The sequence below is a fragment of the Streptomyces malachitofuscus genome, from assembly GCF_055571035.1.
The window spans coordinates 281703-338449 of the sequence record NZ_JBVIGA010000002.1; the positions used below are offsets into that span (position 1 = coordinate 281703).

Below are 56747 nucleotides of genomic sequence, written 5' to 3' on the forward strand. Positions count from 1 at the left end.
TGCGGCCGAGAAGGTAGCCAACCGGCAGGCAGACGAGGCGCCTTGATTCCACAGATCCACAAGCAGGGCAGCCACACCCTGGGCCTGCTGTACTACCTCTACGGCAAGGGAACCCACGAGGAACACGTCGATCCACATCTCGTCGCCTCCTTCGACGGCATGTCACCTGACCCCGGACGCGATGCGACAGCTACCAAGAAGGATCTCGGGCAGCTGCTCGACCAGCCCCTCCATCTCCTTGCCGCGGATCAACGCCCCGACAAGCACGTGTGGCACTGCTCGGTGCGTGCTGCGCCTGACGACCCGATCCTGACCGACGACCAGTGGGCGGACATTGCGCGTCGCATCGTCGCCGCTACGGGGATCGACCCGCGCGACGGCGCGGGCTGCCGCTGGGCCGCCGTGCGGCACGCTGGCGACCACATCCACATCGTTGCCACCCTCGTGCGCGAAGACGGCCGACGCCCCGACCACCACCGATCCGGCAAACGGGCGCAGGCTGAAGCCCGTCTCATCGAGAAGGAACTCGGGCTCCGGCAGATCGCCCCCGGCGACGGCACCGCCGCACAGCGGCCCACCAGTGCCGAACGGCACAAGGCCGAACGCCAGGGTCGCGAGCGCACCGCCCGCGAGGAGCTGCGCGAGACGGTACGGCGCGCGGTGTCCGGTGCGAGGAGTGACGAGGAGTTCTTCGACCGGCTCGCCGCCGCCGGACTCCTGATCCGTAAGCGCGCCGCGCCCTCCGGAGACCTCCTCGGATACAAGGTCGCTCTGCCCGCCGACCTGAACAAGGACGGCGAGCCGGTGTTCTACCCCGGCGCGCGCCTGGCCCCCGACCTGTCGCTGCCCCGCATCCGGGAGCGCTGGGCTGGCGACACCGGGACCGATCCGACGCCACGGCGGGAGGACACGGTCCGTACGGGGCCCGGCACCCCGGCCTCCGCCCGCCGCAGGACGGCATCGGCCGCGTGGCAGGCCGTGCTCATCGTCGAGCACGGCGACGACGCGGTCGCCGCCGCCCACATCGCCGCCGCCGGCGAGGTCCTGGATGCGCTCGCGAAGACCTCCGCCGCACACACCCGCCGCGAACTGCGAGACGCCGCAACAGCGTTCGAGCGGGCCTCCCGCTCCCACGTACGCGCCGTACGCGGACATGACCGTGCACTGCGGCAGGCCGCCCGCGAACTGGTCCAAGGCGGCACCGCCCTCGGCCGCGGTGAGGACGGCGCCACCACCGCGATGGCGATCGACATGCTGTTCTTCCTCATCACCGCCGCCGCGCACTGGCACGCGAGGAAGGGCCACGCCCAGCAGGCCGAAGCCGCCGCCCGGGCCGCCGAGCACCTGCGCTCCGCCTACCAGGCCGCCTCCGCCGAGCCCCTCGGCGTGCTCTACCAGCGAGGACGGCGTCTGAGCCGGCCGATGCTCCAGCGGCAGACTGTGCTGCTGCGCGAGGCGCTGCCGGAGCTGGCCGAGCAGATCCTGGCCGAGCCCGGCTGGTACGCCCTGGCCGCGACCATCGCGGAAGCCGAAGCCGCCGGCCACGACCCGGCCGCCCTTCTGTCCGACGCCGCACAACGCCGCGAACTCGACACCGCGGACTCTGTCAGCGACGTGCTCGTGTGGCGGATGCGGCGCACGGCCGACCTGCCCGCCGACGCTTCCGGCCTGCCCGAGACCAGCACCGCAGGGGGCCGGTCCGCAACGCGCAGGACGACGTCCAGGCCCTCCGCACCCAGCAGGCGACGCAGCGGGGAGGAGATATCGCGTAAGACTCGGTGAGCCCGCCGGCGTCGGCACGCGGTCTCAGCGCATCGCAGAGAAAAAAGAAGGGACAGCGCCACCGCTCCGCTCGCAACCCACAGCATCGCCGTACGCCACACCGGACCTCGGCGGCGCCCAGGTCCGCGATGCGGGGCGTTGGCGCTGGTGCACACGCAGGACGGAAGGGCATGGCACCGGTGCGGCGTGTCGAGCCAGTAGCCGTCGCGAAGTTGAGCGGTCACAAGAGACGACGTGTCGTTCGGGCACACCCCGGCAACGTCACCCCGCCGCACGGAGACGGGCTCCATGTCCAACACGTCATCCTGCAACCGAGAAGCAGGAACAACCCTGGTGACCAGGCCGAAGGCGACTGTGGACTTTGTGAATTGAAACGACCGGGGGCGTAAGGCACGATCATGAAACGAGCAGGACGAGGTGACGAGGTAGAGGAGGACGCCAGGGTGTTTCACCGGATACGCCGCCGGGCGAAGGGACCGAGCGAAGCTCAGAGGCAATTCGCCGAGCTGGCGGCCCGGCTGCAGGGCCAAGTCCCGCCGGGCTTTGGAGTGCCGGCAGCCGAACCGGAGCCCGCCGAGCCGACCGGCGTGGTGGACGACTTCCTGCCGCCGGAGCTGCGCGTGCCGAGCCACGACCAGCTCGACGGCAAGATGATGCCGTGGAAGCAGCCCCTCGTCCTCGACGGCGAGATGGCCGCCTGCGCAGAGTGCGGCGCGTACCGGGACTGGCTCATCCTCTCCACCCGCGACCAAATCTGGCTGCGGTGCCGGGCCGGCCACCAGCAGCAGGAGACCCGCCTCGACACGGCCTGGTACAACCGCAACAGCGGACCGGCGGACGCGACGCACGCCACGTTCGAGGACTGCCTGCGCCACCTCGGGCACTGACCACCACTCCTACGACCCCACCGGGCCCGCGGGCCCGCACTGACCACCCGTCGCCTAGCACCAAGGGGTCAGTTCCGCCATGCGCGTTCGCGTCGCCACCACCGCCCTCGGCATCACCGCCGTCCTCCTCGCCCTGCCCGGGTGCTCGACCGAAACCACCGGGGACAAGCACCAGACCACCTCCTCCGCCCGGACCGGGAAACCCGCCGACGCGGTCCAGAAGCCGACCGCGCTCGGGTCGGCCGCGCTGGAGTCACGCCTACTCGACCAGAGCGACCTCGGCAGCGGCTACTTGCGCAAGCCGGAGCGTCCCGCCCAGCACGATGACGTCACCGTCATCGGCTGCCCTGCCCTGAGCGAGCTGGGCGGCGACGCCGCGACCGGCGGCACGCTCACCTTCCCCCACAGGGCGAAGGCAGCCTTCACCTACGGCGGCAGCTCCTCGGAGATCTCCGAGGAGCTGTACAGCGACAGCGCGAAGAAGCTGTCCGACGGCATCGGCCGGATCTTCGACGCTATGACCGGCTGCCCGACCTATCGGGTCGTCACGGGAGGCACCCCGATCGACATGGCCTCGCAGAAGCTGCCTGCGCCCCACGGCCTCGGTGACGAGCAGTGGAGCCAGCTCCTGACGTTCTCCGCCGGAGGACGGAGCACCGTGGTCAAGCAAACCGCGATCCGCGACGGCAGCCTGCTGCTGATCGTCTCCGGCTCCCCGGCCCTCGTCGACCGCCACCTCGACAAAGCCCTCGCCAAGGCCACAGCAGTCAGCTAACCGGCCTTCGACGCACTGCTGCCCCCGACCGGACGGTCGGGGGCAGCAGCGCTGTGTGGCTCGCCCACTACACGGTTCGGCAGGTTCTCAACGGGACGTGATCCAGGCTGCGAGCCCGCTCCCCGTCGTCGTGACGAAGGCTGTGACGCCGGCCGCCACCAGCCAGGGCGAGATGCGTTGAACGACGACGTGCACGCCACCGCAACGGACTTCAAGGACTGGCTGCTGGTTATCTTCGGATCGAGGCATATAGCCATTCAGCCGCACGAGAATGTGGCACCGCTACGCCATACCTTGGCCATCTTGCCCCACTTCAACGAGCCGTCGAATACCACATGTTGAGCGGCACCGATACGCCAAAACGTGGCCACCTTGCCCCATTCGAGGCTCTGGAAATACGACGTGCGGAACCTGCACCGCTACAACCACTCGCCCCCCACTTTGCCGCCGTGGAGCCGGGCAGGCACGACAGCTTGCGCCTGTCCCCAGGGTCACCACCCGCCTCCGATTCGATGAATCGCCCGAGTCACGGAGGGAATGCCAGAAGCCCGGTCCTCCATGGAGGACCGGGCTTCTTCTGTTGGGTCGAAGGGCGCCTTCGATCGCTAGGCCGGCGCCCGCAGCAGTCGCTCCTGGGTGGCCTCGGGCAGCACCCTGCGCAAGACCGGTGCGGTCGAACTGAGGGACGCGGCGAAGGCTGCCACGAGGTCGTGCGGGACGCTGGCGGCGAAGGAGGCCGCCCACAGGCACGGTGCGCCGAGTACAGGCTCGGCCCACGCCTGCCATCCGGCCGGTCCCTCCGCGTCAGGCTCGGCGGCCAGGACCCGGGGGTCGGCGTCCTGGATGAGGGGCGGTACCTCGCCGAGGCTGATGTGCGAGGTGAACGTCGGGTCCGTCGCTGCCGCCCGGGGCTGATCGATGTCGCGGAACCATCCGTGTGCGGCGACAGCGTCGAGGACCAGCTCGGGTCCGGCAAGCGGCACGACAGGCTGATCGCGGGCGTCGAGCGCGACGAGGAAGTCGGCCACCGCCTCGCCGGGGACGTCGCGGGTGAAGTAGGCGGACCATTGCGCGAGCGGACTGCTCGCCTCGGCGCGTGCGGAGATCTGCCAGGCGACCGGAAGCTCTCCCAGGTGGAAAGGTTCGTCCGCCAGGCCCCACTGGGCCCAGCGCAGAGCGTCGGGGCTGACGTGCAGGACGGTGCTGCGCAAGACCTGGCGGTCCTCCGGCGCCTCGTCCGGCTCGTGCCGTCCGCGGACGATCGTCAGGCTCGACCAGCCCAGGCCGGCGAGCGTGTCGGCGACGGCGTCGTAGAGGCGCCCATCATCACCGGCCAGGTGCCGGGGGCCGACCCAAAACGCGGGCTGGCCGCCGCGCGGGGTGGTCGGGTCAAGCGGGAAGTCGGGGTACAGGGGCGCCTCCAAGGGCTCGGTGCGGGTCTAGTTGCCGCCGGCACGGCGGCGGGGGCGGCGCGGGGGTGCCTGGACGGGGCCCTGCCACGTCAGCTCGATGGCGACCTCGGGTGGCAGGTGGCCGAGCTGTGCGTTCTCGTCACGCCCTTCGGCGAGGTAGACGACGGTCTTGCCGGTCTCGTCCACCGACTGCACGACCTGCGCCAAGCGGTGTGCCATCGGAAAGAAGGGGTTCATGGCCTGGCGGACCGGAGCACTCCGGTCGCAGCCGGACAGCATGTCGATGAGGTCACCGACGGTCATCTCCGGGGACGTCACTAAAAGCCTCCTGAGGTACGAGGAAACGGGGAGCAGTGGAAACGGGTCGGCGGCCTGCAGACGGCCGACCGCTCGCAGGGCTCCGGCTATCTGTCGGTTTCCGCGCCGTCATAGGAGACGTGAAGTCTCCAGCACCCGCGCCACGGCGGCGGCGACGATGTCGGCCGGCGTCTCGGTGTCGAACGACAGCTGGTAGCCGCGCACCTTGGCCGTGCCGGTGACGGCGATCTTCCATCCCTCGCCGTCCGTGCCGGGGCGGCCGAGCGGGAACCAGCCGAGGTAGAACCGGCCGTCCTTGGAGCTGACGTGCACGTCCGCGCGGTCATCCACGATCAGGTGGAAGTCCTCTGCAGAGAACTGGTCCATGACCAGCGTGGGCTGACCGGGACCGAGCTGCCACTCGCGCAGCCGCAGGGCTTCGACGGTGGTGGAGAAACCGCGGCCCACGGGCTCTACGGTCACGGGCAATCACCTCTCTGACCTGGGGTTTCTTGCAAGGTCGTCTACGTTGACATGCCCTCACGCACGTTGGCCAGTCTTTCCGCGATCTTTCCTGTCTGCCCCCGGCGAACTGTTGTTCCGAGTCTTTTCGCGTCGAACTCACCAAGCCACCCCAAGGAAAGGGGTGGCCGACCGGGGGCCTCTAGGTGCATGCTGGCCCGTTTCCCCTTGTGAGGAGAAGTACATGGAGATCCGGTCGCTTGAGGAGTTGCGCGCTGCGGATGATCTGTCGCTGGCGTTCAATCCCTACGGGCTCGGCGGCCGTATGAAGCCCGAGGACGCTGCGGAGTTCCAGCAGCGTCAGATCGCCGACTGCGACCTGACGGCGGGTGTCGCGGCTGGAACACGCGACTCCTTCGAGCGGCTGCGCACCGTCTTCGCCTACGGCGTGCTGTGCTACGACGTGTACACCATCGTCGGCGACCAGGCGCTCCTCATCTACGAGCAGGCGTTGCGAGACCGCTTCTTGGAGTGGTGCGCCGGCACCATCACCTTCCGCGTCCCCCAAGCCCCGGACGTCTCCTACACCGTCACGTCGTACGACGACGTCAAGAAGCGCGCAGACAGAATGACGCGACAACGCGCGAAGCTGGTCGTCGCCAACCAGGCCATCGAGTTCAACGGGATGCTGCACGGGCTCCGCCTGTGGGCGCGTACGGCGGGCCTGCTCCACGGGCGGCGCAGCCGCGTGGTCGAAGAGGCGCTGGCCAAGCTGCGTAACTACGTTGCCCATCCCTCCGGCCACCACATCGACACCCCCGTCGAGGCGGCCCGAAGCGTCCGGGATCTGGCGGAACTGATCAACCAGCTGTGGGGGCACGCCACTCCCGGTGGGCGCCTGTACCCAGCCCCTCTGCGCCGGGAGATCGCCGTGCTGAGCTGGAACGGTTCCGGACGGGCTCGGATGGAGCCCGCCCACGCTCTCACCGTCCCTGGCCCCATGGAAGGTCAAGAGGACGACGAGTACCAGCACGTCGTGGTACGCGCCATCCCCTTCGTACCGGGCAGTCGCTGGGACGATGCTCACTGGGCAGAGTTCGACACCCGCTACGAGACCACCCGGTTCCCAACGGATTATCTGTGGGGGCCGGGCACCCGCCAGGAGGCCCAGGCGTGGCTGGAGCAGGAGCGTCCCGAGGGGGACAGCGTCGACTTCACCGACCGGGTGTTTCTCGTCCAGGACCACGGACGCCTGCTGCCGCCGATGCGCCCGGCCGTAGCGGCTGGGCTACCCGACGACGAGCGCCTCGGAGTCTGGCATACCGTGCGAGCCGACTTTCCCGACGACGCCTTCGCGCACGTCCGAGGCGCCGGAGATCGCAGCGCCGGTCATGCCCGCCGCCCCGGTAACTGTCCTGCCTGTTCTGCTGAAGTCCTTGGCTCCGGCTCCTACGACCAAGCCCTTCGCGCTGCTGCAGCCACTCTCGGACCAATCCAGGCGGTACAACTGCCCTCCGTCCGGCTGCCCTTCTCTACCTTCTGGCCCGACCGACCGTGAGCAGTACAACGCGAGGAGACGGGTGGATAGGCCAACAACGCCAGTCGCCATCAGCATGGCCGTGAAATCACCCTGACGACGGGAGTCAAGCAGATCGGCGGCCCACCGCCCGGCGTCAGGAAGGATCGGGCGGCCGGCGACGAAGCGTCCGGCAGGGAACTGTCCGAGGTCAGAGTTCTTGCCCGAACAGCGGCACATCACCGGGAGTCAGATCGCTCCTGACACGCTCCAGCCGCACGGGGTGGCGCCAGCGGCCAGCCGCGTCCAGGGACACGTCGACCGCGACCTCCGCGACGACAACCGGCTCGACCAGCCGTACGGCGAGCTGCTCCCGCGACCCCCAGCTCGCGCTGAAGGTCCACCCCGTCCAAGGGTGCGCGGGTCCGCCCGGCTGGAGTTCGGCGGCCAGGGCTTGGCGGACGGCCAGGTTCAGGACGGTGGTGCGTCCGGTGTACTGGAGCCGACCGTCGGTGTCGAGGCGGCCGAGCAGGGCCGTGGTGGGTGCAGCCAGGGCGCCGGTGACCGCGCCGATCACGGCCTCGGTCGTATGCCGGGACCGGTATTTGCGCCACGCCCTGAACCCGGGCAGGTACCGCTGGTCCAGCGCTTGAAGACGAGCCCCTCCAATCCGACCGTCGACCACTCCAGCCAGTCGGTGGCCTGCTTGGGGTCGGTGGTGGAGGGACACAGGGTCCAGGGAGCCTGTAGGCGGTGGTCGGCGAAGAGCTGTTCTAGTGCCGCACGGCGAGCCCGGTAGGGCTGCGCGGTCAGGTCGGCGCCCGCCCGCAGCAGGTCGAAGGCGACAAAGTGGGCCGGCCACTGCTCGACGGCACGGACAGCGGTCGCTGCCCTGCGGTGCGCACGCTGCTGAAGACGCTCGAAGGACAGCCGGTCGCCCTCCCACACCACCAGTTCCCCGTCGAGCGCCGTGTCGTCGGGCAGCTGCGAGGCCGCGGCGACGATCTCGGGAAAGGCCGCCGTCAGGTTCCCGCCTCGGCGGGAACGGATCAGGACCCGGTCGCCGGGCCACCGTCCCAGCAGCGCCCGGTAGCCGTCCCATTTCGGCTCGGCCGCGTGGTCCGGGTGGAGCACGGGGTCGGGTGTGGGGGTGGCGAGCATCGGCTCCGGCAGGGACCAGGTCGAGGACATGGTCGAAGGTGTTCCACCGTTAGCAGGCGACGGGGGCGGTGTCGCCCGGTCAGCGGATGGCGGCAGGGCCTTGTCCGGGTGCGCGGTCTGTACGTCGGCAGCGGAGTCCATCAGGAGATCGTGGTCCGCCAGGACGCGCCAAGTTCCGCGAGCTGTCCACGAAGTACGCCGCGCTGCTCCTCCAGGTCCTGCGAGGCCGGCGACAGGAGATAGACGTTGTCGCGGTACAGGCGGAACCCGATGCGCTCCCACCCTTGAGTGATCTTGGCGTTCACGCGGTCCCACTCCGATCTGTCCGTCAGACGCTGACTGCTGAGGTCGGTGATACCGGGTGAGCAGGCGATGGCCCGGCAGCCGGGCATGAGCCGGTGGATCGCCTCGCAACCGAGTACGGCCGCCAGGCCGTGCCCGCGCCACTGCGGATCCAGCGTCACGCGATCCATGACGAGCAGTGCGGAACCGACGTACGCCAGCAGCTCGCCGACCTCGCGGGTGAAGGATCCCGTCTGCGGGTCGAGGAGGACCTGGGCGATCTCGTACAGCTCCTCGGACTCCTCCCCCATGGCCCAGTAGGCATTCCGGCCGCGGTCGAGATGCACCCGGTAGAAGGTCATCGACCCGACGACGACGTCCTCTGTCGTGCACGACGGGCATCCTGCGGTGGCGCAGCCGCTGCCCTCCTGCGGGCTCTGCCCGCCGTCATGCGTACGCCGGCGGTGCAGGACGGCGACGTTCCAGCACTCCAGTGTGTCGGACTGCGGGGTGTCCCAGAGTTCGTCGTCGTAGGAGATGCGCAGGTGCAGCTCGGCGGGGTCGCCGGGCAGCGACGGGGACTCGATCACCGCGGCAGCGTAGCGGGCACGCGCGTTCGACTGCCTTTCGCCTGCTCCGCGGGCCTGCCGCGTGTCAGCGAGAGGTGCCGGGCGACTTCGGGCAGGGCAAAGCAGACAGACCGGCGCCCGTCGTGGTCGTCCAGACCGCCACAGCTCCGGCCGGAGCAGTCAACCGCAGTCGGTTGCGAAGGCTCGTGGGAGTGACATGACCCTCGGCGGCTTGCATTTCTCGCACAAGGAATCGAACATGTGTTCATGCACGTCGTTTCGCCTGGTGAGCGAGGGACTCCGGAGACGACCGGAGTCCAGTCCGGCACACTCTCCAGCCTGCTCCCGGGCGGGCAGCTGCCCCACGGCGCGGTGGTGAGCGCCGGGGGCGACCTGCCCCTGCTGATCGCGTTGGCCGCGGAGGCCGCCGCCGACGGCGGGGCCTGGGCAGCCGTCGGTTTGCCGCAGCTCGGCGGACTGGCTGCGGCGGATGCCGGTCTGGATCTGGCGTGCGGGCTGGCCGTGCCCGAGCCGGGACGGCGGTGGCCCGAGGTGCTGGCGACGGTGTGCGAGGCGGCGCCGGTGGTCTTGCTCGGCCCCGTCGGACAGGTGGCCCTGCGCACCAGCCGCCGCATTGTGGCACGCGTGCGGCGTTCCGGTACGACGTTGCTGACCTGGCAGGACTGGCCGGAGGCACAGCTGCGGCTGCGGGTGGCCGAGGCCCGCTGGGACGGGCTCGGGGACGGCTTTGGTCTGCTCGCCGGCCGCCGTATCCGTCTGGTGGTGGCCGGTCGGGGCGCGGCGACGCAGCCGCGCCATGCCGAGGTGTGGCTGCCCGGGCCGGACGGCTCGGTGGAGCTCATCGCCGAACCCGCTGCCATCGCCGGCGCGAATGTGGTGCCGCTGCGGCCCGTCACCGCGGGGTGAGCCGGCCGTGCGTGCACTAGTGATCTGGGCGATGGACTGGCCGGTGGTGGCCGCCGGTGCGGATCAGGCCGAGCCCGTGGCGATCATCGCGCGGGAGCGGGTGCTGGCCTGTTCGAAGGAGGCCCGGCGACAGGGAGTGAAGCGCGGGATGCGGGTACGCCAGGCATCCGGGCGCTGCCCCCAGCTCAGGCTGCTCGATCGGGACCCCGAAGCGGAGACGCGTGCGTTCGAGCCGGTGCTGCGCCTGCTGGAGAAACGGATCGCTCCGCACATGGAGGTCCTGCGCCCCGGCCTGATCGCTCTGCCCTCGCGCGGACCCGCCCGGTACTTCGGCGGCGAGCCGGCCCTCGTGGAGCACATCTCCACCGTGCTCCACGACGCCGCGATCGAATCGCGTACTGGAGCGGCGGACACCGTGTTCGCCGCCGCTCTGGCGGTACGCGCCGGGCAGGGTGGCCAGCTGGTGCCGGCTGGGCAGACGGCCGACTTTCTGGCTCCGTATCCGGTGGGGGTGTTGGGCCGTCCGCGGCTTTCTCAGCTGTTGCCCCGCTTGGGCATCTCCACCTTGGGGGCGTTCGCGGCGCTGCCGAGTGATCGGGTGCTGGGCCGGTTCGGCCATGATGCCGCCGCGGCACAACGCACCGCCCGGGGCCTGGAGGCCCGGCCGCTCAACACGTCGGGGGCGGACGTGGACTACAGCGTGTCCGAGGCATTTGAGCCGCCCGAGGACAACCTTGAGCCGGTCGCGTTCATCGCCAAAGCCCTCGCCGAACAGCTCCATGTCCGCCTCGCGGGGGCCGGCGCGGTGTGCGCCAGGCTGCAGGTCGAAGCGGAACTGATGGACGGGCGGCGGCTGTCGAGGGTGTGGCGGCACGAGGGGCGCCTTTCTGCGCTGGCGGTGGCCGAGCGCGTGCGCTGGCAGATCGCCGCCTGGGCCGAGACCGGACAGCTCGACGCCTCCGCGGCGGGGATCACCGCACTGCGCCTGGTCCCGGAGGGGCTGTCGGCGGCCACCGGCAGGCAGTCGTTGCTGTTCGGGCCGCGGATCGCGCCAGAGGAACTGGAGCACGCCGCAGGACAGCTGCAGGCGATGCTCGGCCATCGCGCGGTGGTGCGCCCAGAACTCGCCGGAGGCCGCGGGCCGGACGAGCGGATCGTGCACATCCCGTACGGCGATGCGCGTGCGCGCCCGTTGGTCGAGGGGACGTGGCCGGGCCGGCTGCCAGCCCCGCATCCGGCGGTCGTCTACCCCACCCCGCGCCCCGCTCAGCTGGTCGGGGCCGATGGCGGCACGGTCGGGGTGAGTGGACGCACCCTGCTCACCCAGGCCCCGGCCACGCTGTCCATCGAGGGCGGCGCGCCGATGGCGGTGACCGGGTGGACCGGACCGTGGCCGGTGCTGGAGGACTGGTGGATCCCCGCGCAGGCCCGCCGCCTGGCGCGTCTTCAGGTCGCCTGCGCGGACGGCCGAGCCTGGCTGCTGCACATCCAGGACGGCCGCTGGGCGGTGGAGGCCCTCTATGGCTGACCCTCGCGGGAGGGTGCTGGACTTCCCCGGGACGCGTGCCGCGCCGGCGCCCGTGGGCGGCGGCTGGGCAGAGTTGCACGTGCACTCCGCCAGTTCGTTCCTCTTCGGCGCCAACCACGTGGACGCGTTGGTCGCCGAGGCCGTCCGCCTCGGCGTCGAGGCCCTGGCGATCACCGACACCAACGGGCTGTACGGCGCGAGACGTCTGGCGGAGGCCGCGAGCGCTTACGGCATCGGCAGCATCTACGGCGCCGAACTCACCCTGGACCAGGGCCTCGGGTCGATCGTGGTGATCGCCCGCAGCCTGCTGGGCTTCACCCGCCTGTCCGCGGCGATCAGCGCCGGGCAGCTGGCGGGCGCCAAGAACGCGCCGGTCTACGACCTCGACGCGCTCTCGGCTGCCGCGTACGAGGGAGAGTGGGCGATCCTCACCGGCTGCCCCGTCGTCGGCGAGGCGGCCTACGACAGCGACGCCGTCCACGCCCGGATGGACCGGCTGGTGGACCTTTTCGGCCGCACCCATCTGCACGTCGAACTCGTCGATCACCGCCTGCCTGAAGACGGCCCGCGCAACGCCGCCCTGCACGCGGCGGCGCAGCGATGGCGGCTGCCGGTGGTGGCCACGAACGCGGTCCGCTACGCGGCCCCGCGCTCTGCACGGCTGGCGGCGGCGCTGACCGCACTGCACCGCCGCGAGAACCTCGACACGGCCATCGGCGAACTGCCGCCGGCCCCGACGGCGCATCTGCGCACCGCCGAGGAGATGAGCATCCTGATGGCCCGCTACCCGCAGGCCGTCGCGTCCACTGTCGACCTCGCCCGTAACAGCGTCATCGACTTGAACAAACTGCGCCCGCAGCTGCCGGACTTCGAGGTGCCCCCCGGGCACACCCCCGACACCTATCTGCGCCACCTCGCCGAGCAAGGATGCGCCCGCCGCTACGGGCCGCGCAGCGACCCGGCAGCCGGGCCGGCGTGGAAGCAGCTCGACTACGAGCTGTCCGTGATCAACGACATGGGCATGCCCGGCTACTTCCTGATCTGCTGGGACATCACGCGGTACGCGGCCGAGCGGGGGATCTGGTGCCAGGGGCGTGGCAGCGCCGCCTCCTCGGTGGTCTGCTACGCGCTGGGCATCACCTCCGTCGACGCCCTCAAGCACGGCCTGCTCTTTGAGAGATTTCTGCACGCCGAAAAGACTGACCCGGACATCGACATCGATTTCGAGAACGACCGACGCGAGGAGGTGATCCAGTACCTGTACGCCAAATACGGCCGGTCGCACTGCGCCCAGGTGGCGAACCTCATCACCTACCAACCTCGCCTGAGTGTGCGGTTCCCTGTCAAGTTCAGCGTGTTGGAGCACCACTGCGATTTTTGCCAGCCAGTCTGCGGTGGGCGTGCGCTGACCGGCATCTGGCTCCCGCTCGCCGCGAGCTCGCCGCAGCCCTGACCTGGTGGTGCTGCGTCCGCCCATGGCCAAGAACCGCTCTTGCCACGGCCATCAGGCAGACGCCGGCGACCCCGACCTCCAGGAAGAGCTGCGGCACGCCCGCGAAGAGGTGCGGCGGCTGCGCGAACAAGCCACCCCGCCTGTAGCACCCACCAAGGGACCGGAGATCCTCGACAGGTGACCTCCTCAGCACCAACGGTCCGGCGCTCCCTCGTCGCGGTCGGCTCGTTCCTCTCGCTCGTCCTGGCCTTGCTGCTGGGCACCGCCGGCCCCGCGTCCGCTCACGCCACCCTGCTCTTCACCAGCCCCGCCGCGGACGCCACGGTGGCCGACTCGCCGAAGTCGCTGGTCCTGGTCTTCGACCAGCCAGTCAGCCTGAACGGAAGCTCTGTACACGTCGAGCCCTCGGCCCACCTGGGCAAAGCCGCGCTCAGCCAGGGCAACCAAGCGGTCACCGTGCCCGTCCGCTCCGCCCTGCCCGAGGGCGTGCACACCGTGGACTGGCAGGTCACCGCCCGCGACGGCGACGTCATGACCGGCAGCTACCGCTTCGCCGTCGGCCCCCGCACCATCGCCCTCACCTCCGGCCAGACCACCGCCGCCAAGGACGCCACCCCCACCACGATCCTGCGCTGGCTGCTGTTCGCCGCCCTCGCGGTCATGCTCGGCGAGGCGGCAGGCCGACGCCTCACGGTCCGAGTCCCCGACATCCCGGCCCGGCGGCCCCGTTCCTGGGCCCTCCCCGTCACGCTCGTCGGCACCGCTGCCGCACTCGCGCTGGCGGCCCTGCAGCTCGGGGACGGCTCGTTCTCCTCCCTCACCGGCACGCGGCCCGGCGTCCTGTCCCTGGTCGAGGTGACTGGCTTCGCCCTCGCCTCCGTGGCCGTGCTGGTGCGCCGCCGGGTCTGGGCGGTCATCCCGCTCGCCGCGGTCCTGGTCGCCGAGGCGCTGCGTGCCCACCCGCAGGCCGAGCAGGCCGTCGGGGGTCCGCTGCTGACGTTCGTGCATCTCACGGCCGCCGCCCTGTGGGCCGGAACGCTGCTGCACGTGCTGCGCACGGTGGCCGTGTGGCGGGGCGAACGTTCCCCCCGCCGCGCCCTGCTGCTCTCGTACGCCCGCCTCGCCGCCTGGCTGTTCGCTGCGGTCGTCGTCACCGGGCTGATCTCCGCGCTCCTCCTCGTCCCGCTCGACGACCTCGCCACGACGACGTACGGGCAGGTGCTGCTCGCCAAGATCGCCCTGGTCGCCGTCGTAGTGGGCCTGGCCCTCGCCGCCCGCCGTCGTCTACGTCGGGTGGGGAAGGCCTCTCCACAACGTCCGGCCCTCGTCGAGACCGGCGTGCTCGCCGTCGTCCTCGCCGTCTCGGCCACGCTCACCGTGCTGTCCGCCCCGGCCGACGCCAACCGAGCCCTGCCCTTCGCACCACCACTGGACGGCCCCGTCGTGCCCGCCGGCACCCGCGCCGGGGAGATCGGCATCAGCGCCCGCGCCGCGACCGGTCGCCTCGTCATCGACTTGACCGCGCCGCAGATCGGCGGCAGCGAAAAGCAGTCGTACGAATTGAAAGCCACCCTCGCCGACCCGCGCGGCACCCGCCGGGCTCTGAACCTTCGCGGCTGCGGCACCGGCTGCTTCTACACACCCGTCAGCTGGCGGGAGGGCACCAGCCGCCTCACGCTGACCGCCTCCGCGGGCGCCGAATGGGCCGGCGGCCGCGCGGGCCTCGCCATCACCTGGCCGCCCCGCCCGGACACGGCCCTGCTGCGTGAGACCGTCGCCGCCATGAAAAAGGTCCCCACCTTCACGCTTCACGAGCTGGTCACGAGCAACACCGCCCGCGGACTCGGCGACCTTGCGAAGCTGCCGATCACAGGCAGGGAGTTCCTTGCCTCCGAGCCGTACGGCAGCGGCACCGCTCCCGTGATCACCCGCCTGCCGGACGAGAACGGCCATCGCCGCCTCGCCCTCGCCTATCCCGCCGAGCACACCCAGCTCACCCTCACCGTCGACGAGAACGGCCGGATCGTCCACGAGACGCTGACCGCACCCAACCACCTCGTCACCCGAACTTTCGTCTACCCGGAGGCGGAGGAGGAAGGGCCGTGACCACTGAGCCTCCGGGTGAAGCCGCCGGCTCGCCTACTGGAACTGCCTAAAATCAGCAGCGATGGGGAGCCGGATACCGCACACGGCCCGCGAGACGCGCTGGACCACGCGCATCGCGGCGCTGTGCCCTGCCCTGGCCGTGTTGCTCGCCGCGCTGGTGATGTGCCTGGGACTCGTCGCCCACGACCAGAGCACCCCGCCGACAACCGCCTCCATGACCGCCATGTCCGCCGCTGCTGTCCCGACGAACATTTCGACCGAACGGCACACAGCAAAAGCCTCGCACCCGGCTGGCTGTCCCGCCGGCGACATGTGCTGCAACGGCGCCGTGCACGGCGTGCACGGCGTGCTGGCCGTGCCTGCCCAGCCCTTGCAGGCGGTCCTGTCCCGTATGCCGGATCTCCCCAGGCAGCCGGACGCCCCCTCGATCTTCCCTGGGATTGCGCCGACCTGCCGCGCTCCTGATCTACACGTCCTCCAGGTGCAACGGACCTAGACGGATGACCCGGCGCCATGCGTTCGCATGCGCACGCATGCCGACTTCCGCCCCTCCACCCCTTATATCTGCACCCACCGCTGCCCGGCGACACCCGCGCGGCGGGGACGAGGAAAACACCGTCATGAGCAAGACCAGCAAGAAGGCAACCGCCCAGGCACGGCGGGCCAAGATAGATGAGATGCGCCGCGCCGAGAAGGCCCGCGAGCGCCGCAACCGGATCATCACCATCACGCTCAGCTCGGTCATCGTCGCCGGGTTGGTGGGCTGGGGCGCGTACGCCATCAACAGCGCCAACGAGAAGGAGGAACAGAAGGCCGCCGCCGCGAAGAAGCCCGTCCAGGGCGAGAAGACCTGGGACGCCAAGAAGCTCGGCCGCAACCACGTCAAGGGCACCGTCAAGTACCCGGTGAACCCCCCAGTCGGGGGCGACCACAACCAGGCGTGGATGACCTGTGACGGCACCGTCTACACCAAGGCCATCCCCAACGAGAACGCCGTGCACTCCATGGAGCACGGCGCGGTCTGGGTCACGTACAACGACAAGGCCACCGACGCCGACGTCAAGACACTCGGCGACAAGGTGGCCAAGACGCCCTACACCCTGATGAGCCCGGACAAGTCCCAGTCCGGTCCCATCGTGCTGTCGGCCTGGGGCAAGCAGCTCACCGTCGACAAGGCATCCGACCCCAGAGTCGAGCAGTTCCTGACCAAGTACGTTCAGGGTGCGCAGACGCCGGAGCCTGGCGCCGCCTGCACAGGGGGCCTGACCGCCTGATGATGATCACGACAACAACGGCACCAGACGTGACGGATTCCGATTCCGACGAAACACCCGCCCGCAAGCCATCCTTCTGGCCCCGTGGGCCGTCGCCGCCGCGGCCTGGTCGCCCTCGGCCTGATCGTCTGGTTCGTGGCCGCTCCAGGCGACGACGGCACATAAGTTCCGGCCCTGGCCGGCGCCCACCTTCAGCACCCGTCCGGTCAGCCCGGCGAGCAGTCGGTCGCGGTGTGTGGTGCCGCCGCGCCGGTCGGACTCGGCGGCGATCTTCAGATACTGGGCGGCGAAGCGAAGCGCGGGTGTTGCTGTTCCTTGCGGCCAGCGGTGGTCATTCGCCCACTTTCGCGCTGTTTGTCCGCTGGGATGCCGTGGATGGTGGGGAGGAATTCCCCACAGGGCCGTGGTCTCACTCGAAGGCGCAGTTGGCCTCAGCCTGAGGCGGTCCCATGAGAGGGCGCAGGCCGGGTGTCCTGTGGGCCTGCGTCGACAGGTGCGCTCACAGGCGCAGTGTGCGGCGCAGGGCGCCGGTGAGTTCCTTGAACTTCTCCTCGGCGTGGGCGGGGTCGGTGCGGGCGGCGTCGGTGACGCAGCCGCGTACGTGATCGTCGAGCAGGCCGAGGGCGACCTCCTGCAGGGCGCGGCTGGCGGCGCTGATCTGGGTGAGGACGTCGATGCAGTAGCGGTCGTCGGTGACCATGCGGGAGATGCCGCGGATCTGGCCTTCGACCTTGTGCAGCCGGGCGAGGTGGTCGGCCTTGCCGTCGGCGTATCCCGGGGTCTGGCTGTGCGGTTCGTGGGCGTGGCGGTGGGAGGTGTGGGTGGCGGGGGTGGTGGTCACCGGGGTTCGCCTCCTTCATGCGTCGCGCCGGACACGGGGCCGGTGTAGCGCTCCGGGTCGGCGTCGAATGCAGCGGCGCAGTGGGCGGAGCAGAAGTAGTAGGTGCCTGTGCCGGTATTCCGCCACTGCGCCGCGGACCCCATCTCGATGCTCATGCCGCAGACGGGGTCGGTGACCGTGCTGCCGTCGGCGCGATGCTCGTCGGCGTGGTCGTGCGGGGCGGGGTGGTGGGGTGCGGTGGTCGCAGTGCCGCCAGTTGGGGGACGGTCGGTGGCGGATTCGACGCGGGGCCGGACGCTCGCGGGCTGGGTGTCCGGCAGCGGCTGGGCGTGCCAGCGGCGCAGCCGGGAGGCGTTGGTGACGACCGACAGGGAGCTGAGCGCCATGGCCGCGGCGGCGATGATCGGGCTGAGCCGGAGGCCCCACAGCGGATACAGGGCCCCTGCGGCGAGGGGGATGCCGACGGCGTTGTAGACCAGGGCGAAGAACAGGTTCTGCCGGATGTTGCGCATGGTGGCCCGCGACAGCCGGATCGCGGTGACCACGCCGCCGAGCGAGCCGGAGATCAGGGTGATGTCGGCGGCCTCAATGGCGACGTCGGTGCCGGTGCCGATGGCCAGGCCGACGTCGGCGGCGGCCAGGGCGGGTGCGTCGTTGATGCCGTCGCCGACCATGCCGACGGTGCGGCCCTCGCCCTGCAGCCGGCGTATCTCGTCGGCCTTGTGTTCGGGCAGTACCTCGGCCAGCACCCGGCCGATGCCGACCTGAGCGGCGATCGCCGCGGCGGTACGGGCGTTGTCCCCGGTGAGCATGACGACCTCGACCCCCAGGCGCTGCAGGGCTGCGATGGCGGCAGCGGAATCGTCCTTGACGGTGTCCGCCACGGCGAGGACCCCGGCGGGCCGTCGGTCGACCGCGGCAAGGACGGGTGTCTTGCCTGCGGCCGAGAGGTCGGCTGCGACGGGGGCCAGTGCGCTGGTGTCTATACCGACGTCGCCCAGCAGTCGGGCGGTGCCGACCAGGACGGCGTGCCCGTCGACGGTGGCCTGGACGCCCTTGCCGGTGACCGAGTCGAAGCTAGTCGCAGCCGGCCACGCCTGCCCGCGTTCGCGGACGCCGGTGACGATGGCTTGCGCGAGGGGGTGTTCGCTGTCGGCCTCGGCCGCCGCCACGAGCCGCAGCAGCTCAGTCTCGTCGATGCCGTTGGCGGTGTGGACGTCGGTTAGGACGGGTTTGCCCTCGGTGACGGTGCCGGTCTTGTCCAGCACGACGGTGTCCAGCTTGTGTGCGGTCTCCAGGGCTTCGGCGGAACGGATCAAGATGCCGGCCTGGGCGCCCTTGCCTGTTCCGACCATCACCGACAGCGGGGTCGCCAGTCCCAGGGCGCACGGGCAGGCGATGATCAGCACGGCGACCGCGGAGACCAGGGCCAGAGTGAGCGAGGGGGACGGGCCGAGGGTGAACCAGATGGTGAAGGTGCCGATGGCGATGGCGATCACCGCGGGCACGAAGTAGGCCGACACCGCGTCGGCGAGCCGCTGGATGGGGGCCTTGGACGCCTGCGCCTGCTGCACGAGACGGATGATCTGGGCGAGCATCGTGTCCGCGCCGACCTTCGCCGCGCGGACTCGCAGGGAGCCGGTGGTGTTGACGGTGGCGCCGATGACCGTGTCTCCCGTGTGCTTGGTGACCGGCATCGGCTCGCCGGTGACCATCGACTCGTCCACCGCGGAGGAGCCGGAGAGCACCGCGGCGTCGACGGGGATCTTCTCCCCGGGCCGGATGACGATCTCGTCGCCGACGGCCACGTCCTCCACCGGGGTCTCGGTCTCGGTGCCGTTCCGTATGACACGGGCGGTGCGGGCCTGAAGGCCGAGCAGGGTCCGGATCGCCTCGCCGGTGCCGGCCTTGGCGCGGGCCTCCAGCAGGCGGCCGAGCAGGATCAGGGTGAGGATGACGCCGACGGCCTCGAAGTAGACCTCGCGTACGTCTTCCGGCAGCAGGCCGGGGGCCAGGGTGACCAGCAGGCTGTAGCCGTAGGCGGCAGTCGTCCCCAGGGTGATCAGGGAGTTCATGTCGGCGGCGCGGTGGCGCAGGGTCAGCCAGCCCGTCACGTGGATCGGCCGGCCGGTGTAGAACATCACCGGTGTGATGAGTGCCAGCTGCAGCCAGTGGTTGAGCATCCAGCCGGGCACCCAGTTGGCGCCGAAGAGTTCGTGCGCCATCACGGCGAACAGCACCGGGGCGGTCAGGACCGCGCCAAGCAGCATTCTGCGGGTCAGGTCCTTGATCTCCGCCTGCCGCTCGGCGGCGTCCGCCGCCTCCGCCTCGGCCGCCGTTCGCTCCTCTCCCGCGGGCGGCCCTTCGGCCGCTGGAGCCTCAGGCTTGGTGCCGGTGCCGTGGCCATCTGAGGAAAGCGGCGGGCCTGCGGAGCCGTCGGCGGGTTCGACGAAGAGCGTGCCGTGGATCATGTTCATGCCGCAGGCGAAGCCGAACGAGCCCGGCTGGTCAGGGTGCAGCCGCACGGTGGTGCGTGCGTGGGCGGGCAACCCGGCAGCGACCTTGAGGTCGGGGAAGACGACGCGGGAGGTGCACTCTCCTGCCTCCTGTCGGTCGAAGACCAACTCCACCGGCGTCCCCTCACGGACTTTGATCAGGTCGGGACTGTAGCCGCCCCGCACCGTGATCTCCACCCGCTGCACCCCGCCTTCGACCCGGGCGGCGCCGGCCCGACGGGGCCCGAAGAAGAACCAGCCCAGCCCCGCGGCCAACAGCACAGCGGCCACGACCACCACGACGTCGAGGGCACCCACGAGCTGCTCGCCTCCCTTGTCGATTCCTCACTCCACCCTGCGCTCGCGTACCCCTGCCGGGTAGGGGCTGAACGGCCCACCGATCCGGGACCGTCCGGCCCCAGACCGCCTCATCAGGCAGCGGGACGATGAAGGTGAAAGCAAGAAGTCCCCGGGAGCCCGCCCAGCGCCCGGTCGCCGATAGCCGAAGCAGGTGAGTGGCGATGATGTTCTGGTACGCCCACGGCATGAGCGGGTGGGGCTGGTTCGGGATGTCGGTCGGCATGGTCGCGTTCTGGGCGCTGATCATCACGGCCCTCGTGCTGGTCTTCCGTGCTGTCAACCAGCCTCATGAACACACCCACACCCCCGCCGCCCCCACACCGCAGCAGATCCTCAGTGAGCGGTTCGCCCGCGGGGAGATCGACGAAGAGGAATACCAGCGTCGCCTGAACGCCCTGCACGCCGGCCCTCTCACCAAAACCTGATCACCGGCCGCACCCGGTTGCGGCCCTCTGCCCTCCGCTGAAGGAGGCCCGTGATGAACGACAAGCGCAACTACGGCATGTACACCCTTGCCGCCGCGATCGTCGTCGTCGGCGCCCTGATCGTCGGTGCGTCGCTGGAAAGCTTCGTCTGGCTCGCCCTCGTCGCGGCCTGCCCGCTGATGATGTTCTTCATGATGCGCGGCATGCACGGCCAGAACATGCAGGGCGGCCCCGATCAGCACCGCGACAACCAGGACGAAGACCCGCTGCGCAAGCACGACCAACACACCGGGCCTGGGCGGTCCTGACCGCCCCGGCCGGGCAGGGAGTGAGTGCCATGGTCGCCCTGATCGCCTCGCTGGCCGGGGCGCTGATCCTGGCGGGCATCGTCTATGACATCGCCCGCCTGATCACCCCGGACGAGCCCCGCCGCCCACCGCTGGCCCGCCTGCGTGGACGGCGCGCCGCACTGGAGGAAGCCGAACGGTGGCTGGTGGGCCTTCGCCTCCACCACCGCGTCGACGCGGACACCTACCAGCACCGCATGAGCGGCATCGCCCGCGGACAGCGCCGCATGTCTGCCGTCCCGACCCATCGCGTGGGAGGACATCATGGCTGACGCCGCATACGGACTGTGGCCGCTGGTGGTGCTCAACACCCTGCTGTTCATCGCCTTCGCCGCGAGCTTCTTCCACCCCAAGAGCAAGCGGGACTGGAGGGCGATGGGCGCCTACAGCGCTTTCATGGTGGCGCTGTTCACCGAGATGTACGGCACCCCCTTGACGATTTACCTGCTCGGCAGCTGGCTCGGCTCCCAGTTCCCGCTGCTGAAGGACACCCACGCCGGCGGACACCTCTGGAACGACCTGACCGGCTGGAGTGGCGACCCGCACCTGAGCCCCTTCCACCTGGCCAGTTACGTCGCCATCGGCGTCGGCTTCTGGCTGATCGCCGCTGCATGGCGCGTACTGCACGACGCCGCCCAGCACGACCGGCTGGCGACCACCGGCCCATACGCCCATGTGCGCCACCCGCAATACGATGGATTCCTGCTCATCATGATCGGGTTCCTGCTGCAGTGGCCCACCATCCCCACCCTGATCATGTTCCCGGTCCTTGTGTACGTGTACGCCCGCCTCGCCCGCAGCGAGGAACGCGAGGTCGCCGAGAGGTTCGGCGCCGACTGGGAGGCGTACGCCGCCCATACCCCCGCCTTCTGGCCCCGCTTCGGGAAGCGCCAGGGCGCCCCACCCGTGTCGCACGGCGACCGGCCACCCACGCCTGAGCGTCACACCAGCGCCCGGAGGTGACGGCCATGGCCGCGCTGGTCTGGATCCTGATCGCTGTCCAGCTTCTCGTCACCGGGCAGTACGCCTTCCGCCTCAGGCGTGTGCGGCATCACGGCATGACGAAGGCGCACCCGTTCCGGGGCGCGGCGTCGGCACTCGTGGCCGTCTGTGTGCTCCCACTCGTCCCGCTCCTGGCCATCGACGCACCGCCTGCGGCCTGGGGCCTCTGGGGAGTCGGCTACACCGCCGCCGCCCTGGTGCACGCGTTCGCCGACGCCTTCCGCGATATCCCCGCTCGCGCACCGACGGCCACCCATTGACCACCGCATCCGGAAGTCCAGGAGGAGTCATGCTTTCCACGGGCCACGCCTCCCCGTCCCTGGCGCCACCGGTGCCGGGGCTGCACGTGCTGGAGGCTGCCGGGATCGAGAAGGCGTACCGACGCGGTGTGTGGCCCGCCCGGCGGAGCTTGCAGGTGCTGCGCGGTGTAGATGTCTCGCTCGCGCCCGGCGAGGTGGTCGGGCTGGTCGGGGAGAACGGCTCCGGCAAGAGCACCCTGATGAAGATCCTCGTCGGTGCGCTGAGCGCGGACGCCGGCACCGTGTCGTACCAAGGCCGGCTCGGCTACTGCCCGCAGGAGCCCGTCGTCTACGAACGCCTCACCTGTGACGAGCACTTCGAGCTCTTCGGCCGCGCGTACGGTATGACTCCGGAGGCGGAGCGCCGTGCCCGCCGGGAGATCTACGAGTCGCTGGGCTTCGAGCGGTATGCCGTGACCCGCGCCGACCGGCTGTCCGGCGGCACCCTGTGCAAGCTCAACCTTGGGCTTTCTCTGCTGGCCGACCCTGAGGTGCTGTTGCTGGACGAGCCGTACGCGGGCTTCGACGTCGACACGTATCTGAGGTTCTGGGAACTGGTCGCCGAGCGGCGCGGGGCGGGGCGATCGGTGCTGATCATCAGTCACTTCGTGACCGACGAAGAGCGCTTCGACCGCATCGTCCAGCTGCGGGAGGGGAAGGCGGTGCCACGGTGAGCACCACCGGCCTGCTCATACGCCGCTATTGCACCGAGACGGCACGCAACCCGGTCATAGCCACGATGCTGGTCGTCGTGCCGGTCGTGTTCGTGGCGGTGGCTGCGCAGAAGGTCGCGGACGCAGCCGAGCTGCTGGGCGGGAAGGGCGACGTGAAGGTGGAGATCGCAACCACCGGGTGGGCGGCCGCGTTCATCTCGGCCATCGCCATGTACTTCCAGGTGCGCTCCGCCCGCGCCACCGACCGTCGCCTGGTGCTGGCGGGACTGGCCCCGGCCCGGCTTGTTGGGGCACGGCTCACCACCGGGCTCGCCCTCGCAGGCACCGCGACCGCCGCCGCCCTGGTGACCCTGGCAGCCCGCATGGGCATCGACGCGCCGGGCCGGACCGTGGTGGGCACGCTGATGTTCGCGGTGATCTACCTCGGCATCGGTGCTCTGGTCGGCGCGCTGGTCTCCTCTGCGGTCAACGGCACCGTGCTGGTCTTCTTCGTATGGCTCCTGGACGTCTTCCTCGGGCCGGCGTTCGGCTCTGCGGACCGGGCGGTGACCCGGATCCTGCCGACCCATTTCGCGACGCTGTGGATGATGGACCTGCCCTCCCGCCACGGCGGCCGCATGGGCGACCTCGGCTGGGCACTCCTGTGGGCCGTGACCGCGCTCGCCGTCGCCTGGGCCGTCATCACCGTCACCAGCCGCACCGCTCGAACGCACCGGCAGGCGGGCCAGCTCTCCACCGCGACACGGATGGGGCTGCGCTCAGCGGGCCGCAACCGCGTGCTGTGGGCCCTGCTGATCGCCGTACCAGCGGTCTTCATCCTGCTCGCCGCGCTGACGACGCCGGAGAAGTACCAGACCATGGTGCTGCCGGAGAACGGCCGCCAGGTCACGGTGCGCTTCTGGTTCCCCGATGCCCATCCCGGCTTCATGACCCCGGTCGCCATCGCCTCGCTGGCCGCACTCGTCGGCCTGTTCACCGTCCTCGACGCACGCTCGGCTGACCAGCGACTCGTCCTGGCCGGACTGCGCGCCCGCAGTCTGCTCACGGCGCGGCTGTCCGTCGTCGCCCTGGGCGCGCTGATCGCCACGGCGGCCTCCGTGGCCGTCACGGCAGTTCTGTTCGGCGCCCGCCAATGGGCCCTCTACCTCGCCGCCAACGCCCTGACCGGCCTCACCTACGGCCTCATCGGCGTGCTGATCGGCTCGCTCTTCGGCCGGGTCGGCGGGGTCTTCGTCGCCTTCCTGGTGCCGTTCCTCGACCTCGGCATCGAGCAGAGCCCCATGCTCAACTCCCAGGTGTCCGGCCTGGGGCACGCCCTGCCCGGCTACGGGACCTCCCGGCTCCTGTACGACGCCGCGCTCACCGCCTCCTTCGACGAGACCGGCCCACTACTCATCGCCCTGGCCTGGGTCACCGGGCTCGCGCTCGCCGTCGGCCTGCTGTTCCGCCGCGCCGTACGCACCGCTGTCAGCTGAGGGTGCGCGATGGACGAGGGCGTCCTGCGGACGGCCCGCACTGCTGGAAGCAGAAGTGCCCGTGCCATTGCTTGACCGCACCTACCGGCGCCGACGTAAAGCGGTCGTGGAGGCTGCCGTGGTGTTGCTGCCGGCCCTCATCGCGCGCACCGTCGAAGTACGGGCTTGGGAGAGCGGCGGCGCCACTGCCCGCCCTGCAAAGGAGAAGCGACTGTGCACGACCATCACCCGAAACCCCAAGACCGGGAGGGGCACACCGGCCCCTCCGAGCCCCGGTACGCCCACCCTCCCAAGGAAAGCAGTACCGCAGTGCTCGACGTACGGGGCCTGAACTGGGCCTCCCAGCAGAGCACCGTCACCGCCGTCCTGGGCCGACGGCCCGGCGTGCTCGATGTCGAGGCCAACCCGGTGGCGCAGACGGCGACGGTGGTCTTCGACCCGAGGCGCACGTCCCTGACGGAGCTGCGCGACTGGGTACAGGAGTGCGGCCTGCACTGCGCTGGCCAGTCCGTCCCGGCCCACGTCTGCGACCCGATGGCCGAGCCCGATCCACCCGCCCCGACAGCAACAGAACCAAGCGCACCGCTAGGCGGCGCGCACGCGGGCCACGCGAGCGTGCAACCCGAGACGACAGCCGCGCCCCACGTCAACGAACCGGCCGCACCCGCAGACCACGCCGCCCACGAGCACGAGGAGGCGACGCCCTCACCCCACGAGGTGATGGGCCACGGCGGTCACGGCGCCATGTCGATGGCGGCCATGGTGGCCGACATGCGCAACCGCTTCCTGGTCGCGGCGCTCTTCTCGATCCCCATCGTCATCTGGTCACCGATCGGCGAGGACGTCTTCAACCTGGACGTGCCCGTCCCCTTCGGGCTACGCGAGGACGTGTGGGCGCTGCTGCTGAGCCTTCCGGTGATCTTCTACTCGTGCACGATCTTCTTCGACGGCGCGCTCCGCGCCCTGCGGGCCCGCACCCTGGACATGATGGTGCTGGTCGCGGTCGCCGTGGGCTCAGGCTGGCTCTACTCCCTGATCGTCACGCTCACCGGCGGCGGGGACGTCTTCTACGAGGCGGCCACCGTGCTGGCCTCCTTCGTCCTGCTCGGGCACTGGTTCGAGATGCGCGCCCGCGGCGGCGCCAACGACGCCATCCGCGCCCTGCTCGACCTGGCCCCGCCCAAGGCACTCGTGCTGCGCGACGGCGAACCGGTCGAGGTGCCCACCGCCGACGTGGTCGTCGGCGACCTGCTGCTGGTACGCCCCGGCGCGAAGATCGCCGTGGACGGCGTGGTCGAGGAGGGCAGCAGCGAGGTCGACGAGTCGATGGTCACGGGCGAGAGCCTGCCCGTGCACAAGGAGCCCGGCTCGCAGGTCGTGGGTGCCACCATCAACGCCAACGGCACGCTGCGCGTGCGGGCGACGAAGGTCGGCACGGACACCGCGCTGGCCCAGATCGTCAAGCTGGTCCAGCAGGCTCAGAACTCCAAGGCCCCGGGACAGCGGCTCGCGGACCGGGCGGCGTTCTGGCTGGTCTTCGTCGCGCTGATCGGCGGGGCCGCGACGCTGGCCGTGTGGCTGCTGGCCACCGACCGCTCCCTCGGTGCCGCCATGCTGTTCGCCATCACCGTCGTGGTCATCACCTGCCCGGACGCGCTCGGACTGGCCACGCCCACCGCGATCATGGTCGGTACCGGCCTGGGCGCCAAGCGCGGCGTGCTGTTCAAGAACGCCATGGGGCTGGAGACCTCCGCCCGCATCCAGACCGTCGTCATGGACAAGACCGGCACCCTCACCAAGGGCGAGCCGGAAGTCACCGACGTGGTCACCGCTCCCGGTGTCCACGAAGGCGAGCTGCTGCGGCTGGTCGCGGCGGTGGAGCGGGAGTCCGAACACCCCCTCGCCGAAGCCGTCGTACGCCATGCGGAGGCGACAGAGCGCGTGACGGAACACGCGGAGGGCTTCGAGAACGTCCCCGGTCACGGCGCCATCGCCACCGTGTCCGGGCGCCGGGTCGTGGTCGGCAACCGCCGCCTGGCCGAACGAGAGAACATCGACCTGACGCAACTCGCGGCGAAGCGGGATGAGTTGGCAGCCACCGGCCGTACGGTCGTGATCGCCGCCATCGACGGTCTCGCTGCCGGCCTGATCGGCATCGCCGACGCACCGCGAGAGACCTCCGCCACCGCCGTGGCCGAGCTGCACGCCCTCGGGGTCGAAGTGGTCATGCTCACCGGCGACAACCAGGCCACCGCCGAGCGGATCGCCGAGCAGCTGGGCATCGACACCGTGATCGCCGAAGTCCTGCCGGGCGACAAGGCCGTCAAGGTCGCCGAACTCCAATCCACCGGCCGCACCGTCGCCATGGTCGGCGACGGCGTCAACGACGCCCCCGCCCTGGCCCAGGCCGACCTCGGCATCGCCATCGGCGCGGGCACCGACGTCGCCATCGAGACCGCCGACCTCGTCCTGATGCGCTCCGACCCGCTGGACGTGCCCACCGCCCTGCGCATCGGCCGCGGCACCCTGCGCAAGATGCGCCAGAACCTGGGCTGGGCCATCGGCTACAACGCCCTCGCCCTGCCCATCGCCGCCGGCGTCTTCGAACCCGCCATCGGACTGGTCCTCCGGCCCGAGATCGCGGCCCTGTCCATGTCGGGCTCCAGCGTCATCGTGGCCGTCAACGCACTGGCTCTCAAAGGGCTGCGCCTGCCGGCAGCGGCCTCCCGCGTTCCCGCCCCGCCGGCACCGGCCGCTGTCATCGCCGACGAGCCCATCCGCCGAGCTGCCTGACCCGCGCGGCGGCGTCCGCTGCGCAAAACATCGATGGCGACCGGACCGGCGTCTTCATCGGTCCGGCGGCGTCTGGCAATCACTCAAGCATCCGCACGTTCCCCAGGCCGAGCACCGGAAGTAGTTCCCGGCAGGATCAAGCAACGGGGAAATACGGGGACGCACCCCAACCGCCCTCCCCACCACGCTCGCCCTCGCGTGCTGGCCGACAGTCCGCCGGCCAGCACGCGAGACGGCCGGCGATCAAGCCTGGTAGGCCACCAGCGCCATCATCCCGACCTCGCCGTGATACGCGTTGTGGCAGTGCAGCATCCACTGGCCGGGGTTGTCCGCGTCGAACTCCACCGACAGCGTCTTCTTCGGCAGCACGATCGCGGTGTCCTTGCGCGGGCCGCCGCTTGCGAGCTGGTACGTGTGGCCGTGCAGGTGCATCGGGTGCCACATCTGCGTCATGTTGACGAAGTCCAGCCGGACCCGTTGGCCCTCCTCGACGAGGATGGGGTTCGCGGACGGGTCGTCCATGTCGAACGCCTTGCCGTTGATGGCCCAGTTGTACTTGTCCATGCCGCCGGTCAGCTCGATGCGGTGCACCCGGTCCGCCTTCCTCGACGCGAGCCGGACGTCGTCCGCCGCCTTCAGCCGGGAGGCGCTCAGGATGCTGCCGTTCAGTTCCTTCGGCCGGACGGACGCCTGCGGCGCGCTGCCGGATCCGGTGCGTACCAGGGCCATGCCGCTGGCGTTCTTGCCCTCCGCCAGGGCGACCAGCGGGAAGACGCCGTCGCCGAGGGTGACCAGGACGTCGTAGCGCTCGCCCATGCCGATCAGCAGGGCATCGACCTGCTGGTGCTCGACGGGGAAGCCGTCGGTGTGGGTGATCGTCAGCTTGTGGCCGCCGAGCGCCACCCGGTATGCCGTGTCGCCACCCGCGTTGATGATCCGCAGCCGTACGCGCTTGCCGGGCTTGCCCCGGTAGACGTCCGGGTCCGCGGGGACGCGCCCGTTGACCAGGTGGTACGGGTATTTCACATCACCGGCGTCGCCGCCGAGGAGCTCGCTCTCGGCGCCCATCAGCATGAACCTCATGGACATCCCGCCGGACGAGGACGAGGCGGACGGGGACGCGGAACCGTCGCCCATGTCCATCCCCTCCATGTTTCCCATGTCGTGGCCACCGTGGCCGCCACCCGACCCGGAGCTGTCACCCATGTGCATGCCGCCCATGCCCTGTCGAAGCTCGGCGAGGACTTCGTCGGGTGTGCCGGTGACTCCGTCGACCCAGTCGTCCAGGACGACGACCCACTCGTCGTCGTACGACAGCGGTTCCTTCGGGTCCTCGACGATCAGCGGCGCGTACAGGGCCCGGTCGAGCTGGACGCCGACATGGGGGTGGAAGAAGTAGGTGCCGGGGGCGTCGGTGAGGAAGCGGTAGGTGAGGTTGGAGCCCGCCCGCACCGCCTTCTGGGTGACCGGGGGCACGCCGTCCATGTCGCTGCGCAGGGCGAGGCCGTGCCAGTGGATGGACGTGGTGGTCTTGTTCGGCAGCTGGTTGGAGAGTTCGGCGGCCAGCGTGTCGCCGACCGACAGCCGGATCTCCTTGCCGGGGGTCCGGCCGCTGAAGGCCCAGCTCTTGGCCATGACGCCGCCGCCCAGGTCGAGCATGGCGGGCGCGGCGGTCAGGGTCACGTTGCGCACCTTGCCGGTGCTGGGGCGCTTCTTCTCGGCTGCGGCTACCGCCGAGCCGGAGGGGCTCACCAGGGAAGGCGTACTGCCGGAGCCGCTGCTGCAGGCGGCGAGCGCGCCCGCGCCCGCGACGCCGAGGCCGGCCAGCAGGACGGAGCGGCGGTCGATGCTGTTCATAGGGGTTGTCCTCAATCTCTCTGTACGCATGGGCGGACACGTGCGCAGGCGGCTCCTCGGCGTGAGAAATCGGCGAGGAGGCCGTTGGGCACGGCCTAGATGCGCAGCTGAGAGAGAACGGACAGATCCGGGGGCGCTCGGCCCACCGCGCCGGCCGGCACCGCACCAAGGGCAGCGGCACCGTGAGCGTTGAGATCGCCTGACGCCGATGAGTCCGCCGGTGGCACGAGAGTGACCTCGTCGACGCTCACCGGCGCGCAGTGCTGCATGCCCATGCCGGCACATGCCGCACTGTCGCTGCCGTCTGCGGCGGGTCCGGCACCTGCGGCGGCTGCCGGCGACGCGGCCGCGGCTGCGTGTGCGTGCCCGGACGTCTCCATGGCCCGCGGCGCGGGATCGCCCGTCATCACCATGCCCCCGGGCATCACGTGCACGGCGGACGACGGTGACGGGGCCATGGGCGCGGCCGTCGCCTCGTGGTGGATCAGTACGGCCAGCGCGGCGAACAGGGCGATGACAACAGCGCGCGTCCAGCGGGCGGCGTCACGAGGGGCGCTGGTCCGCGAGGCGAGGGCTGCCTGTACCGCCATCACTTCCCTTTGGGCTTTCGTCGAGAGGATCGCCGGATCAATATACCCCTCAGGGGTAAAGGGCGGATGAGGTGGACTCGCGATGCAGGGCACGAGGAGCTCCGGGCACTAGCGCATGAAGTCACCAAGGGGGCCTCGGGAATAGCGCGCCGGCCTCTTGACCACGGTTCTCGGCCACTTGAGTGGCCTGCCTGTGCTCCCGTCCCTGAACACCCGCACCCTCCACTACGTACTCAGGGCATCAGTAGTGGTCAGCCCGATATGGAGGGCAGCAATGGGAAGTCCGGCCCTGACCTGGTCGCTGGTGGCCGTCTCCGTCCTCGTCGCCATGGTGAGCCTGGCCCGGCTGGCGGCGGCCGACAGCAGAGAAGTCCGGTTCGCCGCAGGAGGCGACCTGGTCATGGCCGGGGGCATGGCCGCCATGTTCCTGCCCGCCACCTCGGCGTCCTTCGGGGACCACGGCGCGTTGTGGGTGACGGTGTTCGCCGCCATCGGCCTCGGCGGAATCGTGCTGTCCGTACGCCACACACGGCGACACGGCTGGCGCCGCGGTCGGCACTGGGCGCACCACATCATCGGCAGCGCCGCCATGGTGATCATGACGCTTGCCATGCCCGGCAGCACCTCCGGTCCCGTTCTCGCCCTGGGCACGTCCGGACACGGTCATGGTCATGGTCATGGAACAGCGAACACGGAAGGTGCCCCGGAAGCGATGGACGCGGCCGGAATGGCGGGGATGGACCACTCCATGACGGGGATGTCAGGTGCCGGCCATTCGGGGATGGCCGGTCACGACATGGCCTCCGCCAGCACGCAGGCAGCAGCGTCCTCAGGTTCCGCCTCGCTCTGGCGTCTGGTCCTGATCGGCCTCGCCGTGTACTTCGCACTCTCGATCGCCGCGTCCCTGTGGACACGCTTCCGCAGCGCCGACCAGTCCGCCGCGGCAGCAGGCCGCCGCAGTGGCCGGTCCCGCTGGATGCGCCACGCTCTGGCCCTGCCCGACGCCGTGGTCGTGTTCATCGCGTCGCTGGCCATTTCCGTGTGGGACCGGACCCGGCTGAGGAGCGAGAAGCACCGTTCCCACGTGGCCGCGGGCGGCCGGCGCCGCCGGCGGGCGCCGGGCACCTCACCCGGTGCGGCACTGCTGGCCCATATCGGCATGGGCAGCACGATGTCCGCGATGCTGGTCATGATGGCTGCCTAAGGGGACGGCCGGCCGCCAGCCTGGCGTCGGGGCCGGGACCGCCGTCCTGCGACGAGGGCCTTTTGGCCGCATCCTTCAGTCAGCCGCATGACCGTGCGGCAGTCGACCGCCTGGATTTGCCGACGCTGCTCTCGACAGAGTCGACGACACCGGTCTTCAGACGGGTTTCCTCCGTGGACGCATTCGCCACAACTCCGGGCCCGGCCGTGGCGAGTGAGAGCTCGGAGCACCACGTCATCCTGCGGTGATCTCCGGCTCGACCGGGACGACTGCCGGCTGGTTCGGGTACCGCTGGTCGTAGCGCCGGACCTTCCACAGCACGACAGCGCCGATCCACGTGACGAGGAAGGTGGCCACAATGGCGATGCCGATGGCGTTCAGGTCGATACCGCTGAGCAGCTTCCACGGCTGGCGGCCGTCCACCCCGAGCCGTTCGGCGAGAAGCGAGACCAGTTCGATCGTGCCCACGACGAACGCCACGAAGATCGACAGCCCTGTCATGGCGAGGTTGTAGTAGATCTTCCGGACCGGGTTGGAGAACGACCACTCGTACGCCTTCGACATGAACACCCCGTCGGTGGTGTCCATCAGGCTCATGCCCGCGGCGAAGATCAGCGGCAGGGCGATGATGGCGAGTGGCGGCAGACTTCCGTCGGCAGCGGAACCGGCCGCCAGGCCGAGGGCACCGACTTGTGTGGCGGTGTCGAAGCCGAGGCCGAAGAGCAGGCCGACGAAGTACAGCTGCCAGCTGTGGTTGATGAAGCGGTTGTAGCGCCCCTTGAACACCCGGTTCATCAATCCCCGGTCGGCGAGCAACTCCTCGAGTTCCTCCGGCTGGTGGCGTCCGGCCTTCGCCTCTCGCCAGGTCCGCACGATGCCCCGCAGCACAGCCAGGTTCAGTGCCGCGATGGCGTAGAGGAAGAGGCCGGAGACAAGCGTGCCGATGACCCCGCCGATCTCCGCGAAGCCCGACTGGAAGCGGTTCGCGGCCTGGGCGGCGAAGGCGACGGCGACGGAGAGCGCGAAGACGACCGTGGAGTGCCCTAGAGAGAAGGCGAGACCGACGCCGAGCGGCCGCTTGCCCTTCTGGAGCAGATAGCGAGTGGTGTCGTCGATGGCGGAGATGTGGTCCGCGTCGAAGGCGTGCCGCATACCGAGGGTGTATGCAAGGCCCGCCGCTCCGGCATAGAGCAGCTCTCCCTGGCTGTTCGCCAGGTCGTGATAGCGGGCGTTGTAGTACGTGAACAGGCCGAATCCCGCGACGTGCAGGGCCGCAACGAACCCGTACATGGCAACGAGCCGACGCATCTCACCGCTGTCGAACCGGCGAGCCCGCTTTCCGGCCCGCGGGGGCGGCGCGGTGGTCGCGCTCGTCATCGGCTTCCTCCGGTCGGTACACGGAACGATGCGCATGGATCCTACTTGCGATGTCTATGCAGAAGCAGGTGATGTGTGTCACCGTTCTGCTGGGCCCTACTTCCGGTGCAACCGCCGGAACTATGCCGTGCGGATGTGCCTCACGGCAGCTCTGCTGAGGTGTGCTCAGCCTGTGGCCGATGCGCCCTTCGGGCGCTTGGCGCACGTCCGGCCGCGTTTCGTGGACTCGCGTATACGCCAACCTCTGTGGCCGATGTCGTACAGCGTGTCCGCAGCCGGCAGGAGTGGAACCGGAGCACGGAATCGGCTTCGTCAGCGAAGGGTTGCGGCTCGGTCGTCTCCTCCTTGCCTTCACGGGTGTAGAGCACCGGTACGCTGATGCGCCGCGACAGTTGCGGGGGTGCCATGTCGGCGCCACGGCGAGATGACGGAGCGTATGAGCAACGGAGCCAGTGCAGGGCGAGGCGCGATCGGGCGTCTGCTGCTCCTGCTGCTGCTCGCTCTCGGTCTGATGCACCTCCTCGCCCACGCGGGCAGCGCCGATACCGGCCACGGGAGCGAAACTCCCGCCCATGTGCACGCACAGCAACAGGCGCAGGCCGTGCGCGGCGCTTCGGCTCCCCTAGTCCTGGCGGCTTCCGTGGAGGAGGAGCATCACGGCTTCGGGGAGGCGGCCGAAGTCGGGCTGTGTGCCACCGTCCTCGGCTGCTGCGCACTGCTGGCAGCCGGCCGGCGAGGGGTCCGCGGACGCGCTGTCGCCCTGCGCGACTCGCTGGTGAGGCGGCTCCGCGCACACCATTCCGGCATTCGCCGGTGTCTGCCACCGGCTCGTGCGGGAACCCTCACCCAGTTGGCCATTCTGCGGATCTAGGCCGTCGGCATGCGCGCAGGCGGCGCGGTCTCCGTCCGAGCGGAGCGGGGTGCTCCACCGACTTTGGTGGTGCCGTGTTCCCGGCTCGCGGAGCGTCCGCACGCCCCTGCGCCTGAGAAGCGACGTAAACCCTGCCACGTAAGCCCCGGCGGTCCGGTCGCGTGATTCCGCGTGCCGGCCCACCCGCGAAAGGCCCCCTTCGTGTCTCAGCCCCACCTCGTCGACCGCGCCAGCATGCCCTCCCATCCGCAGGCGCACTCTCCTTACCAGCACCCGCAGCATCCCCACCCGTCGCACCAACCGAGAGCTGCGGTCCACGTCCGTCCTGCGGGTTCGCCCGGTCCGCTCACCGAGGACCCGGCACCGATGGAACCGCAGCCCGCACCATGTCGGAGCCGGGCGTCGGAAGCCGACACTCCGCCACCGTCCGGTGGCCGCCGCGGCGGACGCCGCCGGGCACCCAGGCGGACCCCGGTGATCGGTGACTACCTCGGCTACGCCACCACCTTCGTCGGCGCCGGCCTGATCAGCGGGGCTGTGGTGCACCACCCGCTGGATCCCGACCGCTACACAGTGATAGCCCTGATCGGCGCGCTCGTCTTCCTGGGTTCAACCCTGCTGAACGAATTCGTCCTCAAGCGGCAGCGGCCCAGCGTCTCCAAGGTCGTCGGGGTCGTGCTGGCCTCACTGGCGCTGTCGTTCGGTATCGGCATGCTCAGCGGCGGGATGCAGCACTTCGAGGACTTCCCCGAGCGGGCGGCCATGCTGATCCCCTTCGGTCTCGCCCTGTCCTTCGTCGCCTATGTGTTGCGCTACCAAACGGCACGCTGGCGCAGCATCGTCGGCCCGACGGGCATCCTCGTCCTGGTCACCGCGGCAATGGCGTTCTTCGGACTGCGAGGCATCGCCGCCGACATGGCCGCGGAGTCGGACGGTGGCGGACACAGCCACGGCGAAGAGGTGACCGAGGAGGAGAGCACCAAGCAGGAGTCAGGGCACGGCCATGCCGAGGAGAGCACGAGGCAGGAGTCAGGCGACGGCCACGCCGAGGAGAGCGGTACTACGCCGCCCGAGTCCTCTCCGAGTACGGACAGTGGGGGAGAGGCGGGACACGCCGACGACGGCCACGCGCACTGAGCCCCTGCGCTCCGAGCGACGGACATGACGGCCGGGAGCTGGCAGGCGGTCAGCCGTCTGCCAGCTCCCGGCGGACCGCCCTGGCCTGCACCGGTCGCTGCGGGTGCGGGTCGCCCGTCCTCAAGGCAGGGACCAGCGGGGCGGGCACCATTCGGTGCCCGCCCCTGGACCTGGAGGCCGGTGGGTCAGACCGTGGCGGGCTGCGGCTCGGGGGCGGGAGCCTTCAGACGGCCGCTGCTGTGCAGGCCGTACAGGGCGGTCGCGCAGGCGAGGCCGAGCAGGGTCAGGGAGATCCACGGCAGTGCGGGCATTCCGGCGGCGCGGGCCGCGTCGAGTGCGGCGCCGGTGAGGAGGTTGCCGAGGGTGATGCCGACGCCGCAGATGGTGTTGTAGAGCCCGTAGTGGGTGGCGACGAGCCGGTCGCCGGAGAGGCGGACGATGGTGTCCATCTCGAAGGGGTAGGCGATCATCGTGCCGATGGCCAGCAGCAGCGCGGCGAGTGTGGGAGGCACCGCGGCAAGCAGCCACAGCCCGACTCCGGCGTCCGGAACCGGCACCGCCGTGGCGAGCAGCAGGGGTACGAAGGCAAGCCCCATCAGGGCCAGGCCCCGCACGAGTGCCTGGCCGGGCTCGTAGCGGGCCTTGCACCAGGCGGTCACCCGTGTCTGGCCCAGGATGGTGCTCAGTCCGGAGACCGCGAAGAGCATCGCCACCGCGGCCGTGCCGAACTCGCCGTCGCCGCCGAGGCGTCGCACTTCCAGGGGCAGGGACAGGTAGACCTGGAAGGTGAGGACGTACGAGCCGATCATGGCTGCGGAGAAGAGCAGGAACGGCCGGTTGGCGAGGATACCCCGCCACTGGGCGAGCACGCTCTCGCGGTCACCACGCTCCTCCCCCGCGTCCTTGCGCCGGGCGGGAAGGGCCCGGATCTGCACGACGGACAGCAGGGCGAAGATGCCGGCCGCCGCCAGGCAGGTGACGCGGAAGTCCACCCCGGTCAGCACCATCCCCACCAGCGGGCCGAGCAGGATCCCGGCTTGGTAGAAGACGTTGAACAGAGCGAACGCCTCGACCCTGCGCTCCCCCGCGTCCGCGGCGAGATAGGCGCGTACGGCCGGGTTGAACAGTGCGCCGGCCAGTCCGGTGGCCGCAGAGGCGGCGAGCAGGGCGGGCAGCGAGTCCACCAGGCCGAGTGTGGCGAAGCCGACGGTGCGCAGGACGCACCCGGCCACGATCATCGGCTTGTAGCCGAGCCGGTCGGCGAGTGTGCCGCCGACGAGGAACATGCCCTGCTGGCTGAAGTTGCGCACGCCCAGGACGAGTCCGACGATCCAGCCGGCCAGTCCCAGGGTGCCGGAGAGGTGGGCGGCCAGATAGGGCATCAGCATGTAGAAACCGAGGTTGATGGTGAACTGATTCACCATCAACAGCTGGACGCTGCCCTCGTAGGAGCGCACCTGTGTGTACAGCCCCTTCACCGGTTCCCCTCCGGCGCGTCGGACTCGGTGCTCGGGATGTCGCCGGGGTCCGCGAGGCCCTCGGTGACCTCCTGGGACGTGTCCTGGAGCGTGAGGGGATCGACCACGGTGGTGCACCGGGTCCAGCGAAGGACCTCCTTTTCGTCCAGGCGGCCGATCAGCTCCGGCTCCGGAGCTGGAGGTGAGTCCAGAAGGCCGTGGGCGGCGCAGTAGTCGTCGTCGTACACCGTGCCCAGGTAGCGCTGCGGACCGTCGGGGAAGATCGCCACGATGCGGGCGTCCGCGGGCATCGTCCGGGCCAGCCAGCCGGACACCAGGGCGACTGCCCCCACGCTCCATCCTCCGGTGGCGTAGTGCGAGGCGGCGAGTTGCCGGCAGGTCCACACCGCCTCGTGCGGGGCCACCCAGTGCACCTCGGAGAAGTTTTCGTAGGCGACGTTGCGGGGGTAGATGCTGGAGCCGAGTCCGCGCATCAGGCGGGGCCGGGCGGGCTGGCCGAAGATCGTCGAGCCCGTGGTGTCCACGCCGACGACCGTCAGGTCCGGGTACAGCTGGCGCAGCACGCGGGAGACGCCCGCGGAGTGGCCGCCGGTGCCGACGCTGCACACCAGTACGTCGATGTGGCCCATTTCGGAGGCGAGTTCGAGGGCCAGTGGGGTGTAGGCGGCGACGTTGTCGGGGTTGTTGTACTGGTCCGGGCACCAGGACTCCGGGTGCTGCTCCAGCAGTCGCTGCACGCGCTCGCGGCGTGCCTGCTGCCAGCCGCCGGTCGGGTGCGGTTCGGAGACGACGTTGACCTGGGCGCCGTACGCGGTCAGTAGCCGGGTCATGGATAGCTCGAGACCGGGGTCGGTGACCAGGGTGACCGGGTGGCCGTACACCATGCCGGCCAGCGCCAGGCCGAGGCCCAGGGTGCCGCTGGTGGACTCGATGATCCGTCCGCCGGGCCGCAGGTCGCCGCGGGCCCGGGCCCGCTCGACCATGTGGAGTCCCGGACGGTCCTTGATGCCGCCGGGGTTGAAGCCCTCGAGCTTCGCCCAGAAGCCGCGTCCGGCCGGGGCTAGCGGCTCCGAGACCCGCAGCAGGGGCGTGTTCCCCACCAGTTGCGACAGTGCGGACTGGCCGGAGGGGGAGGTGGTCTTCTGCGAAGACGTCAGTGACTGCATGGTGTCGCTCTCGCTCGATGAATGCACGGGGCGGGATTCATCACGCGCGCACCATGGCGACCGGCGCGGATCGCGGATCCGTGCTCGGTGTCGTCTGGCGCGCGGCAGCCTGCGATGCCGGCTGCGGGCGAGAGATCTAGATGCGCAACCGGGCCGTACGGGTGAGTTGCGTCCGGCCGCTGCCTGGTCGGCGCCGTCTGCGCGCCCCGCGAAGAGCCGAGAGATGTCCGAGGGCCACGGCCCCCGCGACCAGTGGCGTCGGGTCATCCACGCCTGCGGATGGCTGCTCCGGTGCCTCGGCCGCCGTACGAACCACCGCTTCATGCGTGCACTCGTCAGCACCGTGGGGCGGATGCGGAGTGTGCGGGCCGTGCTGGTGTGCCTCGCCCGGCGTCACCTCTGCCGCCGCGACGGCGCTGGGCGTGAGCCTGTGCGGTTCCTCGTCCGTTCCGTGCCCGTGTCCGACGGCGCACAGGACGATCGCCAGCAGCAGGACACCCCGGATTAGGGAGCCGAGCCGGCGCGGCCATGGTGAGCCGGCCATGCGCCGTGCGGACAACGGCATCCGGAAATATGACGGCACAGGTCCTCCGTGCGGCTGTCACCTCCCGGTGGTACCGAGAGTGCAGATGCATGGGTGGGGGTAGGACGGCGTGAAGTGAATGCGACCTGGATTCCCATCGTGTGGACGGAATCCGGATCTCGCCGCGTAGGTCAGGCGAACCGGTGAAAACCGGAAGGCTGGATGGAGGAAATCTGGCTCTCTAGACCTGCTGTACCACGGCGATTCTCAGGGCCGCGAATGACGGACCACCAGAGAAACCGAATCCAGGCTTGCCTCGCTCCGCGAGGGCATGCACCGCGGTGGTGGATTCGCGAACGGATGCTGCAAAGCAGGACGACGCTACGATCGAGCCGTGCGGCAGCTGTCCAGATGTGCAGTGCTGACTCGAATGTGACGGCCCGTGACCGTCGTGGTGGTCTTCCGCTGCCGCCATCCGGTGCGTGGACTGGTCCTTGGCGTCCTCGCGGGCGTCCATATTCGGCAGCGCCCCAGATGAAGTCACACTGGTCGGCATGTGGCCCTTGGCACTCTCGGCGGGGACGCCGTGCGTGATCACGACCCCGAAGAGCAGCACGGCCAAGGTCAGCACTCGCAGCAACGACCCCGGAACCATGCCGGTCCAGGGTATGCGCCGGGGCAACCGAGCCGTAACCATGCCGTGATCCTAGCGGCTCCTCAGCGATGATCGACCAACTCCCAGGAGACACCGGGTGAACGAGCCAGCAAATGGCCTGATTGCTGTGGCGATGGCCTGCGGGCTCATCATGGCCGTCCTCTTGTCGCCGGCCTCCGAGGGTGTGGCGAGCCCCGCTCCCGCGTGAGCGGCGGTGACGGGCAGAGCTGCGTCGAACCCGAGCGCACCATCAGCATCCATCAAGCGGAATCATCATCCGCGGGTTGGCCATCGACCGCCGACATCGCCGCTCGACGTGTCCGTGACGGGCGCCTGGGCGCCGGTGAAGCGGGACCTCACGCTTTCTTGTGGCCGAAACAGTGTCGGGCGGTCGACACTCGAGCAGTCCCTGTGGGCGACATGTGTGGGCCCCTGACTGTGCGGGATACGCCCCGGGTCGGGTGGCAACGCGTCTCCGCTCAAGATCAGGAACATGCGATGCCTGAACGCGGGCCAAGCGAGACAGCCCGGGGTGGTGTTGGCGTTGTTTGTAGCGCCCTTGATCGCCTCGATGCCGCAGGCGCCGTAACCGCGGGGCGGCTGCGGCTGCAGACTTCACTGATCCCGGACGAACGTGGCCCGGCTCTTTCCGGCCTACCGGAAAGACCCGGCACCACCACTTGGGGAATACCCCCCGGGGGTATATGGTTCCTGGGTGTTGGCCCCGGACGCGGGCCACTTCACCGCACGGGATGGGGATGGAAGGTCATGGATCACAGCGCTCACCACACCGGCACCCCGCACGACCGCGCCATGCACGAAGAACATGGTCACGCCGACCGCATGGCACATGACAGTGCCCATGCCGGGGCGTCCTGGGCCATGGCGATGAAGGCAACGCTGCACTGCCTGACCGGCTGTGCCATCGGCGAGATCCTCGGCATGGTCATCGGTACCGCGCTGATCTGGGGCAACGTGCCGACCATGGTCCTGGCGATAGCGCTGGCGTTCCTCTTCGGCTACTCCTTCACCCTGTTCGCCGTGCGCCGGGCCGGTCTGGACCTCAAGTCCGCGATCAAGGTCGCGCTGGCCGCCGACACCGTTTCGATCGCCGTGATGGAGCTCGTCGACAACGCCATCGTCGCCCTCACACCGGGCGCGATGGACGCCCACCTGTCCGACGGGCTGTTCTGGTCGGCCCTGCTGGGCGGGTTCGTGGTCGCTTTCTTGATCACGACGCCGGTCAACAAGTGGATGATCGGTCGCGGTAAGGGCCACGCCGTCGTCCACGCCTACCACTGACGCACCCACAGGCCCAGGCGGTCGGGGCGCCCCTGGCGGATCAGGGGCGCCCCGACCGCGTTTGTGTCGCCGGGCCGGCGTCAACCCGGCAAGGGCCGGGAGGCGGAGGCACGGCCAGCCGGCCCGCCGGCCTCCGGCACTGAAACGAAGGAGGCGACCGGTGATGAACACGGTCAAGGACATGCTCGCCACCTACCCGGCCGACCTGGGCCAGGTAGACCGCGACAAGCTCACCCGCTGCATCGAGGAGTGCATCGCCTGCGCCCAGGCATGTACGGCCTGTGCGGACGCCTGCCTGTCCGAGGGGATGGTCGGCGATCTCACCAAGTGCATCCGCACCGACATGGACTGCGCGGACATCTGCAACGCCACCGCGTCCGTCCTCTCCCGGCACACCGGCTACGACGCCAACATCACCCGCGCGATCCTCACCGCGTGCGCCACCGTCTGCAAAGCCTGCGCGGACGAATGCTCCGCGCACGCCGACATGCACGAGCACTGCCGCCTGTGCGCCGAAGCCTGCCGCTCCTGCGAACAGGCATGCAATGACCTCATCCAGGCCCTCGGCTGACCGCGCCCACACATCAAAGGGCCGCCGGAACTGGCGATCCGGCGACCCTCGAGCACTTCACGGCTGACGCTCGCCACCCGGCCCACCAGGCGGCGAGCGTTGGCTCAGTGCACGTGCGGTCCGCCGGTCACCTGCGGTTTCCCGCGTGGTACGAGTCCCAAGGCCACGGCTGCACTGGCGGCGGCGGCTACCGCACACACGGTAAAGGCGTCGGTGAAGCCGCCGACCGTGCCGCGTTCGATGCCGGAGGCCGCGACGGTGGAGACGACCGCGACGCCGATGGAACCGCCCACTTCGTGAAAGGTGTTGACGACGCCGGAGGCCAGTCCCGCCTCGTGGTGTTCGACCATGGCGAGCGCCGTGGTGGTGGCGGTGACGAAGACGGCGCCGATGCCGAGCGAGGCGACTGCGAAGCCCGGCAGGAGGACGGCGTACACGTTGCCGGTGTCCGACAGCCGGGTCAGCGGCGCGGTTCCGGCAGCCGCGATCAGCATGCCGGCGACGGCCGTGGTGCGGCTGCCGATGTGGCCGACGAGGCGGGACCCCAGGTGCGCGCCGATGCCGGTGGCGAGGGCCACGGGGAGGAAGAACAGGCCGGTCTTCAGCGCGCTGAAGCCTCGCAGGTGCTGGAGGTAGACCGATCCGAGGAAGAAGAAGGCGATCAGCAGCGCGGTGGCCGTCAGCATCAGGAACGCCCCGGCGAGGACGGGCCGCCGGGTGAACATGCGCAGGTCCATCAGCGGGGCCTGGCCAGCCCGCTCGGCGATGGCGAACAAGACGTACGCCACCACGGCGCCGGCCAGCGGTAGCAGGGTGGCGGAATCCGCCCACCCCGCCTCGCCCGCCTCCACCAGCCCGTAGATCAGCGCGCCCGTGCCTCCGGTGACCAGCAGCGCACCGGGCACGTCGAGTCGGGCGGGCTGCAGCGCCCGGGCCGTTACAAAGGCGGGGAGAGCAGCCATGACCAGGAGGCCCACAGGCACGTTGACGTAGAAGACCCACTGCCAGCCCGGACCGTCGGTGAGCGCCCCGCCGACCAGGACCCCGGCCGCGGCACCGGACCCACCAATCGCCGCCCACACACCCAGGGCCTTGTTGCGCTCGGCACCGTGGAAGGTGGTCGTGACGATCGACAGCGCGGACGGGGACAGTAGAGCGGCGCCGACGCCCTGGGCAATGCGGCCGCCGAGCAGTTGCGGGGCACTGTCCGCCAGTCCTGCGACGAGCGAGGCGGCGGTGAAGACGGCGAGTCCGGCGAGCAGGGTGCGGCGCGCGCCGAGAGCGTCGGCGAGACGGCCGCCGAGCAGCATCAGACCGCCGAAGCAGAGGGTGTACGCGGTGACGGCCCAGGTCAGCGCCTCCCGGCCGAGGTCGAGGTCGGCGGCCATGTCGGGCAGGGCGACGTTCACCACGGTGACGTCAAGAATCAGCATGAACTGAGCCAGGCAGACAAGCGCGAGGGCGGCCCAGCGGCGCGGGTCGGGAGGCGGGGCGGTGCGTAGCGGTGCGTGCGGAGTGCCAGCAGTGGAGTGAGTCATGGCCAGGTCCCTAAGGCGAGATGGCGGCGCGCGCCAGAACGAGTGTGAGGGGCGCCGAGGCGGTGATGAGGACGTCACACGTGCCATTTGAACTGTACTGTTCAGTTCATGTGAACTCAACTGTTCAGTTCAGGTAGGTGCTAGTGTCCTGGCCATGAGCAGGGAAAGTGCCAAGCAGGCCCCAGGCGGCCCCCGGGCGGAGCTCAAGCGGCAGGCCATCGTGAGGGCCGCCCGCGAGCTGTTCCTGCGGGAGGGCTTCGGCGTCGGCATGGACGCCATCGCCACCGAAGCCGGCGTGTCCAAGGTGACCGTCTACAACCACTTCGGCAGCAAGGAAGCCCTCTTCACCGCGGTCATCACGGGCGCCCTCGACGAACCCCTCGCAGGAGACGCGTCCGCCGCGCTCGAACGGCTGCCGGAGGCCGGGGACTTGCGCATGGCCCTCCTCGACGCCGCCCGCAGCTGGGTACGCTCAGTGCGCACCAACGACGAGGTGGCGGCGCTGCGCAACCTCGTAGCCGCCGAGGCGCACCGCTTCCCCGAGCTGGGCCGGGCCTGGCAGCAGCACGGACCCCAGGGACATCACCCCGCCGTGGCGAAGACGCTACGCACCCTCGCCGAGCAGGGCCGACTGGTGATCCCGGACCTCGAGACCGCCATCATTCAGCTTTATGCACTCCTGGTCTTCCCTCACATGGTCTTCGGCTCCTACGCCACACACATCGACGACGACCTCACCGACCGCCTCATCGCCAGCGGCGTCGACATGTTCCTGAGCCACTACGCCCCACGGCTCACGTAAGGGGTCCCCCTCCCGCAGCGACCTGGGACCGAAAGGGATCCAGCTGGCCAGCAGGGCCTGTATCGGCCCATAGCGACGCGCCTTCCACTCCCCGGAGCGGCGACGACTCCGCGGCTGGGTCTGTCAGAGGGATTGCGGACATCCCCCGCGTGAAGCCCTTGGGGCCCACTGTCGCGAGCCGCGTATCACCGCGGGCTCTTGAAGGGCGAAGCGCGTTAAAGCGCGTCCGGCAGTCACGAGCACACGCATGCGGACTCGTATGCATGTGGGTGGGATCACAGCTTCGATATACCCCCAGGGGGTATAGTGTCGGCATTGCCGGAGGGCGGACCGAGGAAGACGCCCTCCGAGGACAACCGCACACATCCAGACTCTGAGGGAGCACCCATGACCACCCAGACGAACTCCGGATCCTGCTGCTCCTCCGACGGCTCCTGCGGCTCTGGCGCCGTGACCGACGTCCAGGGCCTCGGCGTCACGACCGTCTACAAGGTGTCCGGCATGACCTGCGGCCACTGCGAGGGGGCGGTCTCGCAGGAGATATCCGCTCTGGACGGCGTGACCGCCGTCACGGCCGTGGCCAAGACCGGCGAGGTCACCGTCACGTCCGCCGCCCCGCTCGACGAGGAGGCCGTCCGGGCCGCCGTCGACGAGGCCGGTTACGAGCTCGTCGGCCGGGCCTGACGGCCCCGCTCGGGCATCCGGCCCGGACCACGAACGCGCACCACTCCCGCGCCGGGACGCACCGCTCCGCTGATACGGAGGCCGTGCGGCCCGGCCTCTTCCAGGAGACACGCATGACGAGCACGGCTCCCGAAAAAAAGACGTCCCCCGGCGCAGCGTCCACACCCGCCTCCGAAGTCGAGCTCTCCATCGGCGGCATGACCTGTGCTTCCTGCGCAGCCCGCATCGAGAAGAAGCTCAACCGGATGGACGGCGTCACGGCGACCGTCAACTACGCAACCGAGAAGGCGAAAGTCTCGTACGCGGACGGCATCGAGGTCGCCGACCTCATCGCCACCGTCGAGAAGACCGGCTACACCGCCGAGGAGCCGCCGCCACCGGCCACCGAGCAGAGGACGGGCACCGATGCGCCCGCGGCGGCGGACAGCGAGTTGCTCTCGCTGAGGCAGCGGCTGCTCGTGTCGCTCGTCCTGTCCGTGCCGGTCGTGCTGATGGCGATGGTCCCGGCCCTGCAGTTCGACAATTGGCAATGGCTGTCGCTGACTCTGGCCGCCCCGGTCGTCGCCTGGGGCGCTTTCCCCTTCCACAAGGCGGCCTGGACGAACGCCCGGCACGGTGCCGCGACCATGGACACGCTGGTGTCCATCGGCACGCTGGCCGCGCTCGGCTGGTCGCTGTGGGCACTGTTCTTCGGGCACGCGGGGATGCCGGGCATGCGGCACGGCTTCGAGTTCACCATCTCGCGCAACGACGGGTCCTCCGCCATCTATCTGGAGGCCGCGGCCGGGGTGACCACGTTCATCCTCGCCGGCCGGTATCTGGAGGCGAAGTCCAAGCGCAAGGCGGGCGCCGCACTGCGAGCCCTGATGGAACTGGGCGCGAAGGACGTCTCGGTACTGCGAGGCGGCAGGGAGGTACGCATCCCGGTCGGGCAGTTGGCGGTCGGTGACCGGTTCGTCGTACGTCCGGGGGAGAAGATCGCCACCGACGGAACCGTCATCGAGGGCACGAGCGCGGTCGACGCCTCCATGGTCACCGGCGAGTCGGTGCCCGTGGACGTGACCGTCGGCGACACGGTCACCGGTGCCACGGTCAACGCCGGCGGCCGAATCGTCGTGGAGGCCACCCGCGTCGGCGCCGACACCCAGCTCGCTCGCATGGCGAAGCTCGTCGAGGACGCGCAGAACGGCAAGGCCGCAGTGCAGCGCCTCGCCGACCGGATCTCCGCCGTCTTCGTCCCGGCGGTCCTCTTCATCGCCGTCACCACTCTGGGCGGCTGGCTCGGCGCCACCGGTGATGCCACCGCCGCGTTCACCGCAGCCGTCGCCGTCCTGATCATCGCCTGCCCGTGCGCCCTGGGGCTGGCCACCCCGACCGCGCTGATGGTCGGGACCGGGCGCGGCGCCCAGCTCGGGATTCTCATCAAGGGCCCGGAGGTGCTGGAGTCCACGCGCCGTGTGGACACGATCGTCCTCGACAAGACCGGCACGGTCACCACCGGCCGGATGACTCTGCAGGACGTGTACGTCGCCGAAGGCGTTGACGAGCGCGAACTGCTGCGGCTGACAGGTTCCCTGGAGCACGCCTCCGAGCACCCGATCGCCCGGGCCATCGCCACCGGCGCGATCGAGAGGGCCGGGAGCCTGCCGGTGCCGGAGAACTTCGAGAACGTCGCCGGGCTCGGCGTGCAGGGCGTCGTCGACGGGCACGCGGTGCTCGTCGGGCGCGAGAAGCTCCTGGCCGAGTGGGCGATCGAGCTGCCGCGCGAGCTGGCCGATGCCAAGGCCGCTGCGGAGGCCGAGGGGCGTACGGCGGTCGCCGTCGCCTGGGACGGCGAGGCCCGCGGCGTCCTCACGGTGGCCGACGCGATCAAGGAGACCAGCGCCGAGGCGGTCGCCGAACTGCGCCGACTGGGCCTGAAGCCCGTCCTGCTGACCGGCGACAACCAGCTCGTGGCCGGATCCGTGGCGAAGGCCGTCGGTATCGACGAGGTCATCGCCGAGGTCCTCCCCCAGGACAAGGTGGATGTCGTCAAGCGGCTGCAGGCCGAGGGCCGTTCCGTCGCGATGGTCGGCGACGGTGTCAACGACGCGGCCGCGCTGGCCACCGCCGACCTCGGCCTGGCCATGGGCACCGGCACCGACGCGGCCATCGAGGCCGGCGACCTGACCCTCGTACGCGGCGACCTGCGGGTGGCGGCCGACGCCATCCGCCTGTCCCGCAGGACGCTGGGCACCATCAAGGGCAACCTCTTCTGGGCCTTCGGCTACAACGTCGCCGCCCTGCCGCTCGCTGCGGCCGGCATGCTCAACCCGATGATCGCGGGTGCGGCAATGGCGTTCTCGTCGGTGTTCGTCGTGACGAACAGCCTGCGCCTGCGCTCGTTCAAGTAGGCCCGTGACCGTAACGGCGGACAACCGGGAGGGGGTGTGCAAGAGGCATGACTGAGCCATTCGGAATGCACGAACCGATGCCGAGATCTGCGGGCCATCGGCGCAGGTCAATGTGGACGAGGTGGGGGACAGGTCTGAGCGGTCAGGCCCCGCAGCCACCTGTCCGCCACGGCATGATCAAGTCTGTTTCGGTAGTGTCGGGAGCGGAGGGCCGCGGCGGCCCTCAACGGATGTCTTGGGAGTGGCCGTGAGCCGGTACGTACGAACAGGAGGCGCCCTCGGGCACCTGCTGCTCGTGGTCGTGCTCGCGTTCGGCGTGTTCGTCATGCACACCATCGGGCATCCCACCGAGTCGCATGCCGCAGGAATGGGTCCGGCCTCCCATGTGTCGGCGCCGACGGCCCATTCGGCCCCGGCGACGTACCAGGACGCCGCGGACCCGGCCTCTGCGGAATTGAAGCACTCGGCCGCCCCCCAGCAGGCCCCGTCCACCGACATGCCCGTCATGGCGATGGACATGCTGTCCCTTTGTCTGGCCGTCCTGCTCGCCGCTTGGGTGCTCATGGCGCTCGTCCGGTCGGCGCTCGCCCGTCACCGCGACTGGCTGGCGAACCTCCGTGCCCAGGTCGCCGCCGTACTGCACCCCAACCCGCCGCCACGCGGCCCTGATCTCACCCGGTTGTCGGTCCTTCGGCTGTAGGCCAGCACGCGCGTTCCCGCTGTCTCGCACGCCCGAAAACCGCCAGAAGAACCAGACAACACCCGAGGTGAAATCGATCATGACTGCCTTCACGCGTGCTCTGCGCCGCAAGTCCACTCGTCGTATCGCGGCCGCGAGCGTCGTCGCGACAGGAGCCCTGCTGCTGACTGCCTGCGGCGGCGACGGCGACGACATGAGCGGCATGGACCACGGCAGCGGCTCATCGTCGGCCGCGGCGACCACCGAGGCCGGGGCCAAGGCCGGGGACTTCAACGATGCGGACGTCACGTTCGCGCAGATGATGATCCCCCACCACGAGCAGGCCCTGGAGATGGCAAAGCTCGCCGACGGCCGCGCCTCCGACGCGGAGATCACGGACCTCGCCGGGAAGATCGAGCAGGCCCAGGACCCTGAGATCAAGACGATGAAGTCCTGGCTCACGTCGTGGGACAAGCCGACCGCGATGGAGTCCATGCCCGGGATGGACCACGGAAGCATGAACGGCATGATGTCCGACGCGGACATGAAGGAACTCAAGGCCATGAAGGGCAAGGAGTTCGACAAGATGTTCGCGGAGATGATGATCGACCACCACAACGGGGCGATCGCCATGGCCAAGGACGAGCAGAAGAACGGCAAGAACGCCGACGCCAAGAAGATGGCCGGCGACATCGTCAAGGGACAGTCCGCCGAGGTCGAGCAGCTCCAGAGCATCCTCGACCGGCTCTGAGCCGACTCACACGGGCCGTCCGGCCTCCACGGCACGCTCGCCGAGGAACCGGACGGCCCCGGGCCCCGGCCCCCGCACTTCCCCCATCGACCGCACCCTCACGGTCTGCACAGGCTTCCGCGCCGACGCGCGCCCGATATCTCCCGCCGAGGAACCATGCACAAGCGCCATGCCGCCGCGACAGCGGCTGCCCTGACTCTCGCCCTGACCCTGGCCGCCTGTTCGGAAGGCAAAGACGGCGCGGACTCGTCCGCAGCCTCCGCAACTACGGTGAGCCACATCCACGGCCTCGGCCTGGCCGCCTCCGACCAGCGCCTGTACGTCGCCACCCACGAGGGCGTCTACACCCCCGACACCAACGGCGATCCTCAGCTCGTCGGCGACAGCAAGGACGACTTCATGGGCTTCACGGTGGCCGAGGACAACACCTTCTACGCCAGCGGCCACCCCACCTCCGGCGGCAACAAGGGACTGATCAAGAGCACCGACGCCGGTAAGACCTGGACGTCGCTGTCCCTGTCCGGCGAGTCCGACTTCCACGCGCTGGACCACGCGCACGGCACGGTCTACGGCTACGACGCCACCAACGCCCTGCTGCGCACCACCAAGGACGGCACCACCTGGAAGGACGGGGCAAGCCTCGAGGCGCTCGACATCGCGGTCAGCCCGAACGATCCCGGCCTGGTCCTGGCCACCACCGCCGAGGGCATCGCCCGCAGCACCGACGGCGGCAAGACGTTCACCAAGGGCAAGGAGCCAGTGCTGGCCTTCCTCTCCTGGAAGACCGCGGATGCCCTCTACGGCATCGACCCGGCCGGCGTCCTGAACCGCAGCACCGACGGCGGCACCACCTGGCAGAAGGTCTCCACCGTGCCGGGCGGCCGGCCCCAGGCGCTCACCGCAGTCGGCGCCGAACACGTCCTGGCCGCCACCCAGGACGGCGTCTACGAGTCGAGGGACGGCGGCAAAACCTTCCGCAAGCGCCTCGCCGTCGAATCAAGTGGCGGACACTGACAGGCCTATGGCGGAGCCCATCACCAGGCCGGGCGCCCGGCACAGCGATGGGACGTCAGCCCTGGGGACGCAGGCCGGCCAGGGTCACTAGGACGAGCCGTTGCACAGCGGCCTTGGACGACAGTGCTCCGGCTCCGGCGAGGGCGTGCAGGCAATAGCCCGCCAGCTCGTCCGGCGGGATGTCGTCCCGGACCACGCGCGCCTTGGCCCCCTCGGTCAGCAACCCCCGGACGAAGTGGCGCAGATGCTGCTCGGCGTGCGCCACATGGTCACCCCGGTGCAGGGCGGCGGACAGCTCTCCCTTATGGCCATGCCGCTGCTGCTGGATGAAGGCGTAGCGCTCCAGCACCGCCTCGAGCCGCTCGTCGGCGGTGCCGGCACGACTTCTGAGTTCGGCGAGCTCGGCAAGGTGACCTGCGATCTGCTGCTCGTGCCACGCCGCCAGAATCGACTCGACGTCCGGGAAGTACTTGTACAGCGTGGCCCGGCCGATGCCGCTGTCCTCGGCGATCCGCGACATCGTCACGCCCCGCAGCCCCTGCTCGGCCACGAGCGCCGCCGTGGTCTTTAGCACCGCCTCCCGCACGGCGCGGCGGTGCTCCTCGATGGTCTCGTTCCACAGCTTTGGCACCGGGTCAGTGTACGTGGTGACGGTGACGAAACATGATGGCTTGACGTAGACACTGTGTCTCGATAAGAGTTGCCGCCTGGAAGAGGGCCCGTGGCCCGTACCGTCCCGTCAGAGGGAATCCGCATGACCGGCACACCGTCCGAATCGACGGAGAGCGCAGGGCCCGACCGCGCCACACCCCCCGCTGCCCCGCGCTGGGTGAAGGTGTCCGGCGCCGTGGCGCTGGCCTTGGTCGTGCTGTTCCTCGTCCTGCACCTGACCGGTGCTATGGGGGCCGGCATGCACGGCGGCCACTGATGGCGATGCCGCCCGCCCTCCGCAAACTCGTGCTCACCGCGCATGTCGCCTGCTCGGTCGGCTGGCTCGGCTCGGTCGCCGCCTTTCTCGTCCTCGCCGTCGTCGGACTGACCGGCAAGGCCCCCCAGAGGGTTCGGGGTGCGTATCTCGCCATGGAGGTCACGGGCTGGTACGTGATCGTCCCGCTGGCGTTCGCCTCGCTGCTGACCGGGCTGGTCCAGTCACTCGGCACCACCTGGGGGTTGTTCCGCCACTACTGGGTCCTGGCAAAGCTCGCGCTGACCGTCCTCGCCACCTTCCTGCTCGTTCTGCACATGCAGGTGGCCGACCACGTGGCGGAGGCTGCCGCGCTGACAAGCCTGTCCGCCTCCGACCTCGGCGGGATGCGGGTGCAGCTCGTGTTCGACGCCGCGGCCGCCGTCGTTGTCCTGCTCACGAACACGGCATTGTCGGTCTACAAGCCGCGCGGCATCACCCGGTACGGATGGCGCATACAGCAGGCACAGCGAGCCGACCGGGCCAGCGGCGCGGCCGTGGGCACTGCCGCTCCGGCCCAGGCTTGACCAGACTGCTCTCGGATCAGCCGGGCGCGGTCGCTGCGGCCACGAACATCGGCAGCGCCAGGAACGCCAGCGAGCGCGCTGCTTGGCGATCCACGCATCCGCCTGCTCGCATGACTGCGGTGATCGATCACGCCCCTTCGGCCAGCCCGACGAGCAGGGCAGCATCGTCGGCTCGGTGAAGCACCCGTGTGCACCTCGACCGGCGCCTCACCGAAGCTGGCCTCCAGCAGCAGCGATCTTCTCTCACCTGTGCTTTTCCAGGGACCCTTGGCGGGGCCGCCGCCTGGGCGGTCCTGGGCAAGCGCGGCCCCGGAAGTTCAGCCTGAGCTTCGGGCCCCTGCGAGACGAGCACCGCTGTGATCTGCGACAGGCGTACGAAACGCACGCCGCGCACCTGCGCACCGTCCGTCTCCCCGCCTGGGCACTCCAGGGTCAATCACGCTGAGGCCGTGTGTGCTGAACGGGAAGGACACGGACGACCGGGTCGGGGGCCGACAGGAGGTCGCGCAACTGCAGGTTTTCCAAGGTAAGTTGGTTGACCACTCTGACCAGTCCCTGAACGTCGGCGCGGAGTTGCTCGAGTTCGGCTTTGTCCTTCTCGCGGAGTTCCTTGAGCCGTACGACCTGTTTACGAAGACGGGCCTCGGCGTCCGTGGGCTGCCCGCGCTCTTTGACCTTGGCGTAGAACTCGTTCTTCAAATCGAGGTGGCGCTGGGTAAGGGCGTTGCGGGGGACGCCAGCCTCAAGGGCGAGGGACACGATGGTCAGGGCTCCGTTGGAGCGCTCGGGACGGCCGGTCAGGATGCGGTCCATGGCGGCGCGGATGCGGTCGCGCTCGTCTGCTGCTCCGCTCACGGTGTGGGGTCCTTCAGGGTGATCCGGGTGCGGTCGTGGGTATCGGCGATGCCTCGCAGGCGGTCGGCGTGGTCACGTAGCCGTTCGCTGATCGGCTGGGGCACGTGCGTGGCCTGTTTGTCGAAGGTGTCGGCGCGGTCGCGCAGCGCTGTGGCGTGGTGGTCGGTACGGACGATGTTGCCGCAGCTGGGCACGCAGTGATCGAGCCGCGGTGAATCGCGGACGCCAGTGCGGTGGCACAGGGCTTGCTCACGCTTGTAGTGGCACAGCAGGAGCGCCTGCGGGTTGTCGTACAGCATGGCGTCGTCGTTGGCGAGGAGGCGGCGGGCGGTGGTGGCGTTGATGACGGTGCCCTCGAAGCGCGGGGCGCGGGCGGCGGCCTTGATGGCGCGCCGGGCGGCCGGGCCGGAGAGGCCGCCGCCGGACTGGAGGTCGTCGTTGAGGTCGGCGACGGTGTCGGCGACGGCGCGGACGGTTTCGATGTCGATCAGTTCGTGGATGCCGTCGCGGCTGCGCGTGGCGTAGCCCTCGGAGACCAGTGCGGTGCGCAGATGGCCGTACTAGATGGCGAGGGCGACGAGCCCGCCCGGACGGCGGGCGATGTGCCAGGCCAGGGTACGGCGGAAGCGCCTCGTGCCGACCGCTCCGTGCGGATCGGGCGGGATGACCTCGCGGGGCAGGCCCTGCCGGGCGGCTTCGGCGTTGACCCAGGCAACGTAGTCCTCGATCCGCACACGCAGCGCGGGTGAGCGCAGGGAGCCGGTGCCGGGTCCGGCCATGGCGCCGTGCACGGCGTGGCTGAACAGCAGCTCGCCGGGCGCCACCATGCGCTCCAGCACGCGGATGGCTTTGACGACGGGGGCGATGGCTACCCAGGGGACGTCGCGCTCGCGTCCGGCGGAGTGGTGGTTGCCGTGCTCGTCGGTGGCGTTCTTGTACTCGTGGCCGTAGATCAGGTGCCGGCTGATACGGCCGGAGGCGTCGGGCTCGGGATCCGGGCAGCAGCCGTGTCGCAGCCCGAGCACCTCGCCCGGGCGCATCCCGGTGAGGTAGGCGATGACGATGAAGCACGCGGTGACCAGCAGCCGGATCAGTCCGGGCGTCTCGCCGAAGTCGAGGGCCTCGCGCCAGGGGCGTCCGGCAATGCGGCCGGTGATGGGGGTCGGCAGCGGACAGGGTCCGGGCCGTTGCGCGGCTGCGGCCACCAGGTCGTGGCGCTTGGCGTACAGGGCGACTTGGTGACGGGAGGCGCCGGTCAGGCCGCCGACGTAGTAGCGGGCGAAGCCGTACCCCTCGCGGCCCTTGAGCCGGACGGCGGGCAGCGGTGCCCGGGCGGCAACGAGCGGATCCAGGTACGCCTCGAGGGCGGACTGGCCGGCAGGAGTGCTGGGGATCGTCCGGCCGGTCTCCGCCAGCCGCTTCGTGTCGGTGTGTCCGGCGAGGATGTCGTCGGCGAGGTCGTCGACCATGCGCAGGGCCCAGACGAGCAGCGGCCCCATAGTCTCTTCGGCCAGCGGCTCGCTGGCGTTCTCCCCACTGCCGGCGGAGGAGACGGCCGGGAGGTAGTCGTCGGCACCGAGTTCGTCCCACGGCGGCCGGGAGACACCCGTGGGGCGGGCGGAGAGCTGGTCGAACGCCCACAGGCGCGTGAGGGTGCCGAGGATCTCCAGCACACGCTTCCGGCTGGAGCCGGCCGCGAGCAGGTGCTGGTCGTAGGCGGTCCAGACGGCGGTGGTGCACTGGGCGAGCGAGGTCAGCCCGCGTTCCTTGAGCCAGGCCGCCAGGTACATCCACTGCCGTACCGCCTCGGTCAGGTCGCTCAGGCTGACGCGGGCCCGCAGCGAACGCGCGCGTTCGGCCAGGAAGGTGGGCCGCAACTCACCGTTGATCATGGTCCAGGCAACCAGCCGGAGTTCGTCCCGGAAGGCCACGGGGCATTGACGCCAGCGGATGCTGGCCTTGTGGCGGCTGGGGTTCTCCGTCAGCGCCGCCAACGGCCAGATCCAGTCCGCGTAGCGGCCGTTGATGTGCGCGTGCATGGGCAGGACACGGTGCGGCAGCACGACAGGCGTGTCCGGTGCGGGCATCGGCAGGATGTAGGGATCGTGGTGGGCTGCGGTGGTCACGCGTCGAGCACTCCGGTCAGCAGGCAGTCGATGAGATCACGGTCGGCATTGGTGACGCGGGCCAGGGCCTGAGCCCAGACCGGCTCGCCGAGGCGGCGCTTGAGGTCCTCAAGCCGGGCGTGGGCCTCGCCCCAGTCGGCCTCCCACACCGTCGGCGGCTGGGCCGAGCGCAGGTGGTTCAGCGCCCGGTGCAGATGGGCCAGGCGGGCATGGTGGCCGGGGTGGATGCGGGCGTTGGTGCAGCCCAGGCACATCAGGAACGAGGCACGGCAGCCCTTCCCCGGCCTGGTGAAGGGGCTGTGCTCGTAGTCGTGGCAGTCCGCGGTCGCGGTCTCCCGGTCGTCGGGATCGGGGATGGCACGGAGTTCGGCGACCAGGACTGCCTGGCGAGCGCGCTCGGCGGCGTCCTCGGCGCCGGCCGCGATGATGTCCGCGGCCTCCTGCTGCACCCGTTGGTCGACCAGCACGTAGTCACGGTCATGGGTGGCCTGGCTGTTCTGCCCGGGCTCGCGCCGCACCAGCGCATTGACCGTGCGCCGCCCGCGGCGGAAGGGCGAACCGGCCAGTCCTTCGGCCCGGGCCCAGGCGCTGCCAGCGCTATCGGCGACGCCGAACCGGAAGAGTCCGACCGGTGGGTGGTGATCGGAGGTGGTGATGGCGTGCCCTCCCTGCGCCCAGCGCCACACGATCAGCAGGTCGGTGTCGGGCGCGAGGTCCTCGACGACGGCACGCGCGAAGCGGGTGGCCTGCAGGGCTTCGGTGATCAGCCGTCCCGGGGAGCGGGCGCCGTCGTCGGTGACGTTGCGGGTCTCGAAGTAGCGGCCGCCGCCGCGCCGGTACTTCACCACAGGGATGCGGTAGGTCGAGTGTCCGTCCTCCCCGGGGTCGGGGCTGGCCTTGGGGACCTTGGCCTGGTGGATCACGGACAGGTTCCAGCCGAACTCGGCCATCAGCAGCACGCCCAGGGCAGCGGCCTCCAGCCGGGACAGGAACAGCCGCTGCCACGTCGCGGCCGGGCTGGTGTTGCCCAGGACGCGTTGGAACCGCCAGATCGGATTTCGTGCTCCCTTCGCGCTGACCCGGCGCGGGATGTCGCCCGTGCGGGCCAGGGAGTCGAGAGCCTCGCCGAGGATGAAGTCGTGGCTGCCCGGCGCGAAGGCTCCCGCCCGCCACCGCTCCAGGTGCGCCGCGTTGTCGTTGATACGCAGCAACGCGGCGCGGAAGGTACGCCTCGCCGCCCGCTTGATGCGGTCGAACTCTTCCTCGCTGTAGGACTGCGTCTTACTCTTCGGCCGTTGGGTGCGCACGGCCAACTCGTCCGCAACGGGCCCGCTCGCCAGCCGGGCGTCCTGCCGCAGCAGGCTGCCGACCCGGGTGATGGCGTTGTGGCCGCCCGCCGTGCCCGCCTGGCTCAGCCGCCACTGCTTGACCTGCGCTGTGGTCAGCTCCTCCACGTCCCGCGGCGGCCGCTCGAGCCCGGACAGAAACGCGGTGAACTTCTCCAGGAGCTGGAACGTCAGTCTCGACGAGCGGTGACTGCCCCACCGGTTCGGGGTGCACCGCGCGGCGAACAGCACGGCGAGGGAGCGCTGCATCGGCTCGGCGACCAGCAGCGTCGCGAAGTCGTATGCCCGCACCCGGCCATTGCGGTCGACGTGCCGTACGACGAGCCCGCCCGAATCCAGGGGTTCGGGGCGGGTGTGGTCGCCTGGGGGCAGGGATGCCCGGCGTCCGTGTCGGCTCACGCCACACCCCCGAAGGGGTCGAGGCGGTCGTCGAGGTCCTGGATGCCTTCCGACTCCCGGGCGATGCGCGCGAAGACCTCATCCAGCTCCGGCATCGGCGCCTGTTCCGGATCGTCGTCGGCCGTGGCCAGCATCGCCCGCAACTGCAGGTCGGCCACCGGCGCAAGGTAGATGTCGACGGTGGTCTGCCGGGAGGCGTGCCCCAGCAGGTTCTGCACCATGAACCACGGATCCCCGTACAGCAGACGGAAGTCCCGCCGCTCGGACGGGCTCAGCCCAAACCGCTGGTCCATCAGGTAGTTGAGCACCACGAGCATGTACAGGGCGAACGAGTGCCGTGCCGAGTGAGGCGTCGCGTATGGCGCGAAGACCTGATGCGGATCCATCCCGAGGTACTTTGGCGGCGTCAGCACCTTCGCGCACCGCTGGTTCGCCGTACGGAACACGCCGTCCCAGGAATGCGGCCGAAACGGCATCCCCTGCTCGTTCAGCCACAGCCACAGCGGCTCCGGACCCTGCGGCCCCTCGGTGAACAGCATCATCCGCTCGCGCACGGACAGCAGATTCAACTCCCGCTCCCCAGCGACGCCACGCTGATCGCGCCACCGCACCTTCGGCTTCAATCCGCGCGTCACCTCGGTGACCAGCCGCAGCTGAGCAAGCCGCTCGTACCGGTCGGCCTGCTGGGCCTTGCGAACCACCCAGGCTCGCGAGGAATCGACGTACGCCTCGACGTCGCCGAGCGCATCGGCGGCGGCATAGAACGTCCGGGGCCTCTTCGACCGGGTCACGGCCGCGGCCACCTTCCCCCGGTAGTACCGGCCCCCGCCGATCCGCCGCACGGGCAGCTCGAACGTCAGCAGCGATCCTCCCTCGCCTCGCCGCAGCCCGGACGACGTCAGTAGCCGCACGAAGGCCACGTTGCGGTCCTCTAGCCGTCCCACCCAGCCCGGCTGCGGAATACCTCCGCGTGTGTGGCCGCGCAGGCCGACGTTGACCCACTTCCGCCACGTTCTCGGCGTCAGCCAGTGCACGTTGCTCGGCCGGACGTCCTTCGGCGCCGCCTCCGGCACCGAGATCACCTCGCCGTTGCCCCCCACGATCTGCCGCACGAGCAGCGGAGTGCGCACCAGGTGTCCATCACGGACAGCCCACCGGAACAGGCTGGCGAACGCGGCCAGTTCACGTCCCCACTTCGCCCCGCCGACCCGGCTCGGATTCGCCTCCGCTCTCCGCCGCCAATGCTCGTAGTCCTCCAGGTCCCTCGGAGTGGCCTCCAGCCAGCCCCGCCCGCGCTTCCACAAGAACGTCAGCAGCAGGGCGATGTCTGTGGCGTAGTTGCGGCGGGTCTCCTCCTCGTAGCGGCGGAAGGTACCGGACTGGCCGTACAGGCTCAGGAGGGGATCTACCCGATGATCCGGTGACAGGAAGATGGGATCGCCGGCCATCACGCCCACCGAGTCCTCGCGAGACGGCAGATCGTCCCATCCCTCGACGACACTGCCCCGAACTCCACCCCGCACCGCGTCCGACGGTACCCAGAACACACGCCAACTCACCGCGAGTGCCCCCTTCTTGATTGGCTTCAACACGCCAATTCAATAGGGAACTCAGGGATGCCGCGCGCGCCCTCGGCTACCCCACGGCGCGTATCAATGAGATGACCCGCCACATTCACCACGAGCCCCCCGGGCCCGACGCTGATATCCCCGACGACGTGCGCTCACTCGCCGGGCAACTGCATACCTTGCCGCGGCATTTGGGCATCCATGTGGGAGGGATGGTGCTGACCCGCCAGCCTATAGGGGAAATCATGCCGGTTGAGTGGGCCACCCGAGAAGGGCGCTCGGTACTGCAAGGCGACAAAGACGATGTGGCTGCCGCCCATCTTCTGAAAATTGACATCCTGGGATTGGGCATGCTGGCCGCATTGCACACCGCGTGCGACCTCATTGCCGAACACCACGGAATCAGTCTGGACATGGCCTCGATTCCGCAGGACGACCCGGACGTGTACGCCATGATTGCCGCAGGTCGGACCATAGGCGTATTCCAGGCCGAGTCGAGGGCGCAGGTCTCGACCCTGCCGCAACTGCAGCCCCGGTGTTTCGAGGACCTCGCGGTGGCCGCCTCCATCATCAGGCCGGGCCCCATTCAGGCAGGATCAAAGCATCCGTATTTGCGGCGGCGGGCCGGTCTGGAGCCCGTGACCTATCCGCATCCGCTCGCCGAACCAGCGCTTTCCAAAACTCTCGGGGTCGCTTTGTGGCAAGAGCAAGCTATGGCTCTGGCTATCGATTGTGCGGGTTTCACCCCGGGCGAGGCGGACCGCCTCCGTAAGGCGATGGCCGCCAAGCACTCTCCCGAAAAGGTGGCACAGCTGCGCGGACGACTGCTTGCCGGGATGGCCGCCATGGGCATCGACCATGCCGCCTCAGAGCGCATTGTGGGCATGATAGAAGCGTTTTCGGATTATGGATTTCCGCAGTCTCATGCCCAGTCGATGGCGGGCATCATTTACGCCAGCGCCTGGGTGAAGTACCATTTTCCGCACGCCTTGCTGGCGGGGATTATGGCGCATCTCCCGATGGGTTTCTATGACTCGCAGACGCTCATTCAGGATGCCAAGCAACATGGCATCGAGGTCCGCAGTGTCGACATCCAGCGCTCCGGCGCGCACGCCACGCTGGAGCCTCACACCGATCAGCCGGAGCGGCGGCCGGCGATCCGCCGCGGGCTGACCTCCGTGACCGGGATCAGCGAGGAGATCGCCGAGCGAATCCTGACTCTGCGTGG

General features: G+C 70.0%; 56 protein-coding genes (2 of these 56 cut by a window edge). 35 read left to right on the forward strand and 21 right to left on the reverse strand.

What is annotated here, in order from left to right:
- The 4 genes from ACZ44S_RS03810 to ACZ44S_RS03825 all read left to right on the forward strand — a co-directional run.
- Positions 1-46, forward strand: the end of a protein-coding gene (locus ACZ44S_RS03810) for a plasmid mobilization protein (protein ID WP_435834902.1). 572 nt of this gene lie to the left of the window's left edge; the window shows 46 of its 618 coding nt (coding positions 573-618); its start codon lies beyond the left edge, outside the window; it ends in the stop codon at positions 44-46.
- The gene (locus ACZ44S_RS03815) at positions 43-1782 is read left to right on the forward strand and encodes a relaxase/mobilization nuclease domain-containing protein (RefSeq protein ID WP_285512789.1); all 1740 of its coding nucleotides are present in this window, start codon (positions 43-45) and stop codon (positions 1780-1782) included. Before ACZ44S_RS03810 ends, ACZ44S_RS03815 begins: the two co-directional genes overlap by 4 nt.
- Positions 1783-2225: 443 nt before the next feature.
- A complete protein-coding gene (locus ACZ44S_RS03820) occupies positions 2226-2669 on the forward strand; it encodes a hypothetical protein (protein WP_285512790.1) in 444 nt (147 codons plus the stop codon).
- Positions 2670-2748: 79 nt separating this feature from the next.
- Positions 2749-3444 (forward strand): hypothetical protein, encoded by a 696-nt coding sequence (locus ACZ44S_RS03825; RefSeq protein WP_285512791.1) that lies wholly within the window; start codon positions 2749-2751, stop codon positions 3442-3444.
- 605 nt (positions 3445-4049) lie between these two features.
- Here the strand turns inward: ACZ44S_RS03825 and ACZ44S_RS03830 are convergent.
- From ACZ44S_RS03830 to ACZ44S_RS03840, 3 genes are all read right to left on the reverse strand, one after another.
- Positions 4050-4868, reverse strand: coding sequence for an SPDY domain-containing protein (locus ACZ44S_RS03830; protein WP_285512792.1), 819 nt, complete (start codon positions 4866-4868; stop codon positions 4050-4052).
- Between the two features lie 15 nt (positions 4869-4883).
- Positions 4884-5174, reverse strand: a complete 291-nt coding sequence (locus ACZ44S_RS03835; protein ID WP_285512793.1) for a hypothetical protein — start codon at positions 5172-5174, stop codon at positions 4884-4886.
- Between the two features lie 108 nt (positions 5175-5282).
- Complete coding sequence (locus ACZ44S_RS03840; RefSeq protein ID WP_285512794.1) at positions 5283-5636, reverse strand: SPDY domain-containing protein; 354 nt, start codon at positions 5634-5636, stop codon at positions 5283-5285.
- 223 nt (positions 5637-5859) lie between these two features.
- On the opposite strand from ACZ44S_RS03840, the gene ACZ44S_RS03845 reads away from it, so the two are divergent.
- Positions 5860-7173, forward strand: coding sequence for a hypothetical protein (locus ACZ44S_RS03845; RefSeq protein WP_285512795.1), 1314 nt, complete (start codon positions 5860-5862; stop codon positions 7171-7173).
- Positions 7174-7342: 169 nt separating this feature from the next.
- On the opposite strand, the gene ACZ44S_RS03850 is transcribed toward ACZ44S_RS03845, so the two are convergent.
- The 3 genes from ACZ44S_RS03850 to ACZ44S_RS03860 form a co-directional block, all read right to left on the reverse strand.
- A complete protein-coding gene (locus ACZ44S_RS03850; RefSeq protein WP_285512796.1) occupies positions 7343-7708 on the reverse strand; it encodes a hypothetical protein in 366 nt (121 codons plus the stop codon).
- Positions 7705-8322 (reverse strand): ATP-dependent DNA ligase, encoded by a 618-nt coding sequence (locus ACZ44S_RS03855; RefSeq protein ID WP_285512797.1) that lies wholly within the window; start codon positions 8320-8322, stop codon positions 7705-7707. Before ACZ44S_RS03855 ends, ACZ44S_RS03850 begins: the two co-directional genes overlap by 4 nt.
- 110 nt (positions 8323-8432) lie before the next feature.
- Positions 8433-9164 (reverse strand): hypothetical protein, encoded by a 732-nt coding sequence (locus ACZ44S_RS03860; RefSeq protein WP_285512798.1) that lies wholly within the window; start codon positions 9162-9164, stop codon positions 8433-8435.
- 246 nt (positions 9165-9410) lie between these two features.
- Between ACZ44S_RS03860 and ACZ44S_RS03865 the strand changes: the two genes are divergently transcribed.
- The 7 genes from ACZ44S_RS03865 to ACZ44S_RS03895 all read left to right on the forward strand — a co-directional run bounded on the left by ACZ44S_RS03865 (position 9411) and on the right by ACZ44S_RS03895 (position 16431).
- The gene (locus tag ACZ44S_RS03865) at positions 9411-10070 is read left to right on the forward strand and encodes a hypothetical protein (protein ID WP_285512799.1); all 660 of its coding nucleotides are present in this window, start codon (positions 9411-9413) and stop codon (positions 10068-10070) included.
- A gap of 7 nt (positions 10071-10077) precedes the next feature.
- Entirely contained in the window at positions 10078-11598 is a 1521-nt protein-coding gene (locus tag ACZ44S_RS03870) for a DNA polymerase Y family protein (RefSeq protein ID WP_285512800.1), read from the forward strand.
- The gene (locus ACZ44S_RS03875) at positions 11591-13051 is read left to right on the forward strand and encodes a PHP domain-containing protein (RefSeq protein ID WP_285512801.1); all 1461 of its coding nucleotides are present in this window, start codon (positions 11591-11593) and stop codon (positions 13049-13051) included. Before ACZ44S_RS03870 ends, ACZ44S_RS03875 begins: the two co-directional genes overlap by 8 nt.
- Before the next feature lie 22 nt (positions 13052-13073).
- Complete coding sequence (locus ACZ44S_RS03880) at positions 13074-13232, forward strand: hypothetical protein (RefSeq protein WP_285512802.1); 159 nt, start codon at positions 13074-13076, stop codon at positions 13230-13232.
- A complete protein-coding gene (locus ACZ44S_RS03885) occupies positions 13229-15157 on the forward strand; it encodes a copper resistance CopC/CopD family protein (RefSeq protein ID WP_285512803.1) in 1929 nt (642 codons plus the stop codon). Before ACZ44S_RS03880 ends, ACZ44S_RS03885 begins: the two co-directional genes overlap by 4 nt.
- Positions 15158-15218: 61 nt before the next feature.
- Positions 15219-15653, forward strand: coding sequence for a hypothetical protein (locus tag ACZ44S_RS03890; protein ID WP_285512804.1), 435 nt, complete (start codon positions 15219-15221; stop codon positions 15651-15653).
- Between the two features lie 124 nt (positions 15654-15777).
- Entirely contained in the window at positions 15778-16431 is a 654-nt protein-coding gene (locus ACZ44S_RS03895) for a DUF3105 domain-containing protein (protein ID WP_285512805.1), read from the forward strand.
- Between the two features lie 499 nt (positions 16432-16930).
- Here ACZ44S_RS03895 and ACZ44S_RS03900 read toward each other — a convergent pair whose 3' ends face one another.
- Both ACZ44S_RS03900 and ACZ44S_RS03905 read right to left on the reverse strand, forming a co-directional pair.
- The gene (locus ACZ44S_RS03900) at positions 16931-17272 is read right to left on the reverse strand and encodes a metal-sensitive transcriptional regulator (RefSeq protein WP_285512806.1); all 342 of its coding nucleotides are present in this window, start codon (positions 17270-17272) and stop codon (positions 16931-16933) included.
- A complete protein-coding gene (locus ACZ44S_RS03905) occupies positions 17269-20085 on the reverse strand; it encodes a heavy metal translocating P-type ATPase (RefSeq protein WP_285512807.1) in 2817 nt (938 codons plus the stop codon). Before ACZ44S_RS03905 ends, ACZ44S_RS03900 begins: the two co-directional genes overlap by 4 nt.
- A 203-nt stretch (positions 20086-20288) precedes the next feature.
- Here ACZ44S_RS03905 and ACZ44S_RS03910 point away from each other — a divergent pair, with 203 nt between their 5' ends.
- From ACZ44S_RS03910 to ACZ44S_RS03945, 8 genes are all read left to right on the forward strand, one after another.
- A complete protein-coding gene (locus ACZ44S_RS03910; protein WP_285512808.1) occupies positions 20289-20552 on the forward strand; it encodes an SHOCT domain-containing protein in 264 nt (87 codons plus the stop codon).
- A gap of 53 nt (positions 20553-20605) precedes the next feature.
- Entirely contained in the window at positions 20606-20860 is a 255-nt protein-coding gene (locus ACZ44S_RS03915; protein ID WP_285512809.1) for a DUF2933 domain-containing protein, read from the forward strand.
- Between the two features lie 29 nt (positions 20861-20889).
- A complete protein-coding gene (locus ACZ44S_RS03920; protein ID WP_285512810.1) occupies positions 20890-21171 on the forward strand; it encodes a hypothetical protein in 282 nt (93 codons plus the stop codon).
- Positions 21164-21862: a methyltransferase family protein gene (locus ACZ44S_RS03925; RefSeq protein WP_285512811.1), complete on the forward strand. Its 699-nt coding sequence runs from the start codon at positions 21164-21166 to the stop codon at positions 21860-21862. The genes ACZ44S_RS03920 and ACZ44S_RS03925 overlap by 8 nt, the downstream gene beginning before the upstream one ends.
- 5 nt (positions 21863-21867) lie before the next feature.
- A complete protein-coding gene (locus ACZ44S_RS03930) occupies positions 21868-22161 on the forward strand; it encodes a hypothetical protein (protein ID WP_285512812.1) in 294 nt (97 codons plus the stop codon).
- A 29-nt stretch (positions 22162-22190) separates the two neighbouring features.
- Positions 22191-22874: an ABC transporter ATP-binding protein gene (locus ACZ44S_RS03935; RefSeq protein WP_285512813.1), complete on the forward strand. Its 684-nt coding sequence runs from the start codon at positions 22191-22193 to the stop codon at positions 22872-22874.
- Complete coding sequence (locus ACZ44S_RS03940; RefSeq protein ID WP_285512814.1) at positions 22871-24349, forward strand: ABC transporter permease; 1479 nt, start codon at positions 22871-22873, stop codon at positions 24347-24349. Before ACZ44S_RS03935 ends, ACZ44S_RS03940 begins: the two co-directional genes overlap by 4 nt.
- 213 nt (positions 24350-24562) lie before the next feature.
- Positions 24563-27142 carry a heavy metal translocating P-type ATPase gene (locus ACZ44S_RS03945; RefSeq protein WP_466924191.1) on the forward strand — a complete coding sequence of 860 codons (2580 nt, stop codon included), beginning with the start codon at positions 24563-24565 and terminating at the stop codon, positions 27140-27142.
- Between the two features lie 243 nt (positions 27143-27385).
- Here the strand turns inward: ACZ44S_RS03945 and ACZ44S_RS03950 are convergent, their stop codons facing one another.
- Both ACZ44S_RS03950 and ACZ44S_RS03955 read right to left on the reverse strand, forming a co-directional pair.
- On the reverse strand, positions 27386-28999 hold the full coding sequence (locus tag ACZ44S_RS03950) for a multicopper oxidase family protein (RefSeq protein ID WP_285512816.1): 1614 nt from the start codon (positions 28997-28999) through the stop codon (positions 27386-27388).
- Positions 29000-29094: 95 nt separating this feature from the next.
- Entirely contained in the window at positions 29095-29589 is a 495-nt protein-coding gene (locus ACZ44S_RS03955; protein WP_285512817.1) for a hypothetical protein, read from the reverse strand.
- 274 nt (positions 29590-29863) lie between these two features.
- Here ACZ44S_RS03955 and ACZ44S_RS03960 point away from each other — a divergent pair, with 274 nt between their 5' ends.
- Positions 29864-30793, forward strand: a complete 930-nt coding sequence (locus ACZ44S_RS03960; protein WP_285512818.1) for a DUF5134 domain-containing protein — start codon at positions 29864-29866, stop codon at positions 30791-30793.
- A 234-nt stretch (positions 30794-31027) separates the two neighbouring features.
- On the opposite strand, the gene ACZ44S_RS03965 is transcribed toward ACZ44S_RS03960, so the two are convergent.
- Positions 31028-32170 (reverse strand): HoxN/HupN/NixA family nickel/cobalt transporter, encoded by a 1143-nt coding sequence (locus ACZ44S_RS03965; RefSeq protein WP_285512819.1) that lies wholly within the window; start codon positions 32168-32170, stop codon positions 31028-31030.
- Positions 32171-32606: 436 nt separating this feature from the next.
- Here ACZ44S_RS03965 and ACZ44S_RS03970 point away from each other — a divergent pair, with 436 nt between their 5' ends.
- Both ACZ44S_RS03970 and ACZ44S_RS03975 read left to right on the forward strand, forming a co-directional pair.
- On the forward strand, positions 32607-33041 hold the full coding sequence (locus ACZ44S_RS03970) for a hypothetical protein (protein WP_285512820.1): 435 nt from the start codon (positions 32607-32609) through the stop codon (positions 33039-33041).
- 474 nt (positions 33042-33515) lie between these two features.
- On the forward strand, positions 33516-34178 hold the full coding sequence (locus ACZ44S_RS03975) for a hypothetical protein (protein ID WP_285512821.1): 663 nt from the start codon (positions 33516-33518) through the stop codon (positions 34176-34178).
- Between the two features lie 185 nt (positions 34179-34363).
- Here ACZ44S_RS03975 and ACZ44S_RS03980 read toward each other — a convergent pair whose 3' ends face one another.
- Together ACZ44S_RS03980 and ACZ44S_RS03985 are read right to left on the reverse strand one after the other, a co-directional pair.
- On the reverse strand, positions 34364-35656 hold the full coding sequence (locus ACZ44S_RS03980; RefSeq protein WP_285512822.1) for an MFS transporter: 1293 nt from the start codon (positions 35654-35656) through the stop codon (positions 34364-34366).
- Positions 35653-36822, reverse strand: coding sequence for a PLP-dependent cysteine synthase family protein (locus ACZ44S_RS03985; RefSeq protein WP_285512823.1), 1170 nt, complete (start codon positions 36820-36822; stop codon positions 35653-35655). Before ACZ44S_RS03985 ends, ACZ44S_RS03980 begins: the two co-directional genes overlap by 4 nt.
- A gap of 223 nt (positions 36823-37045) precedes the next feature.
- Here ACZ44S_RS03985 and ACZ44S_RS03990 point away from each other — a divergent pair, with 223 nt between their 5' ends.
- The gene (locus tag ACZ44S_RS03990; RefSeq protein WP_466924197.1) at positions 37046-37330 is read left to right on the forward strand and encodes a hypothetical protein; all 285 of its coding nucleotides are present in this window, start codon (positions 37046-37048) and stop codon (positions 37328-37330) included.
- 256 nt (positions 37331-37586) lie between these two features.
- Here the strand turns inward: ACZ44S_RS03990 and ACZ44S_RS03995 are convergent, their stop codons facing one another.
- The gene (locus ACZ44S_RS03995; RefSeq protein WP_285512824.1) at positions 37587-38000 is read right to left on the reverse strand and encodes a hypothetical protein; all 414 of its coding nucleotides are present in this window, start codon (positions 37998-38000) and stop codon (positions 37587-37589) included.
- 768 nt (positions 38001-38768) lie between these two features.
- Here ACZ44S_RS03995 and ACZ44S_RS04000 point away from each other — a divergent pair.
- Positions 38769-39302 (forward strand): DUF4396 domain-containing protein, encoded by a 534-nt coding sequence (locus ACZ44S_RS04000; protein ID WP_367534076.1) that lies wholly within the window; start codon positions 38769-38771, stop codon positions 39300-39302.
- A 163-nt stretch (positions 39303-39465) separates the two neighbouring features.
- Entirely contained in the window at positions 39466-39873 is a 408-nt protein-coding gene (locus tag ACZ44S_RS04005; RefSeq protein ID WP_285512825.1) for a four-helix bundle copper-binding protein, read from the forward strand.
- A gap of 104 nt (positions 39874-39977) precedes the next feature.
- Here ACZ44S_RS04005 and ACZ44S_RS04010 read toward each other — a convergent pair whose 3' ends face one another.
- Positions 39978-41411, reverse strand: a complete 1434-nt coding sequence (locus ACZ44S_RS04010; RefSeq protein WP_285512826.1) for an MFS transporter — start codon at positions 41409-41411, stop codon at positions 39978-39980.
- Between the two features lie 154 nt (positions 41412-41565).
- Here ACZ44S_RS04010 and ACZ44S_RS04015 point away from each other — a divergent pair, with 154 nt between their 5' ends.
- The 6 genes from ACZ44S_RS04015 to ACZ44S_RS04040 all read left to right on the forward strand — a co-directional run bounded on the left by ACZ44S_RS04015 (position 41566) and on the right by ACZ44S_RS04040 (position 47734).
- On the forward strand, positions 41566-42213 hold the full coding sequence (locus tag ACZ44S_RS04015; protein ID WP_285512827.1) for a TetR/AcrR family transcriptional regulator: 648 nt from the start codon (positions 41566-41568) through the stop codon (positions 42211-42213).
- A 387-nt stretch (positions 42214-42600) separates the two neighbouring features.
- Positions 42601-42897: a heavy-metal-associated domain-containing protein gene (locus ACZ44S_RS04020; RefSeq protein WP_285512828.1), complete on the forward strand. Its 297-nt coding sequence runs from the start codon at positions 42601-42603 to the stop codon at positions 42895-42897.
- A 113-nt stretch (positions 42898-43010) separates the two neighbouring features.
- Positions 43011-45290, forward strand: coding sequence for a heavy metal translocating P-type ATPase (locus tag ACZ44S_RS04025; RefSeq protein ID WP_285512829.1), 2280 nt, complete (start codon positions 43011-43013; stop codon positions 45288-45290).
- A gap of 247 nt (positions 45291-45537) precedes the next feature.
- Complete coding sequence (locus ACZ44S_RS04030) at positions 45538-45990, forward strand: hypothetical protein (RefSeq protein WP_352230209.1); 453 nt, start codon at positions 45538-45540, stop codon at positions 45988-45990.
- A 79-nt stretch (positions 45991-46069) separates the two neighbouring features.
- Complete coding sequence (locus ACZ44S_RS04035; RefSeq protein ID WP_285512831.1) at positions 46070-46720, forward strand: DUF305 domain-containing protein; 651 nt, start codon at positions 46070-46072, stop codon at positions 46718-46720.
- 156 nt (positions 46721-46876) lie between these two features.
- Positions 46877-47734, forward strand: a complete 858-nt coding sequence (locus ACZ44S_RS04040; RefSeq protein WP_285512832.1) for a F510_1955 family glycosylhydrolase — start codon at positions 46877-46879, stop codon at positions 47732-47734.
- 55 nt (positions 47735-47789) lie between these two features.
- On the opposite strand, the gene ACZ44S_RS04045 is transcribed toward ACZ44S_RS04040, so the two are convergent.
- Positions 47790-48365, reverse strand: coding sequence for a TetR/AcrR family transcriptional regulator (locus ACZ44S_RS04045; protein WP_285512833.1), 576 nt, complete (start codon positions 48363-48365; stop codon positions 47790-47792).
- Positions 48366-48488: 123 nt separating this feature from the next.
- Here ACZ44S_RS04045 and ACZ44S_RS04050 point away from each other — a divergent pair, with 123 nt between their 5' ends.
- A complete protein-coding gene (locus ACZ44S_RS04050; protein WP_285512834.1) occupies positions 48489-48662 on the forward strand; it encodes a hypothetical protein in 174 nt (57 codons plus the stop codon).
- 5 nt (positions 48663-48667) lie between these two features.
- Complete coding sequence (locus ACZ44S_RS04055; RefSeq protein ID WP_285512835.1) at positions 48668-49225, forward strand: hypothetical protein; 558 nt, start codon at positions 48668-48670, stop codon at positions 49223-49225.
- 432 nt (positions 49226-49657) lie between these two features.
- Here ACZ44S_RS04055 and ACZ44S_RS04060 read toward each other — a convergent pair whose 3' ends face one another.
- The 5 genes from ACZ44S_RS04060 to ACZ44S_RS04080 form a co-directional block, all read right to left on the reverse strand.
- Positions 49658-50080, reverse strand: coding sequence for a hypothetical protein (locus tag ACZ44S_RS04060; protein ID WP_285512836.1), 423 nt, complete (start codon positions 50078-50080; stop codon positions 49658-49660).
- Positions 50077-50379 (reverse strand): hypothetical protein, encoded by a 303-nt coding sequence (locus ACZ44S_RS04065; RefSeq protein WP_285512837.1) that lies wholly within the window; start codon positions 50377-50379, stop codon positions 50077-50079. Before ACZ44S_RS04065 ends, ACZ44S_RS04060 begins: the two co-directional genes overlap by 4 nt.
- Positions 50380-50640: 261 nt before the next feature.
- Positions 50641-52206 carry a site-specific integrase gene (locus ACZ44S_RS04070; RefSeq protein WP_285512838.1) on the reverse strand — a complete coding sequence of 522 codons (1566 nt, stop codon included), beginning with the start codon at positions 52204-52206 and terminating at the stop codon, positions 50641-50643.
- Positions 52203-53951 carry a hypothetical protein gene (locus ACZ44S_RS04075; RefSeq protein ID WP_285512839.1) on the reverse strand — a complete coding sequence of 583 codons (1749 nt, stop codon included), beginning with the start codon at positions 53949-53951 and terminating at the stop codon, positions 52203-52205. The genes ACZ44S_RS04070 and ACZ44S_RS04075 overlap by 4 nt, the downstream gene beginning before the upstream one ends.
- Entirely contained in the window at positions 53948-55399 is a 1452-nt protein-coding gene (locus ACZ44S_RS04080) for a site-specific integrase (RefSeq protein WP_466924381.1), read from the reverse strand. The genes ACZ44S_RS04075 and ACZ44S_RS04080 overlap by 4 nt, the downstream gene beginning before the upstream one ends.
- Positions 55400-55530: 131 nt before the next feature.
- On the opposite strand from ACZ44S_RS04080, the gene ACZ44S_RS04085 reads away from it, so the two are divergent.
- Positions 55531-56747, forward strand: partial view of a helix-hairpin-helix domain-containing protein gene (locus ACZ44S_RS04085; protein WP_285512841.1) — the 5' portion only. Its footprint extends 625 nt past the window's final position; only the first 1217 of its 1842 coding nucleotides appear in the window; the start codon lies at positions 55531-55533; the stop codon falls past the right edge of the window.

Bases quoted from the DNA above. Each gene is read 5' to 3' on its own strand.
- ACZ44S_RS03825 (WP_285512791.1), top strand. From the start codon at position 2,749: ATGCGCGTTCGCGTCGCCACCACCGCCCTCGGCATCACCGCCGTCCTC.
- ACZ44S_RS03845 (WP_285512795.1), top strand. From the start codon at position 5,860: ATGGAGATCCGGTCGCTTGAGGAGTTGCGCGCTGCGGATGATCTGTCG.
- ACZ44S_RS03855 (WP_285512797.1), bottom strand. From the start codon at position 8,322: ATGTCCTCGACCTGGTCCCTGCCGGAGCCGATGCTCGCCACCCCCACA.
- ACZ44S_RS03865 (WP_285512799.1), top strand. From the start codon at position 9,411: ATGCACGTCGTTTCGCCTGGTGAGCGAGGGACTCCGGAGACGACCGGA.
- ACZ44S_RS03875 (WP_285512801.1), top strand. From the start codon at position 11,591: ATGGCTGACCCTCGCGGGAGGGTGCTGGACTTCCCCGGGACGCGTGCC.
- ACZ44S_RS03880 (WP_285512802.1), top strand. From the start codon at position 13,074: ATGGCCAAGAACCGCTCTTGCCACGGCCATCAGGCAGACGCCGGCGAC.
- ACZ44S_RS03890 (WP_285512804.1), top strand. From the start codon at position 15,219: ATGGGGAGCCGGATACCGCACACGGCCCGCGAGACGCGCTGGACCACG.
- ACZ44S_RS03895 (WP_285512805.1), top strand. From the start codon at position 15,778: ATGAGCAAGACCAGCAAGAAGGCAACCGCCCAGGCACGGCGGGCCAAG.
- ACZ44S_RS03910 (WP_285512808.1), top strand. From the start codon at position 20,289: ATGATGTTCTGGTACGCCCACGGCATGAGCGGGTGGGGCTGGTTCGGG.
- ACZ44S_RS03915 (WP_285512809.1), top strand. From the start codon at position 20,606: ATGAACGACAAGCGCAACTACGGCATGTACACCCTTGCCGCCGCGATC.
- ACZ44S_RS03920 (WP_285512810.1), top strand. From the start codon at position 20,890: ATGGTCGCCCTGATCGCCTCGCTGGCCGGGGCGCTGATCCTGGCGGGC.
- ACZ44S_RS03925 (WP_285512811.1), top strand. From the start codon at position 21,164: ATGGCTGACGCCGCATACGGACTGTGGCCGCTGGTGGTGCTCAACACC.
- ACZ44S_RS03930 (WP_285512812.1), top strand. From the start codon at position 21,868: ATGGCCGCGCTGGTCTGGATCCTGATCGCTGTCCAGCTTCTCGTCACC.
- ACZ44S_RS03935 (WP_285512813.1), top strand. From the start codon at position 22,191: ATGCTTTCCACGGGCCACGCCTCCCCGTCCCTGGCGCCACCGGTGCCG.
- ACZ44S_RS03950 (WP_285512816.1), bottom strand. From the start codon at position 28,999: ATGAACAGCATCGACCGCCGCTCCGTCCTGCTGGCCGGCCTCGGCGTC.
- ACZ44S_RS03955 (WP_285512817.1), bottom strand. From the start codon at position 29,589: ATGGCGGTACAGGCAGCCCTCGCCTCGCGGACCAGCGCCCCTCGTGAC.
- ACZ44S_RS03960 (WP_285512818.1), top strand. From the start codon at position 29,864: ATGGGAAGTCCGGCCCTGACCTGGTCGCTGGTGGCCGTCTCCGTCCTC.
- ACZ44S_RS03965 (WP_285512819.1), bottom strand. From the start codon at position 32,170: ATGACGAGCGCGACCACCGCGCCGCCCCCGCGGGCCGGAAAGCGGGCT.
- ACZ44S_RS03970 (WP_285512820.1), top strand. From the start codon at position 32,607: ATGAGCAACGGAGCCAGTGCAGGGCGAGGCGCGATCGGGCGTCTGCTG.
- ACZ44S_RS03985 (WP_285512823.1), bottom strand. From the start codon at position 36,822: ATGCAGTCACTGACGTCTTCGCAGAAGACCACCTCCCCCTCCGGCCAG.
- ACZ44S_RS03990 (WP_466924197.1), top strand. From the start codon at position 37,046: ATGTCCGAGGGCCACGGCCCCCGCGACCAGTGGCGTCGGGTCATCCAC.
- ACZ44S_RS03995 (WP_285512824.1), bottom strand. From the start codon at position 38,000: ATGGTTCCGGGGTCGTTGCTGCGAGTGCTGACCTTGGCCGTGCTGCTC.
- ACZ44S_RS04000 (WP_367534076.1), top strand. From the start codon at position 38,769: ATGGATCACAGCGCTCACCACACCGGCACCCCGCACGACCGCGCCATG.
- ACZ44S_RS04005 (WP_285512825.1), top strand. From the start codon at position 39,466: ATGAACACGGTCAAGGACATGCTCGCCACCTACCCGGCCGACCTGGGC.
- ACZ44S_RS04010 (WP_285512826.1), bottom strand. From the start codon at position 41,411: ATGACTCACTCCACTGCTGGCACTCCGCACGCACCGCTACGCACCGCC.
- ACZ44S_RS04015 (WP_285512827.1), top strand. From the start codon at position 41,566: ATGAGCAGGGAAAGTGCCAAGCAGGCCCCAGGCGGCCCCCGGGCGGAG.
- ACZ44S_RS04020 (WP_285512828.1), top strand. From the start codon at position 42,601: ATGACCACCCAGACGAACTCCGGATCCTGCTGCTCCTCCGACGGCTCC.
- ACZ44S_RS04025 (WP_285512829.1), top strand. From the start codon at position 43,011: ATGACGAGCACGGCTCCCGAAAAAAAGACGTCCCCCGGCGCAGCGTCC.
- ACZ44S_RS04035 (WP_285512831.1), top strand. From the start codon at position 46,070: ATGACTGCCTTCACGCGTGCTCTGCGCCGCAAGTCCACTCGTCGTATC.
- ACZ44S_RS04040 (WP_285512832.1), top strand. From the start codon at position 46,877: ATGCACAAGCGCCATGCCGCCGCGACAGCGGCTGCCCTGACTCTCGCC.
- ACZ44S_RS04050 (WP_285512834.1), top strand. From the start codon at position 48,489: ATGACCGGCACACCGTCCGAATCGACGGAGAGCGCAGGGCCCGACCGC.
- ACZ44S_RS04055 (WP_285512835.1), top strand. From the start codon at position 48,668: ATGCCGCCCGCCCTCCGCAAACTCGTGCTCACCGCGCATGTCGCCTGC.
- ACZ44S_RS04065 (WP_285512837.1), bottom strand. From the start codon at position 50,379: ATGCTGTACGACAACCCGCAGGCGCTCCTGCTGTGCCACTACAAGCGT.
- ACZ44S_RS04080 (WP_466924381.1), bottom strand. From the start codon at position 55,399: ATGGCCGGCGATCCCATCTTCCTGTCACCGGATCATCGGGTAGATCCC.